Source organism: Pseudonocardia nantongensis, from assembly GCF_046546495.1.
Classification (GTDB): domain Bacteria; phylum Actinomycetota; class Actinomycetes; order Mycobacteriales; family Pseudonocardiaceae; genus Pseudonocardia; species Pseudonocardia nantongensis.
The window spans coordinates 115,343-173,013 of sequence record NZ_JBKGXT010000006.1; the positions used below are offsets into that span (position 1 = coordinate 115,343).

49 protein-coding genes and 2 pseudogenes (2 of these 51 running past the window's edge) are annotated in these 57,671 nt (G+C 74.8%); 17 read left to right on the plus strand and 34 right to left on the minus strand.

Going from position 1 to position 57,671, the window contains the following annotated elements:
• A protein-coding gene (sucC, locus tag ACLFMI_RS08495; protein WP_410947204.1) for an ADP-forming succinate--CoA ligase subunit beta crosses the window boundary here: on the minus strand, positions 1-1,177 show its 5' portion. The gene continues 11 nt to the left of window position 1, outside the view; only the first 1,177 of its 1,188 coding nucleotides appear in the window; its start codon is at positions 1,175-1,177; its stop codon lies beyond the left edge, outside the window.
• A 774-nt stretch (positions 1,178-1,951) separates the two neighbouring features.
• Between sucC and ACLFMI_RS08500 the strand changes: the two genes are divergently transcribed.
• A complete protein-coding gene (locus tag ACLFMI_RS08500) occupies positions 1,952-2,785 on the plus strand; it encodes a M23 family metallopeptidase (RefSeq protein WP_410947205.1) in 834 nt (277 codons plus the stop codon).
• 13 nt (positions 2,786-2,798) lie between these two features.
• Here ACLFMI_RS08500 and ACLFMI_RS08505 read toward each other — a convergent pair whose 3' ends face one another.
• Positions 2,799-3,290 (minus strand): hypothetical protein, encoded by a 492-nt coding sequence (locus ACLFMI_RS08505; protein WP_410947206.1) that lies wholly within the window; start codon positions 3,288-3,290, stop codon positions 2,799-2,801.
• Between the two features lie 185 nt (positions 3,291-3,475).
• On the opposite strand from ACLFMI_RS08505, the gene ACLFMI_RS08510 reads away from it, so the two are divergent.
• On the plus strand, positions 3,476-4,105 hold the full coding sequence (locus ACLFMI_RS08510) for a DUF1707 SHOCT-like domain-containing protein (protein ID WP_410947207.1): 630 nt from the start codon (positions 3,476-3,478) through the stop codon (positions 4,103-4,105).
• A 34-nt stretch (positions 4,106-4,139) separates the two neighbouring features.
• Here ACLFMI_RS08510 and ACLFMI_RS08515 read toward each other — a convergent pair whose 3' ends face one another.
• Positions 4,140-6,617, minus strand: coding sequence for a UvrD-helicase domain-containing protein (locus ACLFMI_RS08515; protein WP_410947208.1), 2,478 nt, complete (start codon positions 6,615-6,617; stop codon positions 4,140-4,142).
• A 365-nt stretch (positions 6,618-6,982) separates the two neighbouring features.
• Here ACLFMI_RS08515 and ACLFMI_RS08520 point away from each other — a divergent pair, with 365 nt between their 5' ends.
• Together ACLFMI_RS08520 and ACLFMI_RS08525 are read left to right on the plus strand one after the other, a co-directional pair.
• Entirely contained in the window at positions 6,983-7,261 is a 279-nt protein-coding gene (locus ACLFMI_RS08520) for a chorismate mutase (RefSeq protein ID WP_410947329.1), read from the plus strand.
• Between the two features lie 366 nt (positions 7,262-7,627).
• Entirely contained in the window at positions 7,628-9,040 is a 1,413-nt protein-coding gene (locus tag ACLFMI_RS08525) for a hypothetical protein (RefSeq protein ID WP_410947209.1), read from the plus strand.
• A 394-nt stretch (positions 9,041-9,434) separates the two neighbouring features.
• Here the strand turns inward: ACLFMI_RS08525 and ACLFMI_RS08530 are convergent, their stop codons facing one another.
• The gene (locus ACLFMI_RS08530; RefSeq protein WP_410947210.1) at positions 9,435-10,142 is read right to left on the minus strand and encodes a LuxR C-terminal-related transcriptional regulator; all 708 of its coding nucleotides are present in this window, start codon (positions 10,140-10,142) and stop codon (positions 9,435-9,437) included.
• On the minus strand, positions 10,139-11,386 hold the full coding sequence (locus ACLFMI_RS08535; protein WP_410947330.1) for an ATP-binding protein: 1,248 nt from the start codon (positions 11,384-11,386) through the stop codon (positions 10,139-10,141). The genes ACLFMI_RS08530 and ACLFMI_RS08535 overlap by 4 nt, the downstream gene beginning before the upstream one ends.
• Positions 11,387-11,981: 595 nt before the next feature.
• On the opposite strand from ACLFMI_RS08535, the gene ACLFMI_RS08540 reads away from it, so the two are divergent.
• Together ACLFMI_RS08540 and ACLFMI_RS08545 are read left to right on the plus strand one after the other, a co-directional pair.
• The gene (locus ACLFMI_RS08540) at positions 11,982-13,259 is read left to right on the plus strand and encodes a PspC domain-containing protein (protein ID WP_410947211.1); all 1,278 of its coding nucleotides are present in this window, start codon (positions 11,982-11,984) and stop codon (positions 13,257-13,259) included.
• The gene (locus ACLFMI_RS08545; RefSeq protein ID WP_410947212.1) at positions 13,252-13,473 is read left to right on the plus strand and encodes a hypothetical protein; all 222 of its coding nucleotides are present in this window, start codon (positions 13,252-13,254) and stop codon (positions 13,471-13,473) included. The genes ACLFMI_RS08540 and ACLFMI_RS08545 overlap by 8 nt, the downstream gene beginning before the upstream one ends.
• A 156-nt stretch (positions 13,474-13,629) precedes the next feature.
• On the opposite strand, the gene guaA is transcribed toward ACLFMI_RS08545, so the two are convergent.
• Together guaA and ACLFMI_RS08555 are read right to left on the minus strand one after the other, a co-directional pair.
• On the minus strand, positions 13,630-15,180 hold the full coding sequence (guaA, locus tag ACLFMI_RS08550) for a glutamine-hydrolyzing GMP synthase (RefSeq protein WP_410947213.1): 1,551 nt from the start codon (positions 15,178-15,180) through the stop codon (positions 13,630-13,632).
• Positions 15,181-15,224: 44 nt separating this feature from the next.
• Positions 15,225-15,980: a TetR/AcrR family transcriptional regulator gene (locus tag ACLFMI_RS08555; protein ID WP_410947214.1), complete on the minus strand. Its 756-nt coding sequence runs from the start codon at positions 15,978-15,980 to the stop codon at positions 15,225-15,227.
• Positions 15,981-16,121: 141 nt separating this feature from the next.
• On the opposite strand from ACLFMI_RS08555, the pseudogene ACLFMI_RS08560 reads away from it, so the two are divergent.
• Positions 16,122-16,334, plus strand: a pseudogene (locus ACLFMI_RS08560) (ATP-binding cassette domain-containing protein); the annotation flags it as partial.
• A gap of 598 nt (positions 16,335-16,932) precedes the next feature.
• Positions 16,933-17,529, plus strand: a complete 597-nt coding sequence (locus ACLFMI_RS08565; protein WP_410947215.1) for an ABC transporter permease — start codon at positions 16,933-16,935, stop codon at positions 17,527-17,529.
• 28 nt (positions 17,530-17,557) lie between these two features.
• On the opposite strand, the gene ACLFMI_RS08570 is transcribed toward ACLFMI_RS08565, so the two are convergent.
• The 4 genes from ACLFMI_RS08570 to guaB all read right to left on the minus strand — a co-directional run bounded on the left by ACLFMI_RS08570 (position 17,558) and on the right by guaB (position 22,295).
• Positions 17,558-17,992, minus strand: coding sequence for a hypothetical protein (locus ACLFMI_RS08570; RefSeq protein WP_410947216.1), 435 nt, complete (start codon positions 17,990-17,992; stop codon positions 17,558-17,560).
• Positions 17,993-18,045: 53 nt separating this feature from the next.
• Entirely contained in the window at positions 18,046-19,428 is a 1,383-nt protein-coding gene (locus ACLFMI_RS08575) for an NAD-dependent succinate-semialdehyde dehydrogenase (RefSeq protein ID WP_410947217.1), read from the minus strand.
• Between the two features lie 177 nt (positions 19,429-19,605).
• On the minus strand, positions 19,606-20,736 hold the full coding sequence (locus tag ACLFMI_RS08580; RefSeq protein ID WP_410947218.1) for a GuaB3 family IMP dehydrogenase-related protein: 1,131 nt from the start codon (positions 20,734-20,736) through the stop codon (positions 19,606-19,608).
• Between the two features lie 47 nt (positions 20,737-20,783).
• A complete protein-coding gene (guaB, locus tag ACLFMI_RS08585) occupies positions 20,784-22,295 on the minus strand; it encodes an IMP dehydrogenase (RefSeq protein WP_410947219.1) in 1,512 nt (503 codons plus the stop codon).
• 121 nt (positions 22,296-22,416) lie between these two features.
• Between guaB and ACLFMI_RS08590 the strand changes: the two genes are divergently transcribed.
• Positions 22,417-22,830, plus strand: a complete 414-nt coding sequence (locus ACLFMI_RS08590) for a DUF5319 domain-containing protein (protein ID WP_410947220.1) — start codon at positions 22,417-22,419, stop codon at positions 22,828-22,830.
• Positions 22,831-22,951: 121 nt separating this feature from the next.
• Here the strand turns inward: ACLFMI_RS08590 and ACLFMI_RS08595 are convergent, their stop codons facing one another.
• The 3 genes from ACLFMI_RS08595 to ACLFMI_RS08605 form a co-directional block, all read right to left on the minus strand.
• Positions 22,952-24,145, minus strand: a complete 1,194-nt coding sequence (locus tag ACLFMI_RS08595) for an anti-sigma-D factor RsdA (protein ID WP_410947221.1) — start codon at positions 24,143-24,145, stop codon at positions 22,952-22,954.
• Positions 24,138-24,713, minus strand: a complete 576-nt coding sequence (locus ACLFMI_RS08600) for a sigma-70 family RNA polymerase sigma factor (RefSeq protein WP_410947222.1) — start codon at positions 24,711-24,713, stop codon at positions 24,138-24,140. Before ACLFMI_RS08600 ends, ACLFMI_RS08595 begins: the two co-directional genes overlap by 8 nt.
• A 741-nt stretch (positions 24,714-25,454) precedes the next feature.
• Entirely contained in the window at positions 25,455-26,051 is a 597-nt protein-coding gene (locus ACLFMI_RS08605; RefSeq protein WP_410947223.1) for a response regulator transcription factor, read from the minus strand.
• Positions 26,052-26,651: 600 nt separating this feature from the next.
• Between ACLFMI_RS08605 and ACLFMI_RS08610 the strand changes: the two genes are divergently transcribed.
• Positions 26,652-26,993, plus strand: a complete 342-nt coding sequence (locus ACLFMI_RS08610; RefSeq protein WP_410947224.1) for a WhiB family transcriptional regulator — start codon at positions 26,652-26,654, stop codon at positions 26,991-26,993.
• A gap of 103 nt (positions 26,994-27,096) precedes the next feature.
• Here ACLFMI_RS08610 and groL read toward each other — a convergent pair whose 3' ends face one another.
• From groL to ACLFMI_RS08625, 3 genes are all read right to left on the minus strand, one after another.
• Positions 27,097-28,719, minus strand: coding sequence for a chaperonin GroEL (groL, locus tag ACLFMI_RS08615; RefSeq protein ID WP_410947225.1), 1,623 nt, complete (start codon positions 28,717-28,719; stop codon positions 27,097-27,099).
• Positions 28,720-28,846: 127 nt separating this feature from the next.
• Entirely contained in the window at positions 28,847-29,137 is a 291-nt protein-coding gene (gene groES / locus ACLFMI_RS08620; protein WP_010225616.1) for a co-chaperone GroES, read from the minus strand.
• 181 nt (positions 29,138-29,318) lie between these two features.
• Positions 29,319-29,723, minus strand: coding sequence for a hypothetical protein (locus tag ACLFMI_RS08625; RefSeq protein WP_410947226.1), 405 nt, complete (start codon positions 29,721-29,723; stop codon positions 29,319-29,321).
• Positions 29,724-30,055: 332 nt separating this feature from the next.
• Here ACLFMI_RS08625 and ACLFMI_RS08630 point away from each other — a divergent pair, with 332 nt between their 5' ends.
• Positions 30,056-30,967: an aldo/keto reductase gene (locus ACLFMI_RS08630; RefSeq protein WP_410947227.1), complete on the plus strand. Its 912-nt coding sequence runs from the start codon at positions 30,056-30,058 to the stop codon at positions 30,965-30,967.
• Between the two features lie 10 nt (positions 30,968-30,977).
• On the opposite strand, the gene ACLFMI_RS08635 is transcribed toward ACLFMI_RS08630, so the two are convergent.
• On the minus strand, positions 30,978-32,528 hold the full coding sequence (locus ACLFMI_RS08635; RefSeq protein ID WP_410947228.1) for a helix-turn-helix domain-containing protein: 1,551 nt from the start codon (positions 32,526-32,528) through the stop codon (positions 30,978-30,980).
• 125 nt (positions 32,529-32,653) lie between these two features.
• Here ACLFMI_RS08635 and ACLFMI_RS08640 point away from each other — a divergent pair, with 125 nt between their 5' ends.
• From ACLFMI_RS08640 to ACLFMI_RS08650, 3 genes are read left to right on the plus strand one after another with little or no spacing between them, the layout of a single operon-like run.
• A complete protein-coding gene (locus ACLFMI_RS08640; protein ID WP_410947229.1) occupies positions 32,654-34,693 on the plus strand; it encodes a hydantoinase/oxoprolinase family protein in 2,040 nt (679 codons plus the stop codon).
• Positions 34,690-36,669: a hydantoinase B/oxoprolinase family protein gene (locus ACLFMI_RS08645; protein WP_410947230.1), complete on the plus strand. Its 1,980-nt coding sequence runs from the start codon at positions 34,690-34,692 to the stop codon at positions 36,667-36,669. Before ACLFMI_RS08640 ends, ACLFMI_RS08645 begins: the two co-directional genes overlap by 4 nt.
• 40 nt (positions 36,670-36,709) lie before the next feature.
• Positions 36,710-37,951: an aminotransferase family protein gene (locus ACLFMI_RS08650; RefSeq protein WP_410947231.1), complete on the plus strand. Its 1,242-nt coding sequence runs from the start codon at positions 36,710-36,712 to the stop codon at positions 37,949-37,951.
• Between the two features lie 58 nt (positions 37,952-38,009).
• Here the strand turns inward: ACLFMI_RS08650 and rimI are convergent, their stop codons facing one another.
• The 7 genes from rimI to glmS are packed head-to-tail and all read right to left on the minus strand — an operon-like array spanning position 38,010 to position 45,956.
• Entirely contained in the window at positions 38,010-38,492 is a 483-nt protein-coding gene (rimI, locus tag ACLFMI_RS08655) for a ribosomal protein S18-alanine N-acetyltransferase (protein WP_410947232.1), read from the minus strand.
• On the minus strand, positions 38,489-39,325 hold the full coding sequence (gene tsaB / locus ACLFMI_RS08660; RefSeq protein ID WP_410947233.1) for a tRNA (adenosine(37)-N6)-threonylcarbamoyltransferase complex dimerization subunit type 1 TsaB: 837 nt from the start codon (positions 39,323-39,325) through the stop codon (positions 38,489-38,491). Before tsaB ends, rimI begins: the two co-directional genes overlap by 4 nt.
• Positions 39,326-39,336: 11 nt before the next feature.
• Positions 39,337-39,837: a tRNA (adenosine(37)-N6)-threonylcarbamoyltransferase complex ATPase subunit type 1 TsaE gene (tsaE, locus tag ACLFMI_RS08665; RefSeq protein WP_410947234.1), complete on the minus strand. Its 501-nt coding sequence runs from the start codon at positions 39,835-39,837 to the stop codon at positions 39,337-39,339.
• Positions 39,834-41,318, minus strand: a complete 1,485-nt coding sequence (locus tag ACLFMI_RS08670) for an alpha/beta fold hydrolase (RefSeq protein ID WP_410947235.1) — start codon at positions 41,316-41,318, stop codon at positions 39,834-39,836. Before ACLFMI_RS08670 ends, tsaE begins: the two co-directional genes overlap by 4 nt.
• Complete coding sequence (alr, locus tag ACLFMI_RS08675) at positions 41,315-42,523, minus strand: alanine racemase (protein ID WP_410947236.1); 1,209 nt, start codon at positions 42,521-42,523, stop codon at positions 41,315-41,317. Before alr ends, ACLFMI_RS08670 begins: the two co-directional genes overlap by 4 nt.
• The gene (locus ACLFMI_RS08680) at positions 42,520-44,046 is read right to left on the minus strand and encodes an NAD(P)H-hydrate dehydratase (RefSeq protein ID WP_410947237.1); all 1,527 of its coding nucleotides are present in this window, start codon (positions 44,044-44,046) and stop codon (positions 42,520-42,522) included. The genes alr and ACLFMI_RS08680 overlap by 4 nt, the downstream gene beginning before the upstream one ends.
• A gap of 35 nt (positions 44,047-44,081) precedes the next feature.
• Positions 44,082-45,956, minus strand: coding sequence for a glutamine--fructose-6-phosphate transaminase (isomerizing) (glmS, locus tag ACLFMI_RS08685; RefSeq protein ID WP_410947238.1), 1,875 nt, complete (start codon positions 45,954-45,956; stop codon positions 44,082-44,084).
• A 117-nt stretch (positions 45,957-46,073) separates the two neighbouring features.
• Here glmS and ACLFMI_RS08690 point away from each other — a divergent pair, with 117 nt between their 5' ends.
• Positions 46,074-46,976, plus strand: coding sequence for a dienelactone hydrolase family protein (locus ACLFMI_RS08690; RefSeq protein WP_410947239.1), 903 nt, complete (start codon positions 46,074-46,076; stop codon positions 46,974-46,976).
• Here the strand turns inward: ACLFMI_RS08690 and ACLFMI_RS08695 are convergent.
• The 9 genes from ACLFMI_RS08695 to eccCa form a co-directional block, all read right to left on the minus strand.
• A complete protein-coding gene (locus ACLFMI_RS08695; RefSeq protein ID WP_410947240.1) occupies positions 46,973-47,362 on the minus strand; it encodes a hypothetical protein in 390 nt (129 codons plus the stop codon). The genes ACLFMI_RS08690 and ACLFMI_RS08695 overlap by 4 nt on opposite strands.
• Entirely contained in the window at positions 47,359-47,766 is a 408-nt protein-coding gene (locus ACLFMI_RS08700) for a hypothetical protein (protein ID WP_410947241.1), read from the minus strand. Before ACLFMI_RS08700 ends, ACLFMI_RS08695 begins: the two co-directional genes overlap by 4 nt.
• A gap of 135 nt (positions 47,767-47,901) precedes the next feature.
• Positions 47,902-49,269 (minus strand): phosphoglucosamine mutase, encoded by a 1,368-nt coding sequence (gene glmM, locus ACLFMI_RS08705; RefSeq protein ID WP_410947242.1) that lies wholly within the window; start codon positions 49,267-49,269, stop codon positions 47,902-47,904.
• 11 nt (positions 49,270-49,280) lie between these two features.
• Positions 49,281-49,868, minus strand: coding sequence for a 30S ribosomal protein S9 (gene rpsI, locus ACLFMI_RS08710; RefSeq protein ID WP_410947243.1), 588 nt, complete (start codon positions 49,866-49,868; stop codon positions 49,281-49,283).
• Between the two features lie 29 nt (positions 49,869-49,897).
• Positions 49,898-50,341 carry a 50S ribosomal protein L13 gene (gene rplM / locus ACLFMI_RS08715; protein WP_410947244.1) on the minus strand — a complete coding sequence of 148 codons (444 nt, stop codon included), beginning with the start codon at positions 50,339-50,341 and terminating at the stop codon, positions 49,898-49,900.
• Between the two features lie 267 nt (positions 50,342-50,608).
• A complete protein-coding gene (locus tag ACLFMI_RS08720; RefSeq protein WP_410947245.1) occupies positions 50,609-50,905 on the minus strand; it encodes a WXG100 family type VII secretion target in 297 nt (98 codons plus the stop codon).
• A 16-nt stretch (positions 50,906-50,921) separates the two neighbouring features.
• The gene (locus ACLFMI_RS08725; protein ID WP_410947246.1) at positions 50,922-51,233 is read right to left on the minus strand and encodes a WXG100 family type VII secretion target; all 312 of its coding nucleotides are present in this window, start codon (positions 51,231-51,233) and stop codon (positions 50,922-50,924) included.
• Between the two features lie 254 nt (positions 51,234-51,487).
• Entirely contained in the window at positions 51,488-52,879 is a 1,392-nt protein-coding gene (locus ACLFMI_RS08730; protein WP_410947247.1) for a type VII secretion-associated protein, read from the minus strand.
• Complete coding sequence (eccCa, locus tag ACLFMI_RS08735; RefSeq protein WP_410947248.1) at positions 52,876-56,757, minus strand: type VII secretion protein EccCa; 3,882 nt, start codon at positions 56,755-56,757, stop codon at positions 52,876-52,878. The genes ACLFMI_RS08730 and eccCa overlap by 4 nt, the downstream gene beginning before the upstream one ends.
• Before the next feature lie 197 nt (positions 56,758-56,954).
• On the opposite strand from eccCa, the pseudogene ACLFMI_RS08740 reads away from it, so the two are divergent.
• Positions 56,955-57,152, plus strand: a pseudogene (locus ACLFMI_RS08740) (EsaB/YukD family protein); the annotation flags it as partial.
• Positions 57,153-57,402: 250 nt separating this feature from the next.
• On the plus strand, positions 57,403-57,671 hold the 5' end (the start) of the coding sequence (locus tag ACLFMI_RS08745; RefSeq protein ID WP_410947337.1) for a hypothetical protein. It continues 526 nt past the right edge of the window; the window shows 269 of its 795 coding nt (coding positions 1-269); it begins with the start codon at positions 57,403-57,405; its stop codon lies beyond the right edge, outside the window.

The following is a 57,671-nucleotide window of genomic DNA, read 5'->3' on the forward strand; positions in this document are numbered from 1 at the left end:
CGGCGAGCTCGGCGGCCTTGGCGGCCGCGTCGTCCATGGTGCCCACCTGCGTGACCAGCGGGTGGTTCGCGTCGTCGAGGATCTTGCGCCCCTCCTCGACGTTGTTGCCGTCCAGCCGGACGACCAGCGGCTTGGTGGCGTCGCCGCCGAGGATCTTCAGCGCCTCGACGATGCCGGTGGCCACCGCGTCGCAGGCGGTGATGCCGCCGAAGACGTTGACGAAGACGCTCTTCACCTCGTCGTCGCCGAGGATGACGTCCAGCCCGTCGGCCATGACCTGAGCCGACGCGCCGCCGCCGATGTCGAGGAAGTTCGCCGGCTTCACACCGCCCTGGGCCTCACCGGCGTAGGCGACGACGTCCAGGGTCGACATGACCAGGCCGGCGCCGTTGCCGATGATGCCGACCTGACCGCCGTCGAGCTTGACGTAGTTCAGGCCCTTGGACTTGGCCTTCGCCTCGAGCGGGTTCTCGGTGCGCTCGTCGACCAGCTCGGCGTGTGCCGGGTGCCGGAAGTCGGCGTTCTCGTCCAGGGTGACCTTGCCGTCGAGGGCGATCACCTTGTCCTGCGGGTCCCGGACCAGCGGGTTGATCTCGACCAGGGTCGCGTCCTCGGCGACGAAGGTCTCCCACAGCTTCACGATGACGTTCGCGGCCTCGTCGGCGACCGCGGCCGGGAGCTTGCCCGCGGCGACGATCTCGTCGGCCTTCGCCTTGTCGACGCCGGCGATCGGGTCGATCGCGATCCGCGCCAGCGCCTCCGGGCGCTCCACGGCCAGCTCCTCGATCTCCATGCCGCCCTCGGCCGAGCACATGGCCAGGAAGGTGCGGTTCGACCGGTCCAGCAGGAACGAGAAGTAGTACTCCTCGGAGATGTCGCTGGCCTCGGTCACCAGCACCTGGTGGACGGTGTGGCCCTTGATGTCCAGCCCGAGGATCGCCTCGGCCTTCTCCTTGGCCTCGTCGGCACCCTGGGCCAGCTTCACGCCGCCGGCCTTGCCGCGCCCACCGGTCTTGACCTGGGCCTTGACCACGACCGCGGTGCCCAGCTCGGCGGCAGCCGCCTTCGCGCCGTCCGCGCTGTCCACGGTCCTGCCCGGCAGCACCGGGACTCCGTGCGCGGCGAAGAGGTCCTTCGCCTGGTACTCGTACAGGTCCACTCGGCTCTCCCGCTCCACTTCGCTCTCGCCGCGACCGGCGCGGCCACCCGGCTTGCGGGGGCGCGCCCCGCACCAGCGGGCGGCAGCCGTCGCGGGCGTCGGTCGTGCTGCGTCGGGGAGCCTAGCCACGCCCGTCGCACCGGTCCTGACCTGGGCTGGTGACTGCTGTCACCCCTCCGGTCGGCGCCCGGCCCGGATTCGGGCCGGATGCCCCGTACGAACGGGACCCGGCTCCGGTCGGTACGCACCCCGGGCAGCGACCCTGTGACGTAGCTTACCGCCCGGTCCTGACGACGTCGCCACCCGACCGGACCGCCCGCGAGTGCCACCGGGACGACCTCCCGCGCAGTGGGGACGGCCACGAACGCGCGCCGTTCCGCCGAGCGCGGCACCCCGACCTCCTGACGACGGTCGACCGGCCGCGAGCAACCGGGCGACCCCACCGGTCACCCTCGAGCGTGTCCACTCGACCGGCCGCCGACGATCGGGGACCGCCTGCACCCGACCGGCGGCCCACCGTTGCCCGGTTGCTACTCCCGGGTTAACGTCGCCGGGTCCACGTCACGGACCGATCACGGTGATCGGCGCCAGCCCCGAACGGCGCCCTCCCCCGGCGGAGCCCCCACTCCGACGATCACCGCCGAACGGCTCGCGGCGACCAGAAGACCAGAAGGGCAGGTCTTGGCGCGCCACCGCTCCCCCAGCGGCGCCATAGGACCGGAGCTCCGGCCCGCACCGACCCCCGGCGGTGCGGCCCCCGCGAGCGGCCACCGGCTCCCGGCGCTCCCGCCGATGGTTTCGCGCACCCGCGTGACCGTCGCGGCCGCCGCCGGCGGCGCCCTCGTCGCGGCCGGCCAGACGGTCGCCGGCGCCCTCGGTGTCCCCGGCCTGTCCGGCGCCGCGACCGTCGAGGACTCCTACACCCGTCTCGCCGCCTCGGCGATGCTGCCGGTGACCGACGTCCGGGCCGACACGACCGCCCCCGCGAGCACGTCCGCGATCGGCGGCGAGCAGCTCGCGTCGGCCGGTTCGTCCGGGACGTCGGAGGTGTCCGGGGCGACGGGCTCGGTGCCCGACCTCGCCGACACCGCGAAGGTCGACGTCGCCAGCCTCACCAAGGCCGCCCGGCTCGGCGAGCAGGCCGCGGAGGCGAAGTCGGCGCTCTCGACCGCGATGTCGCACGGCGCCCCGAAGGCGGTCATGTACGAGGGCGAGCCGCTCGTGATGCCCGCCAAGGGCCGGTTCACCTCCGGCTTCGGGGCCCGCTGGGGCGTGCAGCACAAGGGCATCGACCTGGCCGCCCCGATCGGCACCCCGATCTACGCCCTCACCGACGGCGTGGTCGAGAAGGCCGGACCGGCCAGCGGGTTCGGCATGTGGGTGGTGCTCAAGCACACCGACGGCACCAGCTCGGTGTACGGCCACATCAACCGTGCGCTCGTCGAGGCAGGCCAGGAGGTCAAGGCCGGCGACGAGATCGCCGAGGTCGGCAACCGCGGCCAGTCCACCGGGCCGCACCTGCACCTGGAGATCTGGGAGCAGGACGGCACGAAGACCAACCCGCTGCCGTGGCTGATCGAACGCGGGCTCGACGTCACCCACCTCACCGACGGCCAGGACGCCTGAGCCCGGGCCGGGTTCAGGCCGAGACCGGAGGCCGGGAGCCCGACGCGGGAGCGCCGAGGGTCCTGCCGCGCCGCCACACGATCTCCGCCTGGAACGCCACCATCACCGCGATCATCAACAGCACCTCGCCGAAGCCGCCGTCGTCGCTGATCCCGGCGAAGTAGGCGGCCGTGCCCATCCCGAACTTGACCGCGACCAGGCCCAGGAACAGGCCGATCGTCAGCGGGGTCCCGCGTGAGTACACCCGGCCGTCGTCGGCGCGCCAGATCCGGGTCAGCCGGCCCCGGGCGAGGCCCACGACGACGCTCAGCAGGATGCCGGTGAGCAGCAGGACCCACTCCGCGACGCCGTCGGGCCGGGAGAACCCGCCCACCGCCAGGCCGACGATCCCGTAGATGATCGCCAGCTTGTAGCGGCTGAAACCGACGATCTCGTGTTGCCGGGTCTGCCGGTAGATCGCGTACCCGCACATCGTCAGCAGCAGGATGATCTCTATCGGTGTCACGGGGCCCTCGTCTCGGTCGGCACGGCGCACGGCCGGCGGGCCACGCCGGGCAAGCGTGCCCACGGCCGGGCCGCGAGCACAGGACCCGTGGGCCGCGACGGCAACGGAATACCCAGAACTGACGAGCGCCGACGGCGACCGGGACCGGGTTCCGCCGCCGGGGTCGACCCGGCCAGACTGACCCGGTGGCGGACGACGGGGGCATCCGAGCCGGTGACGAGGAGCGTCGGGTGGTCGACGCCCGGTTGCAACGCGCGCACGGCGAGGGTCGGCTCAGCCTCGAGGAGTACGAGGAACGGTCCGCCCGCGCGTGGGCCGCGCGCACCCGCGACGATCTCGTCCCGCTCACCGCCGACCTGCCACCGGACGGTACGACGACCGCGGTCGCCGGGACCGGCGAGGTCACCGCACGGTCCCGCGCGGGCGAGGTCGCGGCCGACTGGGCCCGCACCGCCGGCTCGGCGATCGGCACCGTCCTGCTGGCAGGCGCCGCGCTCTGGGGCGGGTCGCACCTGCTCGCCGGCGACGACGGGACCGTGATCTTCGGCAGCCGCACGATCGGCGTCGCCGAGGACACCGACCGGGTGGACGTCGGGGTGCTCTTCGGCAGCGTCACGGTCGTCGTGCCCGATGACGCCCGGGTCGGCGCGACCGGATGGAAGATCTTCGGTTCCACCGAGTGCGCGTCCGCCTGCAGCGGTACGGGCGCCCGGGAGGTGACCGTCGACGTCGACGGTGCCTTCGGCAGCACCGACATCGTCACCCGTGCCGAGGCGGCGGCCGACCCACCGGACGACAGCGACGACGACGACTGATCCGGCCGGCCGCGCCGCTCGACCGGACCGCTCGCTACAGCTTCTGCATCGGCACGCCGCCGATCAGCATCAGCCGGACCGTCCCCCCGCTGCCGAAGTCGATCGTCACCGTGGCCCGCGGCCCGGTTCCGTCCGCGGCGACCACCGTGCCCAGGCCGTACTTGTCGTGGTTGACCTTGTCGCCGACGTCGAGCTGCAGCGACTGGTTGTTCAGCGACCGCTCGGGCACCTTCCAGTCCCCGCGGTCGGTGAGGCGGCCCGCGTCCCGCCCGCCCGAGCGGCCGAACCCGAACCGTCCGACCGGTGCCGACGGTCGTTCGGCGACCAGCTGCTCCTCGGTGCGCCGCCACTCGACGAGGTCCGTCGGCACCTCGTCCAGGAACCGCGACGCCGGGTTGGTGCTCGGCTGCCCGAACGCCGAGCGCACGACCGCCCGGGACAGGTAGAGCCGCTGCCGGGCCCGGGTGATGCCCACGTAGGCCAGCCGGCGCTCCTCGGCGAGCTCCTTCGGGTCCCCGAGGGCGCGCAGGTGCGGGAAGATCCCGTCCTCCCAGCCGGTCAGGAACACCACCGGGAACTCCAGGCCCTTGGCGGTGTGCAGGGTCATCATGGTGACCAGGCCGGAGTCGTCGTCCGGGATCGAGTCGGCGTCCGCGACCAGCGCGACCCGCTCCAGGAAGGCGGCCAGCGACCCGGGCTCGGGGACACCCGCCTCGAGGTCGTCGTCGCCGACGGGAGCCCCATCCGGCTCGGGCTCCTCGGCCGGTGCCGGGCCGCCGCCGATCGCGGGCCCCCCGGCATCGGGGTCGGTGCTGAGCGCGGACAGGTCGGCCACCGCGGCGTCGCCGGCGAACTCGCGGGCCACCGTGACCAGCTCGGCCAGGTTGTCCATCCGGGTCCCGTCCTGCGGGTCCTCGGAGGCCTGCAGCTCCTCCAGGTAGCCGGTGCGGGCGTAGACAGCCTCCAGGATCTCGGCGGTGTCGTCCCCGCGCTCGACCAGTTCGCCCAGCTCGTCGAGCATCCGGACGAATCCGGCGATGTTGCGCTGCGAGCGGGTGGCCAGCGCGGGCAGCCGTCCCGGATCCTCGGCGGCGGTCCGCAGCGCCTGGGAGAACGACGTCCGCTCCCGCTCGGCGTGCTCGGCGACGACCGCCTCCGCCCGGTCCCCGATGCCGCGCTTGGGCACGTTGAGGATCCGGCGCAGGCTGACCGTGTCCTCCGGGTTGGACAGCACCCGCAGGTACGCCAGTGCGTCCCGGATCTCCCGGCGCTCGTAGAACCGGACCCCGCCGACCACCCGGTAGGGCATGCCGACGCGCAGGAACACGTCCTCGAACACCCGGGACTGGTTGTTTGTCCGGTAGAACACCGCGATGTCGGAGTTGCGGTACTCGCCGGAGTCCACCAGCCGGTCGATCTCGCGGGCGACGAACGACGCCTCGTCGTGCTCGTTGTCGGCGACGTAGCCGACGAGCTGCTCGCCGTCCCCCGCGTCGGACCACAGTCGCTTGTCCCGGCGCTCCGGGTTCCGGGCGATCACCCGGTTCGCGGCGGACAGGATCGTCTGGCTGGAGCGGTAGTTCTGCTCGAGCAGGATGGTGCGCGCGTCCGGGAAGTCCTGCTCGAACTCCACGATGTTGCGGATGCTCGCGCCGCGGAACGCGTAGATCGACTGGTCGGAGTCGCCGACCACGCACAGCTCGGCCGGAGCGGCCTTCGCCGTCGCCGGCAGCACCAGCTGGCGGACCAGCTCGTACTGGGCGTGGTTGGTGTCCTGGTACTCGTCGACCAGCACGTGCCGGAACCGCCGCCGGTAGTACTCCGCGACGGCCGGCATCCGGTCCAGCAGCGAGACCGTCTCCATGATCAGGTCGTCGAAGTCGAACGCGTTCGCCTGACGCAGCCGCTCCTGGTAGACGCGGTAGACCTCGGCCACCCGGCGCTCGTGCTCGGTCGCGGCGCGGTCGGACGCGTCCTCCGGCGAGTGCAGCTCGTTCTTCAGGTTCGAGATCTGCGCGGCCAGCGCCCGCGGGGCGAACTTCTTCGGGTCCAGCTCCAGGTCCCGCCCGACGATCGCGACCAGCCGGCGGGTGTCGTCGGCGTCGTACACCGAGAACGCGCTGCGGACGCCCAGGTGCTTGGCCTCCCGGCGCAGGATCCGCACGCACATGGAGTGAAACGTGGACACCCACATCGGGCCGGACCGCCGGCCGACCAGCCCGTCCACCCGCTCCTTCATCTCGGCCGCGGCCTTGTTCGTGAAGGTGATCGACATGATCTCGCCGGGATGCGCCCCGCGCTCGGCCAGCAGCCAGCCGATCCGGTGGGTCAGCACGCGCGTCTTGCCCGACCCGGCGCCGGCGACGATGAGCAGCGGGGAACCCGCATGGGTGACGGCCTCCCGCTGACGGTCGTTGAGGCCCTCCAGCAGCTCGCGGCCGCGGGAGGTCCGGGGCTCGGGCACAGTGCCCACTCCTGGCCCGGCGTCGGGGAGTTCGAACAGCGCACTCATCGTGTCGAACACGGTACCGCCGGGCACCGACGGTCCCGTCCGGGCGGGGGAAGTGCCCGACGCGGTGGCCCGGTCTGTGCCAGACTGGCCGGGTGCACCACGCCAGGCGATTTCGTAACGGGTCCCGGATTCCGGCACCCGCTGCGAACGCCGCGCCCACCCGCTGAGCGCAGCCCCGACCAGCACGCCCCGGAGTCCGCGGACCCGGGGCGTTTCGCATGTCCTCGGTCCACGGGCCCGGCCCTGCCGGCTCCACCGCATCACCACACGACCGAGATGAGGAGACCGTGACCGTGACCGAACCGAGCGTGACCGGACCGACCAGCACCCCCGCGGGCAGCGTCCCGACCGGCGCCGACGCCGGCATCGAGGCCGCGAGCGCAGGCGGAACGAGCACCGGTAACGAGATCGACCGGCTCCGCACCGAGATCGACCGGCTGGACCACGAGATCCTGGACGCGATCCTGCGGCGCACCGAGGTGTCCCGGCAGATCGGCGCCGCGCGGATGGCCGCCGGCGGACCGCGGATCGTGTACAGCCGGGAGATGGCGGTGCTGGACCGGTTCGCCGAGCTCGGCCCGGAGGGCCGGGAGCTCGCGATGATGCTGTTGCGACTGGGCCGCGGCCGACTCGGCAGCAGCTGACCGGAGCCCCGGGGCACGCCCCGGTGTCGCACAGGTCACCCCGGGTGACGACCGCTCGGCGATTCACACACCGTTCCCGGCTGTGACCGGACACCGGCGAACCACCTGCGGAAACGGCGTCGACCCGGTGACGGAGCGGTTGCCTGCCGTATCAACGAGGCAGCCGAGCGGTCGGGTACGCCCGTCGAACGGAAAACACCCGTTCGAGTGACCTGCGACGAGCGGAGGGTGACCCCTTGGGGATCTGCGCGAGTTCCGGTACATCTTCCCGGGTCGAAACGACCAGAAGGAGGACGTGCGGCCGTGACCGAACCACCCGCCGGTTCCCCGCTCCCCGGCACCACGGGAACCGGACGTCCTGACGCCGTGAGCGTCGCCGAGCTGCTCGCCCGGAACACCGCCGCCGCGGAGGACCGCGGCGCGGCCCGGCACGGGAGCGCCGGGCCGATCACCGGGCCGGTCCTGTCCGTCGGTGACCTGATGCGCCGCGAGGGCCGCGCGGACGCCGAGCTCCCGCCCACTGACGTCGCTGCCGCAGGCGCGGCCGGGGGCTGGCCGGACATCGAGCTCCCGCAGCCGCGCACCGGGGCCGGTGCCGCCGACGCCCAGCAGTGGCCGGTACGGCCGGCGACCGGCCGCCGCCGGGCCGGCGCCGTCGCCGGTGTCCTGGTCGCGGCCGGTTCGGTGTTCGGTGCCGCCATCTACAACGGGGCGTCCTCCCAGGACTCCGACGCCCAGGCCGCCGCCGACGGGCTGTTCCCGGGGGTCGGGCTGCCCGCGGCCGGTGCTCCGGAGCCGCTGCCCGACCAGTACCTGCCGACCAACGTCGCCCTCAGCTCGCAGCTCGGCGAGCTGCCGCCGACGGCGCCCGGCGCGAGCAACTGGATGAGCGTCGCGTTCCCGCAGCAGCAGTCCGCCGAGGCGCCGAGCTCGGCGGCCGGCACCCTGCGCGCCGTGTCCGGCGGCACCGCCTCCGGTGCCGCGGCGGCCGTCCCCGCCCAGCGGGTCACGTCGCCCTCCGCCGGGGACGACGCGGCCTCCCCGGCGGCCTCCGGGCCGACCGGCACCGGATCGGCGGTCGGTGGGCTGGCCCCGGTGCAGGCCCTGAACAACCCGGAGCGCTCTCCCGCGGGCAACATCCTGGACCCGGTCACCGCGGCCGGCCCGTCGTCCGGCGGGACCAGCACCGGGCCGGTGCAGGACGTCACCGAGACCGCGCGTCCGGTCGGTGGTGTCGTGGGCGGCGCCGTCAGCCCGGTCGCCCGGGCGACCGCCCCCGTCGGCGACACCGTCGGTGGCGCGGTGACCCCCGTCACCGACGGTGTCCGTCCGCTCACCAGTGCGCTGCAGCCGGTCACCGAGCCGGTCACGGACACCCTGGAACCGGTGACGACACCGGCGCTCGGCGCCCTGTCGCCGGTCACCGAGCCGGTGCTGAAGGGCACCGAACCGCTGACCGGCCCGGTGCTGAAGGCCGCCGAGCCGGTGACCTCGCTGCTGGACACCTCTGCGAAGCGCTCGGGCTCCTCGAACGACTCGGGCTCCTCGGACGGGTCGGACTCGTCGGACGGCTCCGGCTCGTCGAGTTCCTCGGACCGGTCGGACCGGTCCGGTTCGTCGGACTCGTCGGGTTCCTCGGGCTCCTCGTCCGACGAGACGCAGCCGCTGCAGGCCGTCACGAAGCCGGTCGGCAAGACGCTGAACTCGGTCACCGAGCCGGTCGGCGGTGCCCTGGGTGGCGTCACGGATGCCACCGGTTCCCTGCTCGGCGGCAACTGACCCGGCGACGACGACGGCCCCGCACCCGATCCCGGGTACGGGGGCGGCGCTCGCTCCGGTCGCTGCGCGACCTTCAGAGCGACCGGCAAGTGGACGGGCCGACGAGGTCGATGACCGGTCTGCACACCGCATACGACCCCCGTCGTCGACGCTTTCCATGGTCAACGGGACAACACGACCCCCTGAGCCCAGGCTCCCTTCGACAGCACCGGTGCTCCGTTGACCATGATGCGGGGAACCCGATGTCCCCGGATTGATCCACGCCTGTGGAGTGCGGGCGACCTGTGAGGTCGCATTCGCTCCCCATGTGGCGATCACCGGCACCGCGCCAGGGGCGGGTGTCGCATCCGCTGTCCAGCTCGCGGGGTCTCTCATGTGCTGGTCGCCGCGCGACCTACACGAGCCTCCGGTCGGTGGCCCAGCGGGACAGCTCGTGCCGGTTCGACGTCTGCGTCTTGCGCAGGACGCTCGACACGTGTGTCTCCACCGTCTTCACCGAGATGAACAGCTCCCCGGCGATCTCCTTGTAGGCGTAGCCGCGGGCCAGCAACCGCAGCACATCCCGCTCCCGCCTGGTCAGCTGGTCGACCTCCGGATCCACCGGCGGCGCCGCACCCGGCCGGTCGGAGAACGCGTCCAGCACGAAGCCGGCCAGCCGCGGGGAGAACACCGCGTCGCCGACCCGGACCCGGCGCACCGCGTCGGTCAGGTCCCGGCCGGAGATCGTCTTCGTGACGTAGCCGCGGGCACCGGACCGGATCACGCTGATCACGTCCTCGGCGGCGTCGGAGACCGACAACGCCAGGAACACCGACTCCGTGCCGGCCGCCCGGGTCAGCCGCAGCACCTCGGCCCCACCGCCGCCGGGTAGATGCACGTCGAGCAGGACGACGTCCGGACGCAGGTGCCCGACCCCGGCCACCGCCTCGTCCACCGACCCGGCCTCACCGATCACCTCGATCACCGGCTCCCGGCCGTCCCCGCGGTCCAGCTCGGCCCGTACCCCGGATCGGAACAGTGCGTGGTCGTCCACCAGGTACACCCGCACCGTCCCGGTGTCCGTGCCGGAGTCGCTCCCGGTGTCCGTCCCGCCGTCGGTCATGGCGTCCCCTCCCCAGCCAGCGGCATCGACAGCCGCACCTCCGTGCCCTCGCCGGGCCCGGTCCGCAACCGGACGCTACCGCCGTGCCGGCGCATCCGTTCGTGGACCGAGTCGGCGAGGCCGTGCCGGTCGTCACCGACCGCATCCGGGTCGAACCCGCGCCCACGATCCCGCACGAACACCTCCGCGATGCCCGGGCCGTCCGCGTCGCCGGTTTCCACCTCGGCGTAGACGTCCACCTCGGCCACCCCGGCGTGCTTGGCCGCGTTCACCATCGCCTCCCGCGCGGCCAGCACCAGGGCCCGCAGGTCGGAATCCAGCCCGGCGTCGCCGACCAGGACCGGGCCGACGGCGACCGCGTAGGTGTCCTCCACCTCGGCTGCGGCGCGGGTCAGCGCCGCCGACAGCGTCGTGTCGGTGCCGTCACCGGTGCCGGTCCCGTCCTCGCCGGTGGCCCGGCCACCCGGCCCGTAGAGCCAGGACCGCAGCTCGCGCTCCTGACCGCGGGCCAGCCGTGCCACCTCGCGGGTGTCGCCGGCCTGTCGCTGGATCAGCGCGAGGGTCTGCAGCACCGAGTCGTGCAGGTGTGCGGCGATCTCCATCCGCTCCGCCTCGACCGCCCGGGCGCGCCGCTCCTCGCCGAGGTCGCGGGCCAGCCGCACCCACCAGGGCACGGTCAGCACGGCCACCCCGAGCAACGTCGCGAGCGCCGCCAGCAGGCCGAACCGGACCTGCCCGAGATCCAGGTTGCCGAGCAGGAAGGCCCCTACCCCGACCGCGACCAGCCCGGTGCCCAGCACGGTCCGGACCAGCGCCGTCCGCCCGCCGACGACCCGGGTCCGGGCGTCGTGGGCCCACCGGCGGCGCTGCGCCTCGTCCGCCTCCCGCCAGACGACGGCGGCGCCGATCGTGGCCAGCCCCAGCGGCCCGGCGATCCAGCCGAGCACGGTCGAGTCCGACGTCGTCGCGACCAGGGAGAGCCCGACACCGATCGTGAGCAGGCCCGCGGCCTGCAGCCGCTCGGAGCGGCTCAGGGTCCGCTCGACCCCGGTGCTCTCCTGCCGCACGAAGATCCACAGCAACGCGTAGGCGAGCACTCCGGCCCAGGCGAGGAACGTGAGGACGACGAACGCCGCGCGCACCCACCGCACGTCGACGCCGAGGTGGTCGGCCAGGCCGCCCGCGACGCCGCCGAGCAGCCGTCCGGTCCGGCGCCGGACGAGCGGCCCGCCGGACGACGGCACCGGCCCGGTCGCCCCGGCGCCGGTCGCGCTGCCGCCGGCCGCCGGGCTGGAGGCGGCCGGCTCGGGAGGCCCCGCGGCCTCGGCCCGTTCACCGCCGGCCCGGTCCTCGCCACTCCGGTCGCCGTCGCCCCGGTCGCCGTCGCCCCGGTCGCCGTCGCCCGTCGGGACGCCGTCGCTGTCGGCGCGATCCGGGGTGTCCGTAACGGGGCCGGCGGGGCCCGGGGCGTCGGCCGTCGGGACGGTGTCGCCGCGGGGATCGCCCGGCCGGTCCGGGCCGGACCGCTCCGGGTCGCGCCGGGGGGCCGTGGCCCGGAGGCTGCCGTTCCGGTCCGCACCGGGACGGCCGGCATCGGTCACCGGCCCGGTCGGGGCGGTCGACGACGGCTCCGCCGCCCGCGGGCCCCGGGCAGGAGCGCGCCCGGCCCGGGTCCACCAGCGCGCGCTCGCGGCGGGACCGCGACCGGTCGGAGGGTTCGGCGTGCTCACCGCACCATCGTCACACGCGCGGGCCCGATCCCCCTCCGGACGCGAACCGGGGTCGTCTCGGGGTTGTCCCCGAGTCCGGCCGGCAGCCGGGACCGCCAGGGTGGTCACCATGGACGAGACACGGTCGCCGGCCCGGGACACCCTGCGGGACATCTGGACCTCCCGGCCGGTCCGGCCGCGAGACGACCGGAAGCTGGCCGGCGTCGCCGCCGCGGTCGCCCGGCGCTACGAGGTCGACCCGACCCTGATACGGATCGGGTTCGTGGTGTCCGCGCTGGTCGGACCGGGTCTGCCGCTGTACTTGGCGAGCTGCGCGGTCCTCCCGGACGCCGGGCCGCCGGGTGCGGGTCCCGCCCCGTCCCGGCCCGGGTCGGCGCTGTCGGTCGTGCTGCTGGCGCTCGCCGCGGTGCTGACGATACCGCTGGTGTTCCAGCCCGACCGGCTGATCGCCACCGTCGCGACCGCCGCGCTCCTGCTGGCCCTGCACCTCACCCGGGGCGCCAGGCCGGGCGGCCGGGCCGCGGCCATCGCCGCGACCCCGGTGCCGGCCTGGTCGGGTGGGCCCGCCGGACCGGTCGGCGTGCCCGCAGGCGGGGAGACGGCGGCCGCCCCCGGGGCCGGCGCCGCCGCACCGGCCGTCCCGGTGCCGCTCGAGCCGGTGCGCACACCGCCGGACTGGGATCCGCTCGGGGCCGCTCCGTTCGCCTGGGACCTGCCCGAGCCCGGCCCCGAACCGGCGCCACCACCCGCCCGACGCTCCGCGCTCACCCCGGTGACCCTGGCCGTCGCGCTCATCGTCGCCGGGATGGTCGGCGTGCTCGCGCTGGCCGCACCCGGTGCGGTGCCGGCGTCCGCGGTGCCGGGAGCCGCACTGGCGGTCGTGGGCATCGGCCTGGTGCTCGGCGCGTTCCGCCGGGCCGGCCGCTGGCTGATCCCGGCCGCCGTGCTGCTGGCGGTGGTCACCGCGCTGACCGGGCTGCTCAACGGGGCCCTCGGGCCCGACGGCTGGGCGGTGCGCGGCGGGATCGGCCCGATCGCCGACACCCCGGCCTCGGTCCAGGCGCTGGCGCCGGAGTACCGGCGCGGCACGGGCACGATCGACCTGGACCTGACCCGGCTCGACCTGGCCGCCGACCCCGCCGCGGGACCGGTGCGGACCCGGGCCGAGGTCGGAGCGGGCGGCGTGACCGTCGTCGTCCCGCAGGACGCCGACCTCAGGATGCAGGGCTCGGTCGGGTACGGGGACGTCACGCTCGACGGCCGGTCCGAGAGCGGGCAGGACGCCCGGATCGAGGTCACCGACCCCGGGCCGGACGGGCCCGGCGGCCGGGTGCTGGAGCTCGACCTGCGGGCCCGGACCGGTTTCGTGGAGGTGCGCCGTGGCTGAGCGGGACTCGACGAGCACGGGACGCCGGAGGTCGGACCTGATCGCCCTGGTGGCGGGGGTGCTGTCGCTGCTCGTGGCGGGGACCGGGATCGCCGGGGTGTCGCCCGCGGACGTGGTGGACCTGCGCTGGGTACTGGCCGCGGTGGCCGTCCTGGCCGGAATCCTGCTCCTGGTCGCCGGGCTGCGTAACTCCCGGACCGGTTCGGACGACTAACGAGTCACGACGGCCGACGGCGGGCTGGGGAGCACCGCCGCCGGCCTCGCCGCCCGCGAGGTCGCGGTCCTGACGGGGGTCGGGCCGCAGACCCGGGCGGGCCCCGGGGCGGGGCCGGCACACGCCGGCCCCGCCCCGTTCATCGTTACGGGCCGGTCACTCCCACTCGATGGTGCCCGGCGGCTTCGACGTCACGTCGAGCACGACCCGGTTCACCTCGGACACCTCGTTGGTGATCCGGGTGGAGATCCGCTCCAGCACGTCGTACGGGATCCGGGTCCAGTCGGCTGTCATCGCGTCCTCGCTGGACACCGGCCGGAGCACGATCGGGTGACCGTAGGTGCGGCCGTCGCCCTGCACACCGACCGAGCGCACCTCGGCCAGCAGCACCACGGGGCACTGCCAGATCTCGCCGTCCAGGCCGGCCGCGCTGAGCTCGTCGCGGGCGATCGCATCCGCGGCGCGCAGCGTCTCCAGCCGGTCGCGGGTGACCTCGCCGATGATCCGGATGCCCAGCCCCGGCCCGGGGAACGGCTGCCGGCCGACGATCACCTCGGGCAGCCCCAGCTCGGCACCGACCGTGCGGACCTCGTCCTTGAACAGCGCCCGCAGCGGCTCGACCAGGGCGAACTCGATGTCGTCGGGCAGGCCGCCGACGTTGTGGTGGCTCTTGATCGTCGCGGTGCCCGACCCCCCGCCGGACTCGACGACGTCCGGGTAGAGCGTGCCCTGCACCAGGAACCCGACCCGCTCCTCGGCGAGCACCTCGGCGGTGGCCGCCTCGAAGACCCGGATGAACTCCCGGCCGATGACCTTGCGCTTCTCCTCGGGGTCGACCACTCCGGCCAGCGCGGAGAGGAACCGGTCGGCGGCGTCGACGGTGTGCAGCTTCGCGCCGGTCGCCGCGACGAAGTCCTTCTCGACCTGCTCGCGCTCCCCGGCCCGCAGCAGGCCGTGGTCGACGAACACGCAGGTCAGCCGGTCCCCGATGGCCCGCTGGACGAGCGCGGCCGCGACCGCGGAGTCGACGCCGCCGGACAGCGCGCAGATCGCCCGGCCGTCCCCGATCCGGTCCCGGACAGCCTCCACCGTCTCGTCGATGATCGACGCGGTGGTCCAGCTCGGCGTGACGCCCGCGATGTCGTGCAGGAACCGGCGCAGCACCTCCTGGCCGTGCGGCGAGTGGCCCACCTCGGGGTGGTACTGCACGCCGGCCAGGCGCCGCCCGGTGTCCTCGAACGCGGCCACCGCGACCCGGTCCGACGACGCCGTCACGGTGAAGCCCGCCGGCGCCGCGGTCACCGAGTCACCGTGGCTCATCCACACCGGGTGCCGTTCGGGCAGCCCGCCGTGCAGCGACCCCGGCGTGCCGGACAGGCACAGCTCGGTGCGGCCGTACTCGCGGGTGCCGTCCGGCGCGACCTCGCCGCCGAGCGCCCGGGCCATCGCCTGGAAGCCGTAGCAGAGCCCGAGCACCGGGATGCCGGCCCCGAACAGCGCGGCGTCCAGCTCGGGCGCGTCCTCGGCGTACACACTGGACGGACCGCCGGAGAGGATCACCGCCGCCGGCTCGCGCGCGACGATCTCGGACACGGGCGTGGACGCGGGGACGATCTCGGAGTACACGTCCGCCTCGCGCACGCGACGCGCGATCAGTTGCGCGTACTGGGCTCCGTAGTCCACGACGAGGACGGTCGGGGTCTGCACGTCTCCAGGGTAACGACGCGACGCCGGTCACCGGACGCGGTCCGTCACGCCTCCCGGTCGCCCGCGAGCCGCTCGATCCCGTCCAGGATCAGCGCGAGCCCGAACTCCCAGTCGCCGGACGGGTTGTCGTCGTCGAACCCGCCCGCGTACCAGAGCCGGGTCATGGTGGGGAACCGCTCCTCGGTGAAGTGGCTGCCCCAGAACCCGGCCCGGGCGGAGTAGTAGTCGTCCTGGGTGACCCCGGTCCGGGCGGCCACGCTGGTGTCGGTGATCTCCGAGCGGGCCGCGCCGAACACGTGCGACTCGATCAGCCCGGCCGAGCGGACCACGGTCACCGGCTCCAGCCCGGTCTCCGCGACGGCGCGGTACAGATCCTCCTGAACGTCGAGCACGTGCGGCCCGAGCGGCATCCGCCACAGGTTCGAGCTGATCAGCCACGGGTGCTCGCGGTACATCCGCCAGGCCTCGCGCGCGTGGAACTCCGCCTGCTCCCGCCAGGGCGGGCCCGTGCCGGGCAGCCGCCGATCGCCCCAGGCCCGGTCGACCATGAGCTCGAACAGCTCGTCCCGGCCGGGGACGTAGGTGTAGAGGCTCATCGCGCCGACGCCGAGCTCCTGGGCGACCTTGCGCATGGACAGCTCGTCGACCGACCGGGCGGCGACCGCCATCCCGGCGTCGACGACCCGGTCGAGGGTCAGTCGCTGACGTGGCCCGCGCCGCGCGGGCGGCGGCGGGTCCCAGAGTAGCTCGATCATCGCCTGACCCTCGGGGGTCCCCCAGGTCTGGTGCTCCTCGGTCACGAAATCTCCTCGCCCTTTCTCTCCGTACGGCGTACCGTAACGCTTCGCTACTCGGTACGGCGTACGGCAAGAGGGGCACCGTTGATCCACACCGAATCACTGACCCGGCACTTCCGGGTCGGCCAGGAGACCGTCGAGGCGGTGCGGGGCGTCGACCTCGACGTCGGCGCCGGCGAGCTGGTCGCCTTCCTCGGCCCGGACGGCGCCGGGAAGTCGACGACACTGCGGATGCTCACCAGCCTGCTGCCGCCGACGTCCGGGCGCGCCGAGGTCACCGGCCTGGACATCGCCCGGCACCCGGCCGAGGTGCGCCGGCGGATCGGCTACATCGGGCAGAAGGACGGTGCGGGCCACAACTACCGGCTCCGCGACGAGGCCGACGCGATGGCGGAGCGCGTGGTGATCATCGACCACGGGCGGGTGATCGCCGACGACACCGCGGAGATGCTCAAGCACGACCAGGCGGGCGACCGGCTGACCGTGACCGTCCGGGCCGCGGACATCCCGGCGGCGCGCACGGTGCTCGCCGGGGTCACCGCTCCGGCGCTCGCCCCCGCCGGGTCCCCGGCGGCCCGCGACGGCGCCGAGCCGGACCCCGCCGGGACGCCGCCGGACACCGGGCACGGCGCGGCCGGCGCCGTCGACGAACGGATCGTCCCGGACGGCCGGGCGCTCACCATCGGCGTCGAGGCCGCCCCGCACGCCCTGCCCCGGATCCTCGGCCGGCTGCCTGAACCTGACCGGTCGCAGCCTCCGCGAGGGAGACGCCTGCTGACCACCACCGTCCTGCCGCAGGGCACTCGCGTCCTCACCGACATCCGCAACGTGTGGTGGCGGGAGACGCTCACGATCGTCCGCGACCCGTTCTCGCTGATCTTCAGCCTGCTCCAGCCACTGGTGTTCCTGGGCCTGTTCGGGCCGCTGCTGTCCGGGCTCTCCTGGGGAGGCCGGCGTGTTCGGCGGGTCGTCGCTGCAGTGGTTCCTGTCCGGCGTCGTCGTCATGATCACGATGTTCGGGACGTCGATGACCGGCGCGAACCTGCAGTTCGAGATCATGACCGGGGCGTTCGAGCGGATGCTCGCGACGCCGCTGTCCCGCTCGTCGCTGATGATCGGGCGGGCGCTCAAGGAGCTGCAGGCCGCGATCGTCACGCTGGTCGCGGTGCCGTTCGGGTTCGCGCTGTACCCACTGCACGTGCTCGCCGGGCTGGTCCTGCTCGGGATCTTCGGGGTGGGGGTCGGCGCGCTGTCCTACGAGCTCGCGATCGCGGCCCGGAAGACCGAGTGGATCTTCTGGGTGGTGCAGCAGTCGCTGCTGTTCCCGCTGCTGATCCTCTCCGGGATGATGCTGCCGCTGGAAACCGGTCCGGAGTGGATGCGGATCGTATCGCTGGTGAACCCGCTGACCTACATCGTGGACGCCGAGCGGGCGCTGTTCGCCGGGACGCTCGGCGATCCGGCGGTGCTGTGGGGCATCGTCGCGGCCCTGGTGACGGCGGCGGTCGGGCTGACCGTCGGGGTACGTTCGATCCGCGGCGCCACGATCTGAGCACCGGCTTGTGATCACCGGCCCGACCTCAGCCCTCGTGCCGGCCGCGGGAGCGGTGTGGCGGGGGCTGCACCGCGCCGAGCAGTGCCCGCAGGTCCGCGATGGTCTCGGCGCGCCGTCCCGGGTCCACGGCGACCACCGGGGCGATCTCCCGCAACCGGCCCAGCACCCTCGGGTCGGCCAGGTCGTACCCGCCGTCCGCGCAGCCGGTGACGACGACGTCCGGGCGGGCCGCCGCGACCGCCGCAGGGTCCGGGGCATGATCGTCACCCACCGGCTCGACGCCGTCCAGCGTGCCGGCGACGCCGACCACCCGGGCGCCCAGCTCGAGCAGCAGCGCCCCGACGGCCGCGTCGGTGGCGACCACCTGCCGCACCGGCCCGCGCAGCGGTACCGGGGTGCCGGTCGCGTCCACGAACGCGCGGCCCCCACCCATCGCGCCGCCGGCCGTCGGTCGACTCATGCGGCCGCCCCTCTCGTCACGTCGGCGTCGGCAGCCGGATCGCTCCGGCCGGGCTAGCCCTTGGCTGCGGCGGTCCGGCGCAGCCGGGTGTTGACGAACTCGCCCATCCCCCACCGGCCGAGCTCACGGCCGAAACCGGACCGCTTCACGCCGCCGAAGGGCAGGCCGGGAAGCGTGGTGCCGTGCTCGTTGACGTAGGCCATGCCCACCTCGAGCCGGTCGGCGATCTCCTGGGCGCGGTCGAGGTCGCTGCCCCACACCGATCCGCTCAGACCGAAGCTGACGTCATTGGCGAGCGTGACGGCGTCGTCGACCGAGTCGACGCCGTAGACCACGGCGACCGGGCCGAAGATCTCCTCGGAGTAGGCGTCCATGTCCTTGGTGACGCCGGTCAGCACGGCCGGGCGCATGAAGGCGCTGTCACCGTCGATCGCGTCGCCCCCGGTGTGCAGGGTGGCGCCCTGCTCGACGGCCCGCTCGACCTGCCGGACCACCCCGTCGCGTGCTCCGACCGACGACAGCGGGCCGAGCTGGGTGTCCGGATCCGTGGGGTCGCCCACCCGGGCGGACTCGAACGTCCGGACGAGGACCGAGACGTAGTCGTCGACCTCGCCGTTCGGCACGATCATCCGCTTCGGGGAGTTACAGGCCTGGCCGGCGTTCATCAAGCGGGCCCGGGCGGCGACCGTGGCGGTCCGCTCGATGTCACCGTCGTCGAGAACGATCATGGCGTCGGAGCCCCCGAGCTCCAGGACGGCCTTCTTCAGGTTCCGCCCGGCGGTCTCGGCCACCGAGGAGCCGGCGCGCTCGCTGCCGGTCAACGAGATCCCCTGCACGCGCGGATCGGCGATCATGTCGGCGATCTGCTCGTTGGTCGCGAACACGTTGATGTAGGCGTCGTCCGGCACACCGGCGGCATGCAGGATCTCGGCCATCACCTCCGACGACGCCGCACAGATCGGTGCGTGCTTCAGGATGATCGTGTTGCCCACCATGAGGTTGGGGGCGACGAACCGGGCCACCTGGTAGTAGGGGAAGTTCCACGGCATCACCCCGATCAGCGAGCCGATGGCCTCGGTCTCGACCAGGGACTCCTGCGCCCCCTGCGGATCGAGCACTTCCTGCTTCAGCAGATCCGGTCCGTGCTCGGCGTACCAGCGGTAGATCGCGCCGGCGAGCTTGACCTCGCCCGCGGCCTCCTTCATCGGCTTGCCCATCTCGGTCGCGATCAGGGTGGCCAGCTCGTCCCGGCGGGACTCGTAGGCGTCGGCGACCCGGGTGAGGATCTGGGCACGTTCCTCCACCGGCGTCTCGCGCCAGCCGGCGTAGGCGTCGTGCGAGCGGCTCAGAACCTGGGTGACCCCGGCGTCGTCGAGCTCGGGGAACTCCTTCTCGGTCCGGCCGGTCGCCGGGTTCGACGTCACGTAGGCAGACATGGACACGTTCCTCTCCTGTCGCGGACACAGGTCTCCGCCGCTGCTTCCGGGGGACTTCGACCGGGGCGCCGGCGACCGTGCCCGCACCCCGGAACGCGTCGCACACGCCGGCGACGCTCCTGACGAACGGGTTGCCCGGCCGGACCGTCGGCAAACGTCGCGCGGAGCGGCTGCGGGTCAGACCCGCAGGTTCAGCCCGACCCGCTGGAACTCCTTCAGATCGGAGTAGCCGGTCTTGGCCAGGGCCCGGGCCAGCGCCCCGAACAGGTTGGTGGTGCCGTACGGGCTGTCGGTCGGCCCGAAGAGCACCTGCTCCAGCGACCGGCCGGACCGGGCCAGCCCGGTGACCTCGGACCGCGGCAGCGACGGGTGCGCGGCGGACGAGGTCCAGTACAGGCCCCCGGCGGGGGACTCGTCGGCCTCGGCGAGCTGCTCGCCGAGCATCACCGCGTCCGCCCCGCAGGCGACCGCGCGGGCGATGTCGCCGGAGGTGCCGATTCCGCCGTCGGCGAGCACGTGCACGTACCGGCCGCCGGTCTCGTCGAGGTAGTCGCGGCGGGCGGCCGCGGCGTCCACGATCGCGGTCGCCATCGGCACACCGACGCCGAGCACCTCGTCGGTGGTGGTGGCTGCGGACTGGCCGTAGCCGACGATCACGCCGGCCGCGCCGGTGCGCATCAGGTGCAGGGCGGTCCGGTAGTCCCCCACCCCGCCCGCGACGACCGGGACGTCCAGGTCGGCGATGAAGTCCTTGAGGTTGAGCGGCTCCGGGCCGGACTGCGAGACGTGCTCGGCCGAGACGATCGTGCCCTGCACGATCAACACCTCGACGCCGGCGGCGAGCAGCGCGGGGGTCAGTTCCCGGGCCCGCTGCGGGCTGACCCGGGCGGCGACCGTGTGCCCGGCCTCGCGCACCGGGCGCAGCGCCTCGGCGATCAGATCCTCCCGGACCGGGGCCTGGTGCAGCTCCTGCAGCAGGGCCACGGCCGAGTCCGGGGAGTCCCCGGTGGCGGCCTCGACCACCCGCTTCAGCGCACCCTCGGCGTCGCCGTGCCGGGCCCACAGGCCCTCGGCGTTGAGCACCGCCAGTCCGCCCAGCCCGCCGATGGCCACCGCCGACGACGGCGACACCACGGCGTCGGTCGGATGGGTCACCAGCGGGATGTCGAACCGGTAGGCGTCCAGCTGCCAGTGCGTGGACACCACCTTCGAGCTGCGGGTCCGCCGCGACGGCACGATCTCGATCTGGTCGAGGTCGTAGGCTCGTCGGGCCTCCCGGCCCATCCCGATCTCCACGAGGTCACGCACGAGCACACCCTAAGCCGTGGCCTCGCACCGCCCGTCCCCGCCCGGGGTCAGCGCGCGGCGTAGTTCGGTGCCTCGACTGTCATCGTGATGTCGTGCGGGTGGCTCTCCTTCAGCCCGGCCGCGGTGATCCGCACCAGCTTCGCCTGCTGCAGGTCCGCGATCGACTGCGCGCCGACGTAGCCCATCCCGGAACGGAGCCCGCCGCCGAGCTGGTGCACCACCGAGGACAGCGGCCCGCGGAACGGGATCCGGCCCTCGATGCCCTCCGGGACCAGCTTGTCCTCGGACAGCACGTCGTCCTGGGCATAGCGGTCCTTGGAGTAGGAACGGCCGGCCGCCCCGGCCCGGGGCTGCATGGCAGCCAGCGACCCCATCCCGCGGTAGGTCTTGAACTGCTTGCCGCCCACCAGCACGACCTCGCCGGGCGACTCCGCGGTACCGGCCAGCAGCGAGCCCAGCATCACCGTGGAGGCCCCGGCCGCGATGGCCTTGGCGACGTCGCCGGAGTACTGGATGCCGCCGTCCCCGATCACCGGGACGCCCGCCGGGGCGCACGCCCGGGTGGCCTCGTAGATCGCGGTGATCTGCGGGGCACCGACCCCGGCGACGACCCGGGTGGTGCAGATCGAGCCCGGCCCGACGCCGACCTTCACCGCGTCCGCGCCCGCCTCGACGAGTGCCTTGGCGCCTTCGTAGGTGGCGATGTTGCCGCCGACGACGTCGACCTGGTCGCCGACCTCCGCCCGCAACTTCGCGACCGTCTCGACCACCCGACGCGAGTGCCCGTGCGCGGTGTCGACCGTCAGGACGTCCACCCCGGCCTCGACCAGCTGCATGGCGCGCGAGTAGGCGTCGTCGCCGACGCCGACCGCGGCGGCCACGACGAGCCGGCCGTCCGGATCCTTGGTGGCCAGCGGGTACTGCTCGGTCTTGTTGAAGTCCTTGATCGTGATAAGGCCGCGCAGGACGTCCTCGCCGTCGACGATCGGCAGCTTCTCCAGCTTGTGCCGGCGCAGCAGGCCCAGCGCCGCCTCCGCGGTGACGCCGACCTTCGCGGTCACCAGCGGCGCCCGGGTCATCACCTCGGACACCGGACGGTCGGTGCCGATCTCGTACCGCATGTCCCGGTTGGTGATGATCCCGACCAGCCGGCCGCCGTCGTCGGTCACCGGCACGCCGGAGATCCGGAACTTGGCGCACAGCGCGTCGACCTCGTCCAGCGTCGCCTCCGGCGAGCAGGTCACCGGATCGGTCACCATCCCGGCCTCGGACCGCTTCACCACCTCGACCTGGGCCGCCTGGGCCTCCGGGGCCAGGTTGCGGTGTAGCACCCCCAGGCCGCCCGCGCGGGCCATCGCGATGGCCATCCGGGACTCGGTCACCGTGTCCATCGGGGACGACACCAGTGGAACCTGGACCCGCACCCGACGGGTGACCTGGCTGGAGGTGTCCGCCGTACTCGGGATCACGTCGGACTCCGACGGCAGCAGCAGGACGTCGTCGAAGGTCAGTCCGAGCATCGCGAACTTCTCCGGCAGGCCGCCGATCTCGCTCGTCATCTGAAGAGGCACCCCTGGCAGTCGCACGTACCGCGGCGGGCGCTCGCCGCATTGCGCCATCGTACGTGCCGGCGCGGGGTGGCCCTGCTCCCGGACCACCCAGCCGGGTAGCGTGTACGCCGTGTCACCAGAGGCGCTGCCACCGGACCCGTTCGCCGGAGACCCGGATGACCCCGCGCGCTCCCTGGAGGCGCTGGACGACGGGGACGACGACGCGTTGAACGGTTTCGGTGCCGAGGACGAGGGATCCGAGCTGACCGAGGCCGAGCGCGGCGAGATCCTGGCCGATCTGGCCGACCTGGCCGTCTACCAGGCCCTGCTGTCCGGCCGCGGGGTGCGCGGCGTAGTGGTGGACTGCATGGACTGCGGTGAGCAGCACTTCCACGAGTGGAACCTGCTGCGGGCGAGCCTGCAGCAGTTGCTCGACGAGGGCCGGATGCGCCCGCACGAGCCGGCTTTCGACCCGGACCCGGCGCACTACGTCACGTGGGAGTACTGCCGCGGCTACGCCGACGCGACCATCGCCGAGGACTGAGCCCGGCCCGGCGGCGCCCAGCTCCACCTGAAGCCCAGCTCCACCTGAAGCCCAGCTCCACCCGGACGGAAGAACGGCCCCGGAGGACAACCTCCGGGGCCGTTCCGTACTGCGGGTCCGCTCAGTTCGGGGTGCTGCTGACCGACCCGCTCGACGACGACGACGGCGAGGTCGGACGGTCCGGGTCGGCGGAGCCCTCACCGGCCGCGGTGGGCTGGGTCGGGGACGGCGTGGTGGTCGTCGTCGGGTCCGCGGACCCCTCGGTCGACGGCGAGGACTCCGGCGGGTCGGACGGCGCCGTCGGCGACGGGCTCCCGGATCCACCCGGTCCCTCCAGCACCTGCGGCGGGTCGCTCGGCGACGAGCTGCCGCTGCCACCCGGAGACGTCGAACCGCTGGTGCCGCCGGGGCTGGTCGAGCCGCTGGTGCCACTCGGCGACGAGCTGCCCGACTCCGGCCGCGGGGCCACCGGCTCCGGCGGGGTCGGCCGCCCCTCGGAGGACGCCGGCGGGGGCGGTGCCGGGGTGCCGTCCTTCAGCGGAGCCTGCGGGTTGATCGGCGTGCCCGGGGTCGCCTCCGCCGCCTTGGCCCTCAGGAACCGCTGCTGCTCGGAGAAGTAGTCCTGGTGCTCCTGGCCGACCCTGTCGACCAGCGGACCGAACTCGGCGAGCGCCCGCTGGGCACCGGCGGGGTCCCCGACGGCCAGCCTGGCGTTCACCCGCTCGATCCCCGCGCGCAGCTCGGACCGGGCCTGGACCTGCTGGGCGTGCTCGGTGTAGAGCACCCGGGTGACGCCCCACAGGGCGTCGCCGGGCTGGGCCTCGTGCGCGCCGATCGAGACCACGGCCAGGGCGCAGGCGGCCACCGCGGCGGCAGCGACCAGCGGCCGCAGGAAGCTCACCTTCCGGGACGGCTTCGCCGGCTGCAGCATCTGCACGGCCTCGTCGGTGTCGACGAGCTCCGGCATCGGCTCGTCGTCGATCTCCGCCTTCCAGGACGCGAGCATCGCGACCAGGCGGTCGTCGGCGTCGTAGCCCTGCCGGCCGGGACCGGAGACGCTCAGCCCGGAGGAGAGCGCGTTGATCAGCTCGTCGTCGGCCTGCAGCTCGACGAGGTCCACCGGGCCGTCCTCGTCGGGCTCGGCGAACGGGCGGCCGACGGGAGCGCCCGCGGTGCGGTGACCGTTGCTGTGCGCCGGGTCCCGGGGCCCCGCGCCCGACTCGCCGAAGCGACCGCGGGTGACCGGCGCCGACTCGCCTTCCCGCCCGTCGCCGGGGAGAGGGGCGTCCGGGCCGTGCGGATCCTGGTCACGCATCCCGGACCACCTCCTCACTCATGATCTTCCGAAGCCGGGACAACGCCCGGTGCTGAGCCACCCGGACGGCGCCCGGGGTCGAGTCGACGGCGGCCGCGGTCTCCTCCGCGGACAACCCCACCACCACCCGCAGCACGATGATCTCCCGATGCTTCTCCGGGAGGACTTCCAGCAGCTTGGACATCTCCTGGGACAGCTCGACCTGCAGTGCCCGTGCTTCCGGGCCCTCCGCCATCTCGATCCGGTCCGGCACGTCGGCGACGGGCTCGGAGCGGTTGCGGGACGCTGCACGGTGCGCGTCGATCACCTTGTGCGACGCGATGCCGTAGACGAAAGCGAGGAAGGGGCGTCCCTGCACCCGGTACCCCGGCAAGGCCGTCAGCACGGCAAGACACACCTCCTGGGCGACGTCGTCCGCCGAAACGGACCCTCGGTCGGCGCCCAGTCGTGCCCGGCAGTAGCGCACGACGAGCGGCCGAATCACTGCGAGAACGCGCTCGACAGCGGAGCGATCACCGGCCATGGCCGATTCGATCCACTCGTCGGGTACGTCTCTTGATTCACTCATCGTGGGGAACCGCCCGGGCGTTACGAGACTCCATCAGTGTCATCCGATCGTGGAGGCAACCCGCGATCAGGCAGGGGTGGCCGCAGCGGCACCACCGTATCCGAGGGCCCGTCGCATGCGGGAGTCGCTCCATACCGGATCCGACGAACGTGCGGGGTGTCCGGTTGCCCGCCCCGGCGGGTGCACGCGGTCACCAGGCGACCACGGTCGGCCAACGGTCCGGGACGCGTCGGATCCGTCGATACGAAGATCATCGCTGGTCGCGGGGCGGCCGGGGACCGGTCGCGGACCACTCGGCGCGGGCGGCGTCCGGTTCGGCGCCGACGCAGCCGTCCCGACGGGGACGCCGGTAACGCACGGGGCGGAAGGGACGAAAGGGGCGACCGGAACGGGTGCGCCGAGGCGCGACGACCGCCCGGCGCACGCGCGGTGGCGGTGTCAGCACACCCGCGGCGAGGGTGTCGCCGCACACACGAGTGCTCACCGCGCACGCGCACCACACACGCGGCACCGCCGTGCACCGCGCGGGGTGGCGGGAGGAGACCCGGCGGGATCCGGTCGCGGGGAGCACGATCGGGAACCACCGGGGCGGGCCGCCGGTCGAGGACCGGGGCCGTCGGCTCGAGTCGGACCGCGGGGGCCCGGTCCGACTCGCCGGACGTCCGGACGCGGGCGTCCGGACTGCGGTGCGCTCGGAGCTCGTCGGTTCCGAGCGTCCCGCGGGTGGGGCGGAGGGTCCGGTCAGGAGACCAGACCGCGGCGGAACCCGTGCGCGACGGCCTGGGCGCGGTCCCGGACGCCGAGCTTGCGGAACAGCCGCCGCGCGTGCGTCTTCACGGTGTCCTCGGACAGGTAGAGCTCGCGGCCGATCTGGCCGTTGCTCTTGCCCTGGCTCATGCCGCGCAGCACCTGCAGCTCGCGCTCGGTGAGCTGGACTCCCGGGTCGGTCGGCACCCGCGGGGTCGGCACCGAGGTGCTCGCCAGGGTGTGCGCGAGCGCGGCGACCAGCTCGGGACGCGAGGCGTCCCAGCGCAGGTAGCCACGGGCCCCGCCGGCGATCGCGGCGGCGATGCTCCCGGCGTCGTCCGGGGCACCGAAGACGATGACGTTCGACTGGGGGTGCGCCGCGACGAGACGGCGGGTCGCCTCGACCCCGGTGGGCACCGCGCGCTGGGTCCCGACCAGGACCACGTCGACGGACTGGCGGGCGTAGCGGGCGAGGAGTTCGTCCCCGTGGGCCACGCAGTCGATGCGCTGGACCCCGGGGACCGCGGACATGACGCGAGTCAGACCCTCGCGGACGCTGCGACGATCGTCGCAGATGAGTACCGTCGTCACGACGATTCCTTCCTGCAGCTTCCTGCAGCCGGGTGATATTCACCCTCCGAATCGGCGGGTGACCCTCTCACCTTGACACGGTCGGGGCGAATTTGTGCCCTCCGTTCGGAACTCTGTCCCACCTGCCTCAGCGTCATGTGGGTGAAGCGTCGCCGAATGGAGTAGTCCGTACGGTACATCCTTCGGACCAAGGTTCGGAGTCGCCTCCCGCAGCAGGTCCCTGCCGGGTCGGTCACTTCGCGTATAGAGGACGCTCACCGTGTGCAACACTGCATGTCGGCGACCCTCCGCATCCGTTTGGCGACCGCGCGTATCCAAAGGTGACGCTCCGGCGTGTCGGCCGGGTCCGCCGGCACGGCCGACCGGGCAGCCGGTCGCCCGATCGGCCCTGGCGAGCAGCGCGGCCGGCCCGGGTCGGGGCCCGCGCACCGGTGTCGAACCGGCCGAGCGCATCGGTGGTCAGGCCGGTGAGCGCGTCCGGCGACTCCCGCGACCGTTCACCGGTCGCGCACGATCGATCTCGTCGCACCAGGTTTGCCCCCGCCGTACCCCGGGAATCTGGACCTCGACACGGTCCGAGGTCGAAGGCAGGTGACGAACATGGCGGACATCAGGAGGCTTCCCGGCCCGGTCGCCGACATCTACGACTGGCAGATGGATGGAGCCTGCCGGGGGATGGACAGCGCGTTCTTCTTCCACCCCGAGGGTGAGCGCGGACCGGCGCGGGCCCGTCGGGAGAACCGCGCCAAGCAGGTCTGCCGGACGTGCCCGGTCCTGCAGCAGTGCCGCGAGCACGCGCTGTCCGTGCACGAGCCGTACGGGATCTGGGGTGGACTGTCCGAGTCCGAGCGGGACGCGATCATCCGCGGGCCCCGGCGCACGCTCAAGGTCGCCGAGACGGCCTCCGCCGCGCCGGTCGAGAAGTCGCTCGGCACCGCCTGAGGAACCCCGCGGACCGCGGCCGTCCGGCCCGCGGTCCGCCCCGCGACAGACGAAACGGCGGGCGACCCGAGGGTCGCCCGCCGTTGTCGTGTCGCAGACGAACTCAGTGGCCGTGACCGTGGCCGTGGCCCCCGGCGGCCGCCGGCTCCTCCTCCTCGGGCTTGTCCACCACGGCGCTCTCGGTGGTCAGCACCATGCGCGCGATGGAGGCCGCGTTCTCGACGGCCGACCGGGTCACCTTGACCGGGTCGATGACGCCGTCGGCGAGCAGGTCGCCGTAGGCACGGGTGGCCGAGTTGTACCCGGTGCCCCAGCCCTTCTCGGAGACCCGGGACACCACGATGGCGCCCTCGTCGCCGCCGTTGTCGGCGATCCAGAACAGCGGGGCCGACAGCGCCTTGCGCAGGATCGCCACGCCGGTGGCGGCGTCCCCGGTCAGGCCGAGGTTGCCGTCCAGCTCGCCGGCGACGTGCACCAGCGCGGACCCGCCGCCGGGCACGATGCCCTCCTCGACCGCGGCCCGGGTGGCCGAGACCGCGTCCTCGATGCGGTGCTTGCGCTCCTTGAGCGCGATCTCGGTGGCCGCCCCGGCCCGGATGACGGCGACGCCGCCGGAGAGCTTTGCCAGGCGCTCCTGGAGCTTCTCGCTGTCCCAGTCGGAGTCGGAGTCCTCGATCTCGCGCTTGAGCTGCGCGACCCGGCCGTCGACGTCGGCCTTGGAGCCGGCGCCCTCGACGATCGTGGTGTTGTCCTTGGTGACCACGATCCGCCGCGCCCGGCCCAGCAGCTCCAGACCGGCCTCGCTGAGCTTGAGGCCGACCTCGGGGTTGATCACCTGACCGCCGGTGGCGATCGCCAGGTCGTCCAGGAAGGCCTTGCGCCGGTCACCGAAGAACGGCGCCTTCACCGCGGCGACCTTGACGGTCTTACGGATCGAGTTGACGACCAGGGTGGACAGCGCCTCGCCCTCGACGTCCTCCGCGATGATCAACATCGGGCGGCCCTCGCCGAGCACCTTCTCCAGCAGCGGGAGCAGGTCCTGGATCGAACCGATCTTGTCCCGGTGCAGCAGGATGTAGGCGTCCTCGAGCACCGCCTCCATCGACTCGGAGTCGGTGACGAAGTACGGGGACAGGTAGCCCTTGTCGAACTGCAGACCCTCGGTGATCTCCAGCTCGGTCGCGAGGGTGGAGCCCTCCTCGACCGTGATCACGCCGTCGTTGCCGACGGTGTCGATCGCCTGGGCGATCAGGTCGCCGATCTCCTGCTCGCGGGACGCGATCGCACCGACCTGGGCGATGTGGCTCTTGCCGTCGACCGGGGTGGCCTTGGCCAGCAGGGCCTCGGACACCTTCTCCGCGGCGGCCGCGATGCCCTCGCCGAGCGCGGCCGGACCGGCGCCGGCGGCCACGTTGCGCAGGCCTTCCTTCACCAGGGCCTGGGCCAGCACGGTGGCGGTGGTGGTGCCGTCACCCGCGACGTCGTTGGTCCGGGTGGCGACGGACTTCGCGAGCTGCGCGCCGAGGTTCTCGTAGGGGTCCTCGAGGTCCATCTCGCGGGCGATCGTGACGCCGTCGTTGGTGACGGCCGGGCCGCCGAACTTCTTGTCGATGACCACGTGCCGGCCGCGCGGGCCGAGCGTCACCTTCACCGCGTCGGCGAGCTGGTTCACGCCGCGCTCGAGCGCGCGACGGGTCTCCTCGTCGAAGCTGATCTGCTTCGCCATCTCTTCTCTCAGCCTCTCGTCAAGCTCTCGGGGGAGCTCGGGTTCCGGGGTACGAAATGCGACCGCCCCGGCCGGACCACCGTCCGGTGGACCGCCGGGGCGGTGCGCTACGCGGTGCCCGGCAGCGTCAGTTGACGACAGCCAGAACGTCGCGGGCGGAGAGGATGAGGTACTCCTCGCCGTTGTACTTGACCTCGGTGCCGCCGTACTTCGAGTAGATGACGACGTCGCCGACGGCCACGTCGAGCGGCACGCGGTTGCCGTTGTCGTCCACCCGGCCCGGGCCCACGGCCAGGACCTTGCCCTCCTGGGGCTTCTCCTTGGCGGTGTCCGGGATGACGATGCCGGAGGCGGTGGTGGTCTCCGCCTCGCTGGCCTGAACGACGATCTTGTCCTCGAGCGGCTTGATGTTCGCCACGACGATGACCTCCCCTTCCTGGGGTGAATCCGGTGTCACGGGTTTGTCCGGTGTCAGCAGCGCTCGCGTACCTGTCCGGGCCCCGCCGTCGCGGGTGTCGAGGCACCGGTGGCCCTCACGTGCGCTTTGGCACTCTACTCATGAGAGTGCCAGAAGCCGGGCGGGGGCTCAACCGGCTCCGTCACCCGGGTGGCGGTGAGCCGGGCGGCGTGCCCGGCCGCACCGTCCCGTCGCCGGGCGCGGCCAGGTCGAGCAGCCGCCCGGCCGCGTCCGCCGGCAGCCGGCGCCGGCCGCGCAGGTGCCGGAAGACCGGTGCGAGCAGGTCGTCGGCGAGCAGGTCCGCCCGCGGCAGCGGGACCGCCAGCCGGTGCACGACGAACGGCGCCCACCAGCCGCCCTCCACCCGCGCCCGGGCCTCGGTGACGGCATCGGCCAGCGCCACGACACCGCCTCCCGGCCCCGTCCGGTAGACGACCGCCCGGTCCCCCGCCGCCGTCGTCCGCAGGCAGCAGGGCCGCGCAGGGGGCTCCGCCACCTCGGCGGCGTCCCACAGCAGGATCGAACTGGGCAGCGCGGCGGGATGCACACCGTGGCCTACCCACACACCCGGGCGCGAACCCCTCGGCACCGGCCTGTCCGACCCTGCCCGCCGCCCCAGGGGGGCCCTCGGGGCCCGGGGGCATCTTCGGGGCCCGGGTAGAGGCGAGGGTGCCCCTCGGGACATGTGGATACCCACGGCCGCGGCGCGGCCGGGGATGGTGCACCGTTGCCGGCGTCCCGAGGTGCCGCTGCCGGCCGCCCGGCGTCCGACCGGCCAGGGCATGCGGCTGTACCGGCGTGCCGGGTCCGGCGGCCCGGTCGGCCGGGCCTGGACCCGGCCTGAGCTGCAGCCGTCGCGGCGGGGGTAGCGTCCCCGCCGTGGCTGACCTGGTACTCGGCGCGAACGTCTTCGGCTGGACGGCGGACCGCGACACCTCGTTCGCGGTGCTCGACGCCTTCGTCGAGGCCGGCGGGACGATGATCGACACCGCGGACTCCTACATGCACCGCGCGCCGGGCAACTCCGGTGGCGAGTCCGAGGCGGTCCTGGGCGAGTGGATGGCGGCCCGCGGCAACCGGGACTCCCTGCATCTGGCCACCAAGGTGGGCGGGCTGCCCGGGCGGGCCGGCCTGGGCGGCGGGAACGTCGCCGCGGCCGCGCGGGACTCGCTGCGCCGGTTGGGCACCGACCGGATCGACCTCTACTACGCCCACCGCGACGACCCGGACACCGCCCAGGAGGAGACCCTGGACGCGTTCGACGCCCTCGTCCGGGAGGGCCTGGTCCGGGAGATCGGCGCGTCGAACTTCTCCACCGCCCGGCTGCGCTCGGCGCTCGAGATCTCGGCACGGGACGGCCTGGCCGCCTTCACCGCGGTCCAGCCGCACTACAACCTGATGGAGCGCGACGACGTCGAGACCGCCCACGTCCCGCTCGCGGAGTCGGCGAGCCTGGCCCTGTATCCGTACTACGGGCTGGCCAAGGGCTTCCTCACCGGCAAGTACCGCGCCGACTCCCCCGCCCCGGACTCGCCGCGCGCCGAGGGAGCCTCGGCGTACCTGGACTCGCGGGGCCGCGCGGTGCTGGCCGGGCTGGACGAGATCGCCGCCGGTCACGAGGTGCCGGTGCCGGCCGTCGCGCTGGCCTGGCTCGCCGCGCAGCCGGCGGTGACCGCCCCGATCGCCAGCGCCCGCACCGTCGAGCAGCTCGCCGGCCTGCTCCCGATGCGCGAGCTGCAGCTGACCTCCGACGAGCTGGGGTTGCTGTCCTACCTGTCGGCGACGACCTGAGCCCTGCCACTCACGGCCGTCGGTGCTCGATCTCGTCCCGGAACGCCAGGTAGAGGTTGGCGACGGTGGACGTGGCCGCGATCGGCGTCCCGAGCACCGCCTCCACCTTCCGCAGCCGGTACCGCACCGTGTTCGGGTGCACCACCAGTTGCCGGGCGGCCGTGGCGACGTCCTGGTCGCTCGCCAGGTAGGCCGCGACCGTCGCGAGCAGGTCCGGTGACCGGGCGAGCTCGCCGAACTGCCGCTCGAACCGGTCGGTCGCCCGCGGGTCGCCGTCCCGGCTCGCGGACAGCCAGGTCGCGTAGTCGATCTCGTCCAGCCGGACGAGGCCGCCCCGGCCGTTCCGGCGGCGGGCGAGCCGGTACGCCGTGCCGGCCTCCGCACCCTGCTCCGGGCACGCGGTCAGGTCGGTGAACGGACCGCCGGTCCCGACCGCACCGGTCGCCGCCGCGGACTCCAGCCACCGGCACCCGGCGGCGTCGTCGGCGACCAGGGCGGTCGCGCTGATCCCGGCGCCGGCCCGCTCGGAATCCTCGAGTATCAGCAACCGGACCGGCTCGTCGGTGGCGGTGGCGGCCCGGTGGCCGCTACCCGGGCGGGAGGGTTCCGGCGCGTCCCAGCGCACCATCCGCAGCGGCTCGCCGGGACGCAGCCCGAAGGCACGCAACCGTTCCCAGGTCTGCCGGACCCGGGCCGGCGGCAGGCCCGCGAGCAGGGTCGAGAGCAGCCGGGCGGCCTCCACCCGTTCCTGATCGGCGGTGAGCACCCTGACGCTGTTGGCGGCCACGAGCACCCGCGCGGCGGTGCGGAGCAGGTCGTCGCCGAGGTCGTCGAGCACCCGCGGCTCCCGCGAGGCGATCACGAGGTGGTGGTCGGACGGCCCGATCCGCAGCGGGCGGTGCCGCACGTCCCAACGGCCCACCGCGAACGGGCGGGTCCCCTCCGCCCGCCGGACCTCGTCGGCGATCAGCCGGAACGGCCCGGCACCGGTCGCCGCGACGGTCCGCCCGTCGGCGTCGAGCAGGGCCGCGGAACCGCGGACGAGGGCCCCGAGCCGGGCCATCAGGGTCTCCGTCGGATCGGTGGAGTCCAGCGCGCCGAGCAGGTCGTCCTGCAACCACACCGTCCGGCGCAGCAGGTAGGTCTCGCCCGCCAGCACGCCGCGGGTCACCGCCTCCTCGATGCGGGCGAAGGGCACCTCGGGGTCGACCGCGACGACCGGGATCCCGTGCACGCGGGCCGCGCGGGTCAGCCCCGCGGGCACGTCGTCGAACACGATGCCGACGCCGAACAGCACGCCGGCGATCCGGGCCGCGGCCAGCGAGGCGACCAGCGCAGCCCAGTCGCCGTCGTCCGGGCCGGCCGCGTCCAGCCGCAGCCCGGTGGTCAGCATCAGGGTGCCCGGCCGGAGCCAGCGGGCCGCGTCCGCGATCTCGATCGAGTGCGCACCGCGCACGACGACGTCGAGGTCCGCGCCGTCCACCGGGCTCAGGCCGAGGGCGGGCTCGGACACCAGGCGGCGCAGCGTGAGTGCGCCGGGCGCCACCTCGGACACGTGCACCGCCCGTCTTGTGCGTTCGGACAAGGATCGACGCTTCGAACTGTAGATCCGACAGTGACGACGAGGAAGGGATCCGGTCAGGGTGGTCCCCGTCACTGCACGGCACGGACGGCGACGGAGGACCGATGAGCAGGCAGCGGGTCGCGATCGACGTCGGGGGGACCTTCACCGACGTCTGCGTGTTCGACGAGGACGCCCACGACGTACGGGTCACCAAGGTCCCGTCCACACCGGACGATCCGATGCGCGCGGTGCTCGACGGCGTTGCCCGCGGCCGGATCGACCTGCGGCGGGTGGCGCTGTTCTCACACGGCACGACGGTCGCGACCAACGCCCTGATCACCCGCAGTTTCCGACCGGCGGCCATGGTGACCACCCGCGGCTTCCGGGACGTGATCGAGATCCGGGACGGCACCCGGGACGACCTGTGGGACGCCTACGCCGACGTGGCCCCGCCCTACATCCGGCGCCGGGACCGGTTCGAGGTACCGGAGCGGATCGACCAGGCCGGACGGGTGGTGACCCCGCTGGACGAGGACGCGGCGCGGGAGCTGGCCCGGCTGCTGCGCCGGCGCGGCGCGCAGACCGTGGCGGTCTGCTTCGTCAACTCCTACGCCAATCCCGCCCACGAGATCCGGATGCGCGAGATCCTCGAGGAGGAGCTGCCCGGGGCCGCGGTCTCGACCAGCGCCGAGATCCTGCCGGAGATCTTCGAACACGCCCGCTTCACCACGACCGTCGCCAACGCGGTGCTGGCCCCGCTGGTCAGCGGCTACGTCGGCCGGCTGGCCGAGGAGCTGCGCGCGGGCGGCTACACCGAGGACCTGTTGCTGCTGCACTCCGGCGGCGGGTCGATGACCCCGCGCACCGTCGAGCGCTACCCGGTCCGGCTCGCCGCGAGCGGGATCGCGGCGGGCGCGATCGCCGCCCGGCACGTCGCGGCCCAGTGCGGGTTCGCCGACGCGATCGGCCTGGACATGGGCGGCACCAGCACCGACCTGTCGCTGGTGCACGGCGGCGCGCTGCGGATGACCAAGGAGTGGTCCGTCGAGTACGGCCACCCGATCATCTTCCCGTCGATCGAGGTGCTGACGATCGGCGCGGGCGGCGGCTCGATCGCGCACATCGACGACGCCGGGTCGCTGCGCAACGGCCCGCAGTCCGCGGGCGCCGACCCCGGCCCGGCCTGCTACGACGGCGGTGGTGAGCTGGCCACCAACTCGGACGCGAACATGTACCTCGGACGGCTCGGCGACTCCCTGGCCGGCGGGGCGAAGCAGCTGCGTCGCGACCTGGCGGAGAAGGCACTGCGCACCACGGTCGCCGACCCGCTCGCCCTCGGCGTCGACCGGGCGGCCGAGGCGGTGCTGGAGGTCGCGAACGCCAACATGGCCGACGCCGTCCGGCTCATCTCGATCCGCCGGGGTCTGGACCCGCGCGAGTTCGCCCTCGTCGCGTTCGGTGGCGCGGGCGGCCTGCACGGCGCCGACATCGCCCGCGAGCTGAGCATCCCGACCGTGATCGTGCCGCCCAACCCGGGCGTCACCTCGGCGCTGGGCTGCCTGCTCGTCGACATCCGGCACGACCTGTCCGCGATGTTCGGCGGCCGCGCCGACGAGATCGACATCGCCGACTTCGAGGACGCGTTCGGTGGGCTGGAGTCCGAGGCCGCGGCCCGGATGACGGCCGAGGGCGTGGCGGACGCCGACGTCGTCCTGCAGCGGACCGTGTCGATGCGTTACCTCGGCCAGTGGCGATCGCTGCAGGTCGACTGCGGGCGCGGACCCGGTGCGCTGGACGAGGCCGTCGAGCGGTTTCACGAGCAGCACGAGCGCGAGCACGCGTTCCGCCGGGACGACACCCCCGTCGAGATCTACCAGCTGGGGCTCACCGCGATCGGCACGACGCCGAAGCCGTCCTTCCCGGCCCGTCCGGCGGCCGGCGGTGCACCGGCACCGGACCGTCGTCGCCCGGTGCACTTCTCCGGGGCCGGCTGGGTCGACACCGCGGTGTACGACCGGGCCGGCCTGCAGACCGGCCACGCGTTCGACGGCCCGGCCGTCGTCGAACAGCTCGACTCGACCACGCTCGTGCCACCCGGGTGCCGGGCCGAGCTCGACGAGTGGCTCAACATCCGCATCCGGATCGTGGGAGGGAACCGATGACCGACACCCAGCAGGCACCCCTGACCCCGGCCGGGCTCGACCCGGTGACGTTCGAGGTGCTCAAGAACGCCTTCGTCACCGCGGTCGACCTGATGAGCGAGCAGATCATGCGGACCTGCTACTCGTTCGTCATCTACGCCCGCGACTTCTCCTCCGCGCTCTGCGACACCGAGGGCAACACCGTGATGCAGGGCAGCGACGACATCGCGGTGCACGTCGGCACGCTGCACTTCCAGTGCAAGGCGGTGCTGGAGCAGTTCGGCGACGACATCCACCCCGGTGACGTCTTCGCCGTGAACGACCCCTACCGGGGCGGCACGCACTTCAACGACGTCAGCTTCATCCGGCCGATCGTCGTCGACGGCGAGATCCTCGGTTACGCGCAGAACAAGGGGCACTGGGCCGACATCGGCGGGTCCGTGCCCGGCTCGTTCGACGTCAACGCGGGCGAGCACTTCGGCGAGGGCCTGCGGATCACCCCCGTGCGGGTCTGGAGCCGGGGCCGCAGGCTCGACGACGTGACGCAGCTGCTCGTGTCCAACACCCGCTCGCCCTACAGCAGCACCGGCGACCTGAACGCGCAGGCCGAGGCGACCTCGGTGTGCGAGCGGGAGGTGCTGCGGCTGGTCGAGCGGTACGGCCGGGACACCGTCGTCGCGGCGATGACCGGGGTGCAGGACTACGTCGAGCGGCTGGTCCGGGCCCGGCTGGCCGAGCTGCCCACCGGGACCTGGGAGACCGTCGACCATCTCGACGCCGACCCGGGTGCCGGCGAGGGCCTGATCCCGGTGCGGATCCGGATGACGATCGACGCCGACGGCGTGTTCTACGACCTGAACGGCAGCGCGCCGGTGGTGTCGACGTTCCTCAACTCCGGGTACGGAACGACGTTCTCGGCGCTCTACGCGGGGACCAAGACCTTCTTCCCCGAGGTCCCGCTGAACTCGGGCTTCTACCGGGTCGTCCGCGGTGACATCGGACCGGAGGGCACGGTGGTGAACGCCGGCTGGCCCTACGCCGTCACCGGGTTCTGCTCGGGACCCTACGAGAAGCTGATGAACGGGTTGTTCGAGATGTGGTCGGCCGTGATGCCGGAGCGGGCGATGGCGTGCGCGTTCAACCTGGAGTACCTGCTGATCGGCGGCCGGGACGTGCGGACGGCCGATCGCCCCTTCTTCATGTGGTACGACTGGATGGCCGGTGGCTGGGGCGCCCGCGCGACCAAGGACGGGCCCAACGCGTCCTCGCCGGTGTTCGGTCCGGGCCTGGCCGTGCAACCCGTCGAGGGCCAGGAGCGGCTCTCCCCCGTGATCATTACCGAGCACCGGATCGTGCCCGACTCCGGTGGTCCGGGCCTGCACCGCGGCGGCTGTGGCCTGGAGAAGGGCGGCACCCTGACCGACTGCGCCGGCACCGTCATGTCCTACTGCTGCGACCGCGCGCGCTCGGTCACCTGGGGCATCGAGGGCGGTCTGCCCTCGGTCCCGCACGGGGTGTGGCTGAACCGCGGCACCGCCGACGCCCGCTTCCTGGGAGCCACGTTCTCCGGGGTCGAAGTGGGTCCCGGGGACACCTTCACCCGGCCGTCGGCGGGTGGCGGCGGGTTGGGCGATCCGCTGACCCGCGACCCGGCCGCGGTGCTCGAGGACGTCGTCGACGGCTACGTCTCCGTGGACGGCGCCGAGCGCGACTACGGGGTCGTGATCCACCCGATGGACCCGGAGCTGGACCGCTACGAGCTCGACGCCGCGACGACCGGGACGCGGCGGGCGGAGATCCGGGCCGCCCGCCGTTCCTGGCTCGAGAGCGACCCCGAGGAGGTCGCGCGCCGCTACCGGGACGGCGAGCTCGACACCGCCGACCTGGTCCGGCGCTACGGCGTCGTCGTGGACTGGGGCACCGGCGAGCTGCACCCGGACACCACCCGGGAGTATCGCGAGCTGCTGGCGCGCCGCGCCGTCGCGCACTGGACCTGACCCGACCCACCCTTGCCACACCGACCTGGGAGTACACCGAATGTCCGCGTTCTGGCACCCGTTCGCCGCCATGCATTCCGTCCGCGACAGCCGGGTGACGATCACCCGCGGCGAGGACGTCTGGGTCTTCGACGACGCCGGGAACCGCTACCTCGACGGCACCGCGAGCCTCTGGTACGCCAACGTCGGGCACGGCCGCCGGGAGATCGTGGACGCGATCACCGACCAGCTCGGCCGGCTGGAGGCCTACTCGACGTTCACCGACTTCGCGAACGAGCCGGCGCTGGCGCTGGCCGACGAGATCGCCGCGCGGGCCCCGATGGACGACGGCAAGGTGTTCTTCACCAGCGGCGGCGGCGACTCGATCGAGACCGCAGCCAAGCTCGCGCGGGAGTACTTCGCCGCCGTCGGGGAGCCGCAGCGCACCGTGCTGCTGCACCGTGAGCACAGCTACCACGGCACGCACGGCCTGGGGACATCGCTGGCAGGCATCCCCGGAAACCGGCTGGGCGCTCCGTTCACGCCGGACGTCGTGCAGGCCCCGTGGGACGACGCCGCCGGGCTGGAGAAGACGATCGTCGACGTCGGCCCGGAGCGGGTCGCGGCGTTCTTCTGCGAGCCGGTGATCGGCGCCGGTGGGGTGCTGCCGCCACCGGAGGGCTACGTCGAGGCCGCCGCCGAGATCTGCCGCCGGCACGGGGTGCTGTTCGTCGCCGACGCCGTGATCTGCGGCTTCGGCCGGCTGGGCGACTGGTTCGGGGTCGAGCGGTTCGGGGTGCGGCCGGACATCGCGGTGTTCGCGAAGGGCGTCACCGCCGGCTACCAGCCGCTCGGCGGGATCGTCGCGTCCGGCCGGGTCGCCGCCCCGTTCTGGGACGAGCCGGGCCGGGTGTTCCGGCACGGCCAGACCTACGCCGGGCACCCGGCGGCCTGCGCCGCGGGCCTGGCCACGATCGCGCTGCTGGAACGCGACGGCCTCCTCGAGCGGGCGCGCGCACTGGAGTCGCAGCTGCTGGAGCGGCTGCAGGGCATCACCGATCACCCGCTGCTCGACCACGCTCGGGGCGGCGTCGGTGTGCTGGGGGCGCTGGGTCTGGACCCGGACCGGCTCGCCCGGACACCGGACCTGCCGCAGCGGGTGTTCCGCGCGGCCCGCGACCGCGGGGTGCTGATCCGCCCGCTGGGGACGGCGATCGGTTACTCCCCGCCACTGACGACCACCGCCGCGCACCTGGACCTGCTGGCCGAGGCCACCCGGGCCGCGCTGGACGACGTCGCGTGATCGACGCACGGGCGGTGATCCCGGCCACCGGTGACCGCTCCCGGCGCCCGATGCGTGATCACCCGGCCGGAGCGGTGCCGGGCGGGTCACGGCGCATGGTGTGCGCGTCCGCACCGGAGGGCCGGTAGTAGCGCTTCCGGACCCCGACGACCGTGAACCCGCAGGACTCGTAGAGCGTGCGGGCGGGCTCGTTGTCCGTCCGCACCTCCAGGAACACCGTGGCCTGCAGCTGGTCGGCGGCCTCGAGCAGCGTCGCCAGCAGTGCACGGCCGACCCCGTGCCCCTGCCAGGCCGGGTCGACCCCGATGGTGTGGATCTCGGCCTCGGCCTGCGGCGGCCCCGCGACGACGGCGAGCCCGCCGTAGCCGACCAGCTCGCCCCCCGGCCCCCGGGCGGCCCGGTAGAGGTGCCCGGCCGAGACCTCGTCGCGGAACGCCTGCGCGCTCCACGGGTCGTCGCCGGGGAAGAGCAGCTCCTCCAGTTCGGCGCAGCGCTGCGCGTCGGCCCGGTAGAGCGGGCCGACCGTCACGGTCGCGCTCATACCGTGACGCGCTTGCGCCCGGTCGGCTCGACGGCGTCCGGGCGGCGCAGGTAGAGCGGTTCGACCGGGGCGGGTTCCCCTCCGGCGCGGAGCGCGGCGTCGGCCACCCCGACCAGGCCGGCAGGCGTCGCGGCGGCGGGTCCGGTGACCGCGACGCCGAGCCGCTCGGCGAACGCCGGGTCACCGGCGACCGTCCCGACGGCCAGCTCCGGCAGCCGGGCGGCCAGCGCACCGGGCGGTTCCACGGTGGGCCCGGTGAGCCGGCGGGCGGCCGGATCGTAGGCGGCCCAGTACACCTCGCGGCGACGCGCGTCGGTGACCACCAGCAGGTTGTCCGGCCCGGCCTCCGGGTGCCCGGCACCGGGCTCGGCGACCCCGGCCGCAGCGGTCTCGATGCGCGTTCCGCCTGCGCTCCACGCGGTCTCCATGCGCGTTCCGCCCGCGCTCCACGCAGTCTCCATGCGCGTTCCGCCTGCGCTCCACGCAGTCTCCATGCGCGTTCCGCCTGCGCTCCACGCGTGCGCGATCGCGTCGTGCGAGCACACGCCGTGCACCGGCACGTCCAGGGTGTGGCCCAGCGCCGCGGCCGAGGCGATGCCGACCCGCAGCCCGGTGAACGGCCCCGGCCCGGCCCCGACGACGACGGCGTCCACCTCGGGCAGCGACCGGCCGGACTCCGCGCAGAGCGCGCGGACGGCGGGCATGAGCAGCTCACCGTGCCGGCGATCGGCGTGCGCGCGGGACGCCACGACCCGCGGCGCGCCGGAGGCGGGCAGCTCGACCAGCCCGGCGGTCACCATCGCGGTCGCGGTGTCCAGGGCGAGTACCAGCACGGTCGGCCAGCCTACGGGCGCCCGGCCCGGCGCAGCGTGGCGACCCGGGTCTCGTCGTCGCGGCGTTCCAGGACGACCTCGACCGCGGAGGACGCGAGCCGGTCGGCCACCCCGCTCCCCCACTCGACGGCGACGACCGCCCGGTCCAGCTCGGTGTCCAGGTCCAGGTCGTCGAGCTCCGCGGCGACGTCGGTCGCCGTGCCGTCCGCCCCCGCCCCGCCGAGGCGGTAGGCGTCCACGTGCACCAGGGCCGGACCGTCGCCGGCGGGCGGGTGCTCGCGGGCGATCACGAACGTCGGCGACGCGACGGGGCCGGTCACCTCGAGCCCGCGGGCCAGCCCGCGGACCAGCGCGGTCTTGCCCGCCCCGAGCGGCCCGGCGAGCAGCAGGACGTCCCCTGCGACGAGCTCGCGGCCGAGCTCCGCGCCGAACGCCTCGGTGTCGGCGACCGTGGGCAGCTCCCGGTGCACCGGGTCGCCGCCCGACGCCGGGACCAGGGGCCGGTGGGTCACGCCGGGCCCTTCCGGCCGCGACGCGCCCGCGGGCCGGGCATCCCGCGGCCGAGCCGGCCGGTCGGGCCCTTCGCACCGCGGCTCCGCGCACCGTCGCTCGTCGTCCCGCCGCGCTTCGCGCCGGTCCCCTTCGCGGCAGCACCCTTCGTGCCGGCACCCTTCGCGACAGCACCCTTCTCGTCGGCGCCCTTCGCGTCTGCGCTTTTCGTGCCGGCGCCCTTCTCGTCGGCGCCCTTCTCGTCGGCGCCCTTCGCGTCGGCGCCCTTCGCACCGGCGCCCTTCGCGGCGCCGTCCTCGGTCGCCCCGGTGCCCGCCACGCCGTTCTTCGGCGTGCCGTTACCCGCCGTGCCGTTCTTCGTCGTGCCGCGCTTCGCACGAGCCTTCCACCGGCCGCCGCGGGTGCGCTCGGTGCTGCGTTCGACCAGGTCCCCGAGCTCGTGGGCGACCTTCTCCGGCTGCTCCAGCATCGGCATGTGCCCGACCCCGGGCAGCCGGACCAGCCGGGCGGTCGGGATCGCGTCGGCGATCGCCTCGCTGTGCCGGAACGGGATGATCCGGTCGGCGTCCCCGGCCAGCACCAGCACCTCGGAGCCGGACAGTCCGGGCAGCGCGGCCAGCCGGTCGTGCGTGCCGAGGGTGTCGACGAAGTCGGTGAGCGCCCCCACCGCGTTCGAGTCGATCATGGTGTCGACGAGGTCGACCATCCGCGGGTCGACCTGCCGGTCGCCGTAGGCGAACCGCTTCGTGATCGCCCAGATGACGTCGCCGAGCGCGCGCCGTCCGGTCTCGACGAGCGTCGGCTGCCAGGCCGCGAGCCCGCCGAGGGCCCGGGTCACCGGGTTGCGCCGGGACAGGAACGTGCCGGGCAGCCCGGAGCGGCTCGCCACCTCCCCGGCCGACGTCGCGACCAGCGCGACCCCGGCAACCCGCTCGTGAAACAGCTCCGGGTGCTGCTCGGCGAGGGCCATCACCGACATGCCGCCCATCGAGTGCGCCACCAGCAGCAGTGGCCCCTCCGGGGCCAGGGTGCGGATCACCGCGGCCAGGTCCCGGCCGAGCTGCTCGATCGTGCAGGACTCGGCCGGCGCCCGCTCGGAGCGGCCGTGGCTGCGCTGGTCGTAGAGCACCATCCGCACCGACGGCCCGGACAGCCCGGCCAGGAACGGCCGCTGCTCCTGCCAGGTCCGCCGGTCCAGCGCGAACCCGTGCACCAGGACGACGGTGAGCCCGGGCTGCGACCCGTCGGCCGGCCCGACCTCCTCGCAGGCGATCCGGACGCCGTCGTCGGCGGTCACCGAGCTCTCCTCGCCGAGCGCCCCGGCCGGAGGTGCCCCGCCGTGCTCGGCCATCTCGGTGGCCAGGGTGCGCCGTGCCGTGGCGATCCGGCGGCGCTGGGTGGCCACCCCGACGCCGGCCGCGGCGCCCGCCGCGCCGACCAGGCCACCGGCGACCCCGGCGACGGTCCATCCCCTGCGGCTCATCCGCTCCTCCCACCGGTCACGGACCGCCGCACCCGGCCCTTGATTCCGGTGACGATCTCGTAGTGGATGGTGCCGAGCTCGTCGGCCCACTCCCGTGCCGTCGGCCCGTTCCCGGCGCCGGTGCCGAACAGCTCGACCGGGTCGCCGACCGTGACCGGCAGCTCCCCCGGCGCCCCGCAGTCGACGACGAACTGGTCCATGCAGACCCGCCCGGCCACCGGCCGGACCGTCCCGGTCCCGGTGCCGGTGCCGCCGAACCGCACCCGCATCCGGCCGCCGTTGTTCAGCCGGCGCGGGACGCCGTCGGCGTAGCCCAGCGGGACCAGCGCCAGCACCCGCTCGGCGGGCGCCGTCCACTCGTGGCCGTAGGAGACGCGCTCCCCCGCCGGAACCGTCTTGACCAGCGCGACCCGCCCGCGCACCGTCATCGCCGGGCGCAGCGGGCTGTCGGCCGGTTGCGCGATCGGGTCCAGGCCGTAGGCGGCGATGCCCGGCCGGACCAGGTCCAGGTGCAGATCCGGACGGGTCAGCGTGGCCGCGGAGTTGGCCAGGTGCAGCAGCGGGGCGTGCCCGCGGCTGCGGACGTGCGCGGCCGCGGAGTGCAGCCGGGCCGCCTGCGCGTCGATGCTGGGGTCGCCGGGCTCGTCGGCGCGGGCCAGGTGCGACCACACCGCGGTCAGCTCGGCGAGCTCCCCGGCCGCGATGACGTCGTCGACCAGGGCCGGCCACTCGCCGGGCGGGCAGCCGTTGCGGCCCAGCCCGGTGTCCGCCTTGAGGTGCAGCCGGGCCGGTCGGCCTGCGGCCCGCGCCCCGGCCAGGACGGCGGCCAGGTGCTCGCGGGAGGACACGCCCAGCTCGACGTCCGCGGCGACCGCGGCGGCGAAGTCCTCGTCGGGCAGGTGCAGCCAGCTCAGCAGCGGCGCGGTGATCCCGGCGCCCCGGAGTGCGAGGGCCTCGTCCAGGGTGGCGACGCCGAGCCGGTCGGCCCCGGCCTCCAGCGCGGCCCGGGCGACCCCGGCGGCCCCGTGCCCGTAGCCGTCTGCCTTGACCACGATCATCGTCGCGGCCCCGGATGCGGCGGCCCGGTCGGCGAGCAGCGTGACGTTGTGCCGCACCGCGTCCAGATCGACGACGGCCTCGGCCCGCGGCACGCCGAGGGCGTGCCCGGGAGCGGGGTCGGTTGCAGGCAACACGGCCGCGATCATCGCATCCCGGACCCGCCCACCGGCGTCCCGCGTCCGCCGCGGGCGGGCGTCCCGGCCGCCCCGGCCGCGGCGCGCACGCCGCGGATCGCGTCCGGGAGCGCGGCCTGCAGCGCCGACGCCGGGGCCGGTACCGGCGGCGACCCGTGCGCATGCGCGGCGAGGGTCGCGGCGCGGGCGTGCACCAGCGTCGCGCAGCCGGCCGCCCACCAGGGCTCCAGCCCGGCCGCGAGCAGCGCGCCGATCATGCCGGTGAGCACGTCCCCGGAGCCGGCCGTCGCCGCCCAGGAGTCCCCGGCCGGGTCGACCAGGGCCCGCCCGTCCGGCGCCGCGACGACGGTGGCGTGCCCCTTGAGCAGCACCGTCACCCCCAGCTCGGCCGCGGCCCGGCGGGCCGCGCCGATCCGGTCGGTGCCCACCTCGCCGGCGATCCGGGCGAACTCCCCGGCGTGCGGGGTGAGCACGACCGGTTCGCCGGCGACCCGGTCCCGCAGGTCGGCGTGCTCGGCCAGCAGGGTGATGCCGTCGGCGTCCACGCAGGTCGGAACCCCGCGGTGGAGCACCGCCTCCAGCACCGACCGGCCGCCGTCGCCGGTGCCGATACCCGGCCCGACCGCCCAGGCCTGGGTGCGTCCGGCGTCGGTGATGTCACCGGTCGCGACGATCTCCGGCCGGTGCCTGCGGACCTCGTCGGCGGCCGACCCGGCGAACCGGACCATCCCGGACGTGCTGAGCGCGGCCGCCCCGGCAGCGAGCACGGCGGCGCCCGGGTAGGTGGCCGAGCCGGCCGCGATCCCGACGACGCCCTGGGAGTACTTGTCGTCGTCCGGGCCGGGGACCGGCCAGCGGATCCCGGCGTCGGCGTCGTCGAGCAGCCAGGCGTGCGGTTCGCCCAGGTACGGGCCGAGCCCGAAGTCGACCAACCGCACCGGGCCGCAGACCGGCGCGGCCAGGGCGTGCACCGCCTTGCGGGTGCCGAACGTGACGGTGCGGGCGGCCCGCACATGCGGGCCGTCGGTGCCACCGGTGTCGGTGTCGACGCCCGACGGCAGGTCGCAGGCCACGATCGGGACCCCGGCGTCGTCGGCGGCGGCGACCAGCGCCGGGGCGGGGTCGCGCAGCCCGGGTCGCCCGGAGATCCCGACGATGCCGTCGACCACGACATCGGCGTCGGCGACCCGCGCACGCGCGTCGTCGAGGGTGTCGTCGGTGACGGGCAGCACGCGGCCGCGGGCCGCCCGCAGGGCGGCCAGGCCGGCCGGGTGCGCGCGGTCCGGGACGAGCAGCAGCGCCGTGACGTGCGCGCCGCGCCGGCGCAGCCCGGCCCCGGCCCAGAGGACGTCGCCGCCGTTGTCCCCTGCGCCGACCAGCAGCACCACCCGGCGTCCGTAGCCGGCGCCGAGGAAACCCCGGACGTGCGCCGCCAGCCCGGCGGCGGCGCGGCGCATCAGGACCCCGTCGGCGACGGTCGCCTGCATCGCGCCCTCGGCGGCGCGGACCTGGTCCGCGGTATAGACCCCGTTCACGCCCGCCGACGGTAGCCGCTCACCCGCGCGACGGCTTACTCCACCGTGACGGACTTGGCCAGGTTGCGGGGCTTGTCGACGTCGTAGCCGCGGGCCCGGGCGATCTCCGCGGCGATCACCTGCAGCGGGATCGTCGCCACCAGGGGCTGCAGCAGCGTCGGGACGGCGGGGAGCTCGAAGAGGTGGTCGGCGAACGGCCGGACCGTCTCGTCCCCGGTCTCGGCGATCACCACGGTCCGCGCCCCGCGGGCCTTGATCTCCTGGATGTTCGACAGCAGCTTCGAGTGCAGCACGGCCCGGCCCTTCGGCGACGGCATCACGACGACGACCGGCAGGCCGTCCTCGATCAGCGCGATCGGGCCGTGCTTGAGCTCGCCTGCCGCGAACGCCTCGGCGTGCATGTAGGCGAGCTCCTTGAGCTTGAGCGCGCCCTCCAGCGCCACCGGGTAGCCGACGTGCCGGCCCAGGAACAGCACCGCCTTCGACGGCGCCAGCTCCTGACCGAGCGCACGGGCCTCGCCGAGCGACTCCAGCACCTCGGCGACCGCGGACGGGATGGCCTCGAGCTGCTCGAACTCGCGGACCACCTCGTCCGGGTACTTGGTGCCGCGGGCCTGGGCGAGGGCCAGGCCGACCAGGTAGTTCGCCGCGATCTGGGCGGTGAACGTCTTGGTCGCCGCGACCCCGATCTCCGGGCCGGCGTGGGTGTAGATCACCGCATCGGACTCGCGGGGGATCTGCGCGCCGTTGGTGTTGCAGATCGCCAGCACCCGGGCCTTCTGGTCCTTGGCGTGCCGCAGCGCCTCCAGGGTGTCCGCGGTCTCGCCGGACTGCGAGATGGCGACGACCAGCGTGGACCGGTCCAGCACCGGATCCCGGTAGCGGAACTCCGAGGCCAGCTCGATCTCCACCGGCAGCCGGGTCCAGTGCTCGATCGCGTACTTCGCGAGCATCCCGGAGTGGTAGGCGGTACCGCAGGCGACGACGAAGACCTTCTCCACGTCGCGCAGGTCCTGGTCGGTGAGGCGCTGCTCGTCGAGGACGATCCGCCCCTCGACCAGGTGCCCGCGCAGGGTGTCGGCGATCGCGGCCGGCTGCTCCTCGATCTCCTTGAGCATGAAGTAGTCGTGGCCGCCCTTCTCGGCGGCGGCCAGGTCCCAGGTCACCCGGAACGGGTTGACCTCGACCGGCTGCCCGTCGAGGTCGGTGACGTCGTAGCCGTTCCGGGTGATCGTCACGACCTGGTCCTGACCCAGCTCGACGGCGTCGCGGGTGAACTCGATGAACGCCGCGACGTCCGAGGCCAGGAACGTCTCGCCCTCACCCAGGCCGAGCACCAGCGGCGACGAGCGCCGGGCGGCGACGATCCGGTCCGGGTCCGCCGCGTGCGTCACCACCAGGGTGAACGCGCCCTCCAGCCGGCGGGCGACGGCCCGGACGGCGGCCGGCAGGTCGCCCCGGGCGTCCTCGGCGCCGGCGAGCTCGCCGGCGAACGCGAGCGCGACCAGGTGCGCGGCGGTCTCGGTGTCGGTGTCGGACTCGGCCCAGATGCCGCGCGCCTCCAGCTCGGCGCGCAGCTCCATGAAGTTCTCGATGATGCCGTTGTGCACGACCGCGACCTGGCCGTCGCTGCTGCGGTGCGGGTGCGCGTTGCGGTCGTTCGGCGGTCCGTGGGTGGCCCAGCGGGTGTGCCCGATCCCCGACGTGCCCGCGAACCGTTCCCGGCCGACCTCGTCGACCCGCGCCTCCAGGTTCGCCAGGGCCCCGGCCCTGCGCTCGATCAGGAGGCCCCCGTCGAGCGGAAGGGCGACACCGGCCGAGTCGTAGCCCCGATACTCCAGACGGCGGAGCCCGCCGAGGACGACGTCGAGTGCGACCTGATGACCGACGTAACCGACGATGCCACACATGCCGTTGAGGGTATCGGCGCCGGTTTCGTGATCTTCCGACGCAGGGTGCCCGGCGCGGCACGCCGGGTGCTATGGCGTGTCGGGCGGAGCACGACCGGCCCCGGTACGGTGCGCCTCGTGGCCCGGAGCAGCGTGACCCGCCCCCCGTCGATGAAGGGGGCCAAGGACGCCCTCGGTGTGCTCTCCCGGCTCGGTCCGCACCAGGTCCGCCACGGCGACCTCGGTCTGGTCGGCCTCCCGGGGATCGTCTACACCCCGGCGGAGGGCTCGCAGCTGCCCGCGGTCGTCCTGGGACACGCCTGGATGCAGCCGGTCCGGCGCTACCACGAGCTGCTCCGCCACCTCGCGACCTGGGGGTTCGTCGCCGCCGCGCCGAACACCCAGCGGGGACCGGTGCCGAGCGTCTCCCGGTTCGCCGCCGACCTGAACACCGCGCTCGACGTGTGCTGCGGCGTCCGCCTCGGCGACGGCCGGATCAGCGTCGACGCCCGGCGCACCGCGCTGATCGGGCACGGCACCGGTGGCGGTGCGGCGCTGCTGGCCGCGGCCGCCCGGGAGCGGCTGGGTGCGGTCGTCACGCTGGCGCCGTCCCAGGTGCGCCCGTCGGCGATCGAGGCCGCCGGCCGGGTGACCGCACCGACGCTGCACCTGGCCGGGGCCGCCGACTCGCTGGCCCCGTCCGAGGGGCACGCCGAACCGATGGCGCGCGCGGCCGGCGGCGAGGCCTGGGTCCGCTCCCTCGAGAAGGCCGGGCACCTCGGCTTCTGCGAGGGCCGGCACTGGTCGAGCGTCCTGCTCCAGAACGGCCCGCAGCACCGGACCCGCAAGCTGGCCCGGGCGCTGATCACCGCGTTCCTGATGGAGCGGCTGCTGGGCGAGAAGCGGGTCTCCGCGCTGACCTCCGGCGACGTCCCGGGTGCCCCGCTGGTGGACCTCACCCCGCCCGACGACGAGCGGGACGACGACGGCCGCGACAGTGGCAGCCTCGGCGACCTGCTCCTGCCCGCCGGTCGCAGCTAGCCGGTCCGGCCCGGGTCGACCGGGGCGAACGGCGGCAGCAGCGGGGCGACGACGCCGCGCCGGTCCGTACTGCGGCTGCCGGTAGGACCGCCGAGCCGGAGGCCGGTACCGGACGGCCCGGAGCCCGCGCCGTACACCGGGTCCCGGTCCACCGCTGGGTCGCGAGCCGTCGGCGCCGGATCCGCCGCGGCCCGGTCCGCCGCGTCGTCCGCGCGGCGGAGGGTCTCCCGCCGGACCAGTTCCAGGCGGTCGGACCACTCGCGACCGGCCGGCTCGTCCCAGGCCGCCGCGATCGCCGCGGGCAGGCCGGTGAGACGGCGCGCGGTGTCGTCGAGCAGCTCGGCGAGGTGGCGGAGCGCGACCCCCTGTTCCGCGAACCCGCTCACCGGGTGAGCGGTTCCGTGGACGAACCCTCCGCGGGCGCCCCGGGGCCGGGCACGGACGGCCCCGGGGTGGGTGGTCCGGGATCCGCCTCCGGGGGAGCCGCGGTGGCGTGGAGGCCGGTGGCCGGCTCCCGGAAGCCGGCGGCCGCCTCGGCATCGGCGGCGCGCCCGGTCGCGGCGGCGCGGGCGACCGCCGTGGCCACCGCATCCAGCTCGTCGGCGATCCGGGCGACCACAGTGGCAGTGACAGCGGTGGCGGGGACAGCGGTGGCGGGGACAGCGGGGCCGGCCCCGTGGTCGTCGCGGGCGGTGCCCCGGCCCGCGGCCGACACCCCCCCGGCGAGGTCGCGCAGCAGGTGAGCGATCCGGTCCAGCTCGTCGGGGTCCCGGGACAGGTCGGCGCACACACCGGTCAGGGTCCGCCGGGGCCCCGGTGACCGGACCCGGCCCCGCGGCGAGCGTCGCGATCGCGAACCACGCCCGGAACGCCGACGGGGCCGCCGCACGGTGTGCGACGGCCCCGCAGGCGTACGGATCCGCGGTCAGCGGACGGCGGCGACCACCTCGGCCAGGCGGGCCGCGGTGGACCGGGCCTCGTCCTCGGTCGGTGCCTCCACCATCACCCGGACCAGCTGCTCGGTTCCGGACGGGCGCAGCAGCACCCTGCCGGTCTCGCCCAGCTCGGCCTCGGCCTTCGCGACCGCCTCGGCCACCTCGGCTGAGCCGGCGACGGCGTCCTTGTCGGCCACGGCGACGTTCTGCAGCACCTGGGGGAGCACCGTCACGACCCCGGCCAGCTCGGCCAGCGACGAGCCGGTCGAGGCCATCCGCGACATCAGCCGCAGCGCGGTGAGCAGCCCGTCGCCGGTGGTGGCGTGCCCGGGCAGCACCACGTGCCCGGACTGCTCGCCGCCGAGGCTGAACCCGCCCTCGCGCAGCCGCTCCAGCACGTACCGGTCGCCGACCTTGGTGGTGTCGAGGATGATCCCGGCCTCGCGCATCGCCAGGTGCAGGCCGAGGTTGCTCATCACCGTGGCGACCAGGGTGTCGTGGGCGAGCTCGCCGGCGTCGCGCATCGCGAGCGCGAGCACCGCCATGATCTGGTCCCCGTCGACGACGGTGCCCGCCGCGTCGACCGCGAGACAGCGGTCGGCGTCCCCGTCGTGGGCGATGCCCAGGTCCGCGCCGTTCTCGACCACGGCGTGGCGCAGCGGGCCGAGATGGGTGGAACCGACGCCGTCGTTGATGTTGAGTCCGTCGGGCTCGGCATGCAGGGCCAGCACCTCGGCACCGGCCTGCCGGTAGGCCTCCGGCGCGGCGAGCGAGGCCGCCCCGTGCGCGCAGTCGACGACCACCCGCAGGCCGGACAGCGAAACGTCCTCGCCGCCGGCCCCGGCGGCGCCGAGCAGGTGTCCGACGTAGACGTCGGTGGCGTCCGGCGCGTCCCAGACGCGACCGATCCCGTCCCCGGTCGGCCGGTCGGCCGCCGGGGCCCCCAGCCCGCGCTCGATCGCGTCCTCGAGGTCGTCGGGCAGCTTGTGCCCACCGGCCGCGAACAGCTTGATGCCGTTGTCCGGCATCGGGTTGTGCGAGGCCGAGATCATCACGCCGAGGTCCGCACCGGCCTCCGCGACCAGGTGCGCGACGCCCGGGGTGGGCAGCACGCCGACCCGGATCGCGTCCGCGCCGGCGGAGGTCAACCCCGCGACGACCGCGGCCTCCAGCATCTCGCCGCTGGCCCGGGGGTCGCGACCGACGACCGCGACGGGCCGGCGGACCGTGCCGTCGGGTTGGCGGCCGTTCGAGAGGGTCCGCGCAGCCGAGGCACAGACACCAACGGCGAACTCCGGAGTGAGGAGTTCGCCGTTGGCCAGGCCGCGGACGCCGTCGGTTCCGAAGAGGCGAGGCATCCGGGCTGCGATCAGCGCTTGGAGTACTGGGGCGCCTTGCGGGCCTTCTTGAGGCCGTACTTCTTGCGCTCGACGGCGCGGTCGTCCCGGGTGAGGAAGCCGGCCTTCTTCAGGGCCGGCCGGTCCTCGGAGTCCAGCTCGGCCAGCGCGCGGGCGATGGCCAGGCGCAGCGCGCCTGCCTGGCCCGCGGTGCCGCCACCACGCAGGATCGCGAAGATGTCGAACCGCTCGGTCTTCTCGACCGTGGTCAGCGGGTCCTTGACGACCTGCTGGTGCAGCTTGTTCGGGAAGTACGTCTCGAGCGGCTTGCCGTTCAGCGCGAACTGGCCGGTACCGGGGCGCAGGCGCACCCGGACGACGGCCTCCTTGCGACGGCCGACGGTCTGCACCGGCCGGTCGCCCAGCACGGGCGCCTCGGCGGCGAAGCTGTCGGCGTCGAACTCGGAGGAGCCTCCGATGGAGTAGTCGACCTCGCCGACGGTCTCGCCGAGAGCCTCACCGAGAGTCTCGGTCAACTCGGTCTCGGGGGCCTCGCTGTCGGTCACCTCGGTCTCGACCGCGTCGACGACCTCGTCGGGTCCGTTCTCGGGGCTGCTCACGAACTGTCCCTCTTCGTTGTTCGGGGTGGTCACTGGCTGACCTGGGTGATCTCGAACGGCTGCGGCTTCTGGGCCTCGTGCGGGTGCGCCGGGCCGGCGTAGACCTTCAGCTTCTTCGCCATGGCGCGGCCGAGCTTGTTCTTCGGCAGCATGCCCTTGATCGCCTTCTCGACGAGGCGGTCCGGGTGGGTCTCCAGCATCTCGCCGGCCGACCGCGAGCTCAGACCACCCGGGAAGCCGGAGTGGTGGTAGACGTGCTTGTCCTGGTGCTTGCTGCCGGACAGCGAGATCTTCTCGGCGTTGATGACCACGACGAAGTCGCCGTTGTCGACGTGCGGCGCGTAGGTCGGCTTGTGCTTGCCGCGCAGCAGCGTGGCGGCGTGCGTGGCGAGCCGACCGAGGCGCACGTCGTCGGCGTCGATCACGTGCCAGGCGTGGGTGATGTCGCCGGGCTTCGGGCTGTACGTGGGCACGGATCTACCTCGTCGTCGTTCTCGGCTTCGGTGGGCGGCACCGGCAAGTCGGTTCCGGCCCACGCTGGGTGTCTCTGGTCCTCAACGTGCCGCTGGTGGACGCCGGAGGGACGCTGTTCCCGACGATGAACGCCGATCACACAGCGCCCGCGGGTCTCCACCGCTGCACAACGAGAGTCGAGAATACCCGCCGGTCCGCAGGGCGGGTACGCGGGGTGGTCCCGCCGGTGCCCGCACACCCGCCCCGCGGCCGTCGTGGCCTGGTGCTCAGGTGCGCCAGCGGGCGGCGTTGGCCTGCTCGGTCCGACGGTACGCGTCGTTCGCCTGGCCCAGTGCGACGCCGATCCGGGTCAGCGTGTCGTTCAGGCCGGCCGCGGAGGTGTCCCACTTCTGCTGGACGGCCTGGTAGTCGGCCGCCGCCTGACCGGTCCAGGTGCCGACCATCGGGGCCAGGTAGCGCTTCAGGTCGTCGAGCTGGGTGCGGATCCGGCCGGCCGTCGCGGCGACGTTGGTCCGGGCCTCCTCCAGCGCGCCGAACGTGACCTTGATCTCCGGTGTGCCCATCGTGGCTCCCTCCTCCTCAGCCGAGCGCCGACGTGATCGCCGACATCGCCCCGGCCTGTTCCTGCTCGCGCTGCTCGTAGTCGACGCGGGAGCCCTGCAGGGCGCCGCCGATGGTCTGCAACGAGTCGTTGAGCCGGCGGGCCTCGGTGTCCCAGCGCTCCATCAGCTGGGCGAACTGCACCGCCGCCTGCCCGGACCACGTCCCGGCCAGCGGCACGAGCCTGCCGCGCAGCGCCGCCAGCTCCCCGGCGACCTGCTCGTTCACCGCCTGCACGTGCCCGGCCGCGCGGGCCATCTCCTCGGTCGTCGTGCCGAACCCGTCGGCCATACGCCTCACCTCGTCCCGGTCGCGCCCGGGCGGCCCGCGCCGCCCGGGGCCGTGGACGGTGCTGTCCCCGGCGCGCGCAGCGTCCCGGCCCGGCGTCGTGGCCGGGCGCGTTCCCCCGGGGCCGTTCGCAGGAGGGAACGCCGCGCCGGTGCCGCCGCCATCCGGTACCGCTGCCATCCGGTACCGCCGTGGGAGATGTCCCGAGGGGCACCCTCGTTGGTGCCGGCGTCCCGAGGGTGCCCCTCCGGACCCGGTCAGGGCGCGCGGCGCAGCGACGCGACGACGGTGACGCACGCCGGCCCGGGTCCCGGCTCGGCGGCCGGGCGGCGGCAGCCCGCGAGGAGCTGGTCGGTGCCGTCCAGGAGCACGTGCCAGTCGGTGACCGTGCCGGCGTCGCGCTGGGTGTAGCCGAACAGCTCCCGCCCACCGACAGCCCGCGGCTCCGGGCCGGTGACGCCCGGTTCCCCGGCCAGCAGCGCGGCCAGCTCCCGGGCCGCCCGGACGGGTTCCCGGCCGGCGTCGTAGCCGAGCGGGCTGCGTTCCAGGACGATCAGGTCGGCGCCGTCCGGGCGACCGGCCGGGGTCAGCAGGGTGCGCATCCGGGCCGGGTTCCCGCCGGTGTGTTCCCAGCCGTCCGGCAGCGTCGCCGCGTACCCGTACTGGACGACGGCCGGTGCGCCCGGGACCGCCGCCGGGACCGTCCGCCCGCCGAGCAGGCCCGCGACGACCAGCGCCGCACCGAGCAGCGCGACGCCGGGCAGCACGACGCCCGGGACCGACCGGCGGCGGCGCGGTGGCCCGGGTCCGGCAGCCGCCGCGGCCGGCGCCGCCGGATCGGTGGTGCGCGTCGGCGGCGCCACTACGGACGGGGGCTCCATGGTCGGCGGCCCGGCTGTCGACCGCCCGGTGGACGGTGACTCCGTGATCGGCGGCCCGGCGGACTGCGGCTTGACGAGGCGCAGACCCGCGCCGAGCAGGGCCGCACCGAGGACGGCGGCCGTGGCCGGGCCCGCCCCGTCGACGGCGGCCGGGTCGTCGTCCGACAGCGGTCCCGCCGGCCGGACCGGACAGGGCACCGCGGCCTCGACGGCGGCTGCGAGGCCGGGCGTCCCGGCGTGCTCGCCGGCCAGCACGACCTCCCGGCAACCCGACCCGCGCACCGCACCGGAGCTCCAGCGGGCGACCCCGGCCCACCGGTCGGCGGTCGATCCGGCTCCCGGCACGGGCGGGAACCGGCCGGACGAGGACGGAGCGAGCGGGGCCGGGCCGGGTGGGAGCGGTCCGGGCACGAGCGGACCGGGCACCGGCGTCACCACGGCTCCGCACACCAGCCACCCGCGGAGTCCGGCGGGATCGGCGTCCAGCACCAGCACCGGCCCCGGCGGGGCGGCCGGTCCGGTCGCGAGCACCGCCGCGGCGAACGGCACCGGGAGCACCCGCGGTTCCCCGGGGAACGGCACCGGCCCGGCAGCCGTCTCCCCCACCAGCACGACGACGGCCGGCGGCACGTCCCCGAGGTACCCGGCGACGGCCTCGCCCGGCGCCGTCCCGTCCGGGAGCGCGACGAGCAGCGTCACCCCGCCGTCGTCGGCGGCGGCCAGCAGCATCCCGGACGGCGTCGCGTGCACCGCGGCGGCGCCATTCATCCCGGGTCGGGTTCGGCCCAGGCCAGGTGCATCCGGCGGGTGCCGTGCCTGCGGTCCACCAGCACCGTGCGGCCGGGTGGCAGCGGGCCCGGCTTGGTGCGTTCCAGCAGCGGGCCCTCGTCCGGACTGCCGGAACCGACCAGTCCGGGGGCGCCGAGCTCGCGCAACCGGCCCAGCACCGGGTCGAACATCGCCCGCGCGGAACCGCCGGTCCGGCGGGCGAGGACCACGTGCAGGCCGACGTCGCGGGCCTGCGGCAGGTACTCGGCCAGCACCTGCAGCGGGTGCCCGCCGGGGCTGCCGGTGGACGGGGCGACCAGGTCGTAGTCGTCGACCAGCAGCCACACGTCCGGACCGGTCCACCAGGACCGTTCGCGCAGCTCACGCGCGGTGACCTCGGACCCGGGGAGCCGCCGGCCGAGCGAGCCGGCGATGTCCGCGGCGGCCTGCGCGGTCGCCGCCGCGGTGGAGGTGTGCGCGAGCACGTGCTCCGTCGGCACCCCGCCGAGCAGGGTCCGCCGGTGGTCGACGACGACGATCCGGGCCCGGTCGGGCGTCCACCGCGCGGCGATCCCGCGGGCGAGAAGACGTAGCAGGTTCGTCTTGCCGCCGCCGGCGTCGGCGAAGCAGAGCAGGTGCGGCTCGGCCGGGTCCAGCTCGACGGTGCCCAACCGGTCCTCGTCGACCCCCAGCGCGGGCCCGCTGCCCGGCCCGGGCGGGAGGTCCCGGACGGAGATCCGTTCGGGCAGCAGCCGCACCGGGGCCGTCCGCGCACCGGCCCACCCGGACGCGAGGGCCGGCGCGGGGTCGGTCCCGGCGTCGTCCAGCGCAGGCGCGGCGAGCACCGCGGGCTCGCCGTCCGGGGCCAGGCCGTGCCCGGGCCGGGCGGGGACGGCCGCGGCCCGGCGGCGGTCGGTCTCGGAGTCGGCGGGGTCGCCGAGCCGCAGCTCCAGCCGGCTGCCGAGCTGGTCCTTGAGCGCCGGCCGGAACTCGGCCCAGCGACCCGCGGACACCGCGAGGTGCACGCCGTAGGCCAGGCCGGTCGCGGCGAGCTCGGTGAGCCGGTCGTCGAGGTCGTCGAACCCGGTGCGCAGCGCCCCGTAGCCGTCGACGACCAGCAGCAGGTCGGAGCCCGGCTCGCCGGGCAGCTCGCCGGCCGCGCGTCGGGCCCGGAACGCCTCCACCGACGAGATCCGGTGCTCGGCGAACAGCCGCTCCCGGCGCTCGACGGCCGCCGCGACCTCGGCCACCACCCGCCGGACCAGGTCCGGGTGCCGCCGGTCGGCGACCGTCCCGACGTGCGGCAGCCCGGCCAGCGGGCCGAGCGTCCCGCCACCCAGGTCGAGCACGTGCACCGCCAGCTCGTCCGGGGTGTGGGTGAGCGCCAGCGCAGTCACGCAGGTGCGCAGCGCGGTGGACTTCCCGGACCGCGGCCCGCCGACGACGGCGAGGTGCCCGGCCGCGCCGGCCAGGTCCACCACCAGCGGATCCCGGCGCTGCAGGTACGGCCGGTCGACCAGGCCGACCGGGGCGAGCAGCCGGCCCACCGGGCCGGGTGCCTGCAGGCCGCGGCCCGGGCGCAGCACCGGGGTGCCCAGGACCGCCGTCAGCGGGGGCGGTTCGGTCAGCGGCGGCAGCCACACCCGGTGCGCCCGGGGGCCCGGCCCGGAGACGGCGGCCACGACCCCGTCCAGCACGCTCGGCGCCGCGGCCTCCCGGCCGGTCTGCGGGGCCGGCGTCGTGGGGCCGGCGGGCAACGTCACCGGCGTTCCGCGGAACGGCAGCACCCGCGCCCGGATCCCGCCGGTCCCGGAGCGCCGGGTCGCCGGCAGCTCCTCCGGCCCGGAGACGTAGGCGGCCCGGAACCGGACGAGCTCGTCGGTGCCCGCCGACAGGTACGCCGAGCCGGGCGTGGGCGGGAGCAGGTGCGCGTCCGGGACCCCGAGCACCGCCCGGGACTCGGCGGCGGAGAACGTGCGCAGCGCGATCCGGTACGACAGGTGCGACTCCAGCCCGCGCAGCCGCCCCTCCTCGAGCCGCTGCGAGGCCAGCAGCAGGTGGATGCCCAGCGACCGGCCGAGCCGGCCGACGGTGACCATCAGGTCGATCATCTCCGGGCGTTGCGCGAGCAGCTCGGAGAACTCGTCCACCACGACCAGCAGCGACGGCAGCGGCGGCAGGTCCGCACCGGCCGCCCGCGCGGCCGCGTAGTCGGCCGCACCGGTCAGGTTGCCCGCCGCGCGCAGCACCTCCTGCCGCCGGGTGATCTCCCCGGCCAGCGCGTCGGCCATCCGGTCGACCAGTGTGAGCTCCTCGGCCAGGTTGGTGATCACGGCCGAGACCTGCGGCAGGCCGGCCAGCCCGAGGAACGTCGCGCCGCCCTTGAAGTCGACCAGCACCAGGTTCAGCTCGTCCGCCCCGGTCGCCGCGACGAGGCCGAGCACCAGCGTCCGCAGCAGCTCCGACTTCCCCGACCCCGTCGCACCGATGCACAGCCCGTGCGGGCCGGCGCCGCCCTGCGCGGACTCCTTGAGGTCCAGCAGCACCGACCGGCCTGCGTCGTCGGTGCCGAGCGGGACCCGCAACCGCTCGGCGGGACCGCGTCGGGCGCGCAACGCGGCGATCCGGTCCGGGCGGACCGCGTCCAGCCCGAGCAGCGACGGCAGCCCGGCCGGCCCGGAGGCCGCGGGCCCGGCGGGGTCGCCGTCGCCGTCCGGCCGGTAGCGGGCCAGCCGCCGGGCCAGTGCCCGCGCCTCGGCGACGGTGACCCCGTCCGGGACACCGACCGGCGTGCCACCGGGCCCGCCGCGGCGCAGCGTGCGCACGCCGTCCGGGCCGGTACCGACGGCCAGCCGCAGCACCGACGCGGCCGGCCGGCGTCCGGCGGCGGGGCCGAGCCGCAGCACGGTGATGCCGGGCAGCCCGGCCCACGCGGCGGGCCCGTCGGCGGCGCCGTCCAGCACGACGAGCAGGTGCTGCTGGGCCGCCGCGGGTTCGCCGACCCACCAGCGGCGGACCCGGTCCGGGTCCCCGGTGAGCATCCGGACCGGGCCGACGGCGTCGGTGCGGCGGGGGTGCCCGGCGTGCGGCAGCCACTTGGCCCACTCCCAGCGGGCCGCGGCCGCCCCCGGCGCGACGACCGCGAGCCGGGCGTCGTCCGGGCCGTGCCAGAGCACGTACTGCACCACCAGCGCGCGGGCCAGCTCGAGCACCGGGCCGGCGTCCGGGTCGGGCTCCAGCCAGATCGCGGCCGAGGCGCGGGCGTCGACCGCGACCGGCAGGTCGTCCACCCCGGCGTGCCGGCGCAGGAACCGGCGCAGGGCCAGCGCGGTGAGCGGTTCGAGGGCCTCGACCGGGCCGGTGTGCGGGGCGGTGAGCCGGGTGCCGAGCCGCTGGGTGCCGCGCCCGGCGCGGAGCCGGCCGAAGTCGTCGTCACCGGGGCGGCGCTCCCACAGCCGGTCGGCGGCCAGCACGTCCGGCCACGCCGCGGGGTCGGGGTGCACCGTCTCCAGCGCGCGACGCTGGGCGGCCGCCACGTCCCGTGCCGTCCCGCCGAGGACGTCCAGGTAACGCAGGTAGTCGCGACGGTCCTCGTCCATCGTCGCGGTACGCGCCCCGGGGCCCCGGCCACCGCCGGAGACCAGCATCCCGAGCGCGGACAGCGCGAACATCCCGCCGAAGAGCCAGGTGCTCGTGTCGCCGCGGCCGAACACCACGAACAGCAACGCCCCGGCGACCATCACCAGTGGCAGCAGGCGCTGCAGCAGGCCGCCGGGCACCGGCCGTTCCGGCTCCGGCGGCGGCTCCAGCACCAGCTCCCCGCCGGGCGCCTCCGGCAGCACCCGGCGCGGCCGCCGCACCGGCACGGTCCCCGACACGGTTCCTCCACCACGAGTTCTCGCCGAACGCCCACGGCGGGCGCCGCGACCGACCGATACTCGCAACCGCTCCGGGCCGGCCGGGGCCGTTCGCGAGAAGTCCCGAGGAGCCGCCCGTGACCTCCGTGCTGCCCGCCCCCGCGACGACCGCCGACCCCGCGGGCGCGGCACCGCCCGGCCGCTGGGTGCGGGTCGCCGTGCACACCCCGCGCGGGCGGGCGGACCTGGCGCTCCCGGCGGACGTCCCGATCGCCGAGCTCGTGCCGATGGTGCGCGAGCTGGTCGGCGGGACACCCCCGGACGGGGTCCCGCAGGGATGGCGGTTGCGCGGGCCGGGCGGCGACCCGCTGCCGCCGGACGCCACCCTGGACGAGCTGCGGATCCGCGACGGGGAGCTGCTGCACCTGGGCCCGGCACGGACCGCACCCGCACCCCCGGTCGTCGACGACGCCGCGGAGGCGGTCGCCGCGGCCGTCCGGGACGCCGCCGCCGACCCGGGCCGCCCGGCCGGGGCGGCCGGAGCCGGCCTGACCGTGCTCGCGGCCTGCGCGGTGCTCGTGACCGTCACCGGTCCACTGCGCCCCGCGGCGGCCGGGCTGGCCGGGCTCGGAGCGGCGGCCGGGTTGCTGCTCGCGCACCGCGGGGGTGCTCGCGCTGCCCGCCGCGGTACCCCCGGCCCCGCTCGGGCCCGGCGCGGTGCTGCTGGCCGCGGCCGCCGGTGGGGTCGCGGCCGCGGCCGGGCTCGCGCTGACCCGGGCCGCGTCGGCGCTCCTGCTGACCGCGGCCCTGACCGCGTCCGGGGTGGCGGCCGCCGCGCTCGCCCGGCTGCTCACCGACGCCCCGACGACGGCGGTCGCGGCTGGCCTGGCGCTGCCGATGCTGGCGGTCGGACCGTTGCTCCCGCGGCTGGCACT

Bases quoted from the DNA above. Each gene is read 5' to 3' on its own strand.
- ACLFMI_RS08500 (WP_410947205.1), top strand. From the start codon at position 1,952: ATGGTTTCGCGCACCCGCGTGACCGTCGCGGCCGCCGCCGGCGGCGCC.
- ACLFMI_RS08515 (WP_410947208.1), bottom strand. From the start codon at position 6,617: ATGAGTGCGCTGTTCGAACTCCCCGACGCCGGGCCAGGAGTGGGCACT.
- ACLFMI_RS08530 (WP_410947210.1), bottom strand. From the start codon at position 10,142: ATGACCGACGGCGGGACGGACACCGGGAGCGACTCCGGCACGGACACC.
- ACLFMI_RS08540 (WP_410947211.1), top strand. From the start codon at position 11,982: ATGGACGAGACACGGTCGCCGGCCCGGGACACCCTGCGGGACATCTGG.
- ACLFMI_RS08570 (WP_410947216.1), bottom strand. From the start codon at position 17,992: ATGAGTCGACCGACGGCCGGCGGCGCGATGGGTGGGGGCCGCGCGTTC.
- ACLFMI_RS08575 (WP_410947217.1), bottom strand. From the start codon at position 19,428: ATGTCTGCCTACGTGACGTCGAACCCGGCGACCGGCCGGACCGAGAAG.
- guaB (WP_410947219.1), bottom strand. From the start codon at position 22,295: ATGACGAGCGAGATCGGCGGCCTGCCGGAGAAGTTCGCGATGCTCGGA.
- ACLFMI_RS08595 (WP_410947221.1), bottom strand. From the start codon at position 24,145: ATGCGTGACCAGGATCCGCACGGCCCGGACGCCCCTCTCCCCGGCGAC.
- ACLFMI_RS08600 (WP_410947222.1), bottom strand. From the start codon at position 24,713: ATGAGTGAATCAAGAGACGTACCCGACGAGTGGATCGAATCGGCCATG.
- ACLFMI_RS08610 (WP_410947224.1), top strand. From the start codon at position 26,652: ATGGCGGACATCAGGAGGCTTCCCGGCCCGGTCGCCGACATCTACGAC.
- groL (WP_410947225.1), bottom strand. From the start codon at position 28,719: ATGGCGAAGCAGATCAGCTTCGACGAGGAGACCCGTCGCGCGCTCGAG.
- ACLFMI_RS08640 (WP_410947229.1), top strand. From the start codon at position 32,654: ATGAGCAGGCAGCGGGTCGCGATCGACGTCGGGGGGACCTTCACCGAC.
- ACLFMI_RS08645 (WP_410947230.1), top strand. From the start codon at position 34,690: ATGACCGACACCCAGCAGGCACCCCTGACCCCGGCCGGGCTCGACCCG.
- ACLFMI_RS08650 (WP_410947231.1), top strand. From the start codon at position 36,710: ATGTCCGCGTTCTGGCACCCGTTCGCCGCCATGCATTCCGTCCGCGAC.
- rimI (WP_410947232.1), bottom strand. From the start codon at position 38,492: ATGAGCGCGACCGTGACGGTCGGCCCGCTCTACCGGGCCGACGCGCAG.
- ACLFMI_RS08670 (WP_410947235.1), bottom strand. From the start codon at position 41,318: ATGAGCCGCAGGGGATGGACCGTCGCCGGGGTCGCCGGTGGCCTGGTC.
- alr (WP_410947236.1), bottom strand. From the start codon at position 42,523: ATGATCGCGGCCGTGTTGCCTGCAACCGACCCCGCTCCCGGGCACGCC.
- glmS (WP_410947238.1), bottom strand. From the start codon at position 45,956: ATGTGTGGCATCGTCGGTTACGTCGGTCATCAGGTCGCACTCGACGTC.
- glmM (WP_410947242.1), bottom strand. From the start codon at position 49,269: ATGCCTCGCCTCTTCGGAACCGACGGCGTCCGCGGCCTGGCCAACGGC.
- ACLFMI_RS08720 (WP_410947245.1), bottom strand. From the start codon at position 50,905: ATGGGCACACCGGAGATCAAGGTCACGTTCGGCGCGCTGGAGGAGGCC.
- ACLFMI_RS08725 (WP_410947246.1), bottom strand. From the start codon at position 51,233: ATGGCCGACGGGTTCGGCACGACGACCGAGGAGATGGCCCGCGCGGCC.
- ACLFMI_RS08730 (WP_410947247.1), bottom strand. From the start codon at position 52,879: ATGAATGGCGCCGCCGCGGTGCACGCGACGCCGTCCGGGATGCTGCTG.